56 protein-coding genes, 6 tRNA genes and 1 pseudogene (1 of these 63 only partly in view) are annotated in these 56,283 nt (G+C 53.4%); 49 read left to right on the forward strand and 14 right to left on the reverse strand.

Features of this window, described 5'->3' with window-relative positions; all coding sequences use genetic code 11:
* The first annotated feature begins 118 nt into the window (after nt 1-118).
* Together NBA72_RS21350 and NBA72_RS21355 are read left to right on the forward strand one after the other, a co-directional pair.
* Nucleotides 119-195 (forward strand) — tRNA-Asp (locus NBA72_RS21350).
* Nucleotides 196-203: 8 nt separating this feature from the next.
* Nucleotides 204-279 (forward strand) — tRNA-Trp (locus NBA72_RS21355).
* A 103-nt stretch (nt 280-382) separates the two neighbouring features.
* Here NBA72_RS21355 and hdfR read toward each other — a convergent pair.
* On the reverse strand, nt 383-1,231 hold the full coding sequence (gene hdfR / locus NBA72_RS21360) for an HTH-type transcriptional regulator HdfR (protein WP_001541181.1): 849 nt from the start codon (nt 1,229-1,231) through the stop codon (nt 383-385).
* Between the two features lie 106 nt (nt 1,232-1,337).
* Here hdfR and maoP point away from each other — a divergent pair, with 106 nt between their 5' ends.
* Nucleotides 1,338-1,676, forward strand: coding sequence for a macrodomain Ori organization protein MaoP (gene maoP / locus NBA72_RS21365; RefSeq protein ID WP_000840996.1), 339 nt, complete (start codon nt 1,338-1,340; stop codon nt 1,674-1,676).
* 24 nt (nt 1,677-1,700) lie between these two features.
* Here the strand turns inward: maoP and NBA72_RS21370 are convergent, their stop codons facing one another.
* Nucleotides 1,701-3,221, reverse strand: a complete 1,521-nt coding sequence (locus NBA72_RS21370) for a YifB family Mg chelatase-like AAA ATPase (RefSeq protein ID WP_042949725.1) — start codon at nt 3,219-3,221, stop codon at nt 1,701-1,703.
* 351 nt (nt 3,222-3,572) lie between these two features.
* Here NBA72_RS21370 and ilvL point away from each other — a divergent pair, with 351 nt between their 5' ends.
* The 9 genes from ilvL (at nt 3,573) to NBA72_RS21415 (ending at nt 11,158) form a co-directional block, all read left to right on the forward strand.
* Nucleotides 3,573-3,671 (forward strand): ilv operon leader peptide, encoded by a 99-nt coding sequence (gene ilvL / locus NBA72_RS21375; protein ID WP_001311244.1) that lies wholly within the window; start codon nt 3,573-3,575, stop codon nt 3,669-3,671.
* A gap of 86 nt (nt 3,672-3,757) precedes the next feature.
* Nucleotides 3,758-3,808, forward strand: a complete 51-nt coding sequence (gene ilvX, locus NBA72_RS21380; protein WP_192930503.1) for a peptide IlvX — start codon at nt 3,758-3,760, stop codon at nt 3,806-3,808.
* Between the two features lie 2 nt (nt 3,809-3,810).
* Nucleotides 3,811-5,457 (forward strand): acetolactate synthase 2 catalytic subunit, encoded by a 1,647-nt coding sequence (gene ilvG / locus NBA72_RS21385; protein ID WP_042949726.1) that lies wholly within the window; start codon nt 3,811-3,813, stop codon nt 5,455-5,457.
* On the forward strand, nt 5,454-5,717 hold the full coding sequence (gene ilvM, locus NBA72_RS21390) for an acetolactate synthase 2 small subunit (RefSeq protein WP_000983260.1): 264 nt from the start codon (nt 5,454-5,456) through the stop codon (nt 5,715-5,717). The genes ilvG and ilvM overlap by 4 nt, the downstream gene beginning before the upstream one ends.
* A 17-nt stretch (nt 5,718-5,734) precedes the next feature.
* Nucleotides 5,735-6,664, forward strand: a complete 930-nt coding sequence (gene ilvE / locus NBA72_RS21395) for a branched-chain-amino-acid transaminase (RefSeq protein WP_042949727.1) — start codon at nt 5,735-5,737, stop codon at nt 6,662-6,664.
* A gap of 158 nt (nt 6,665-6,822) precedes the next feature.
* The gene (ilvD, locus tag NBA72_RS21400) at nt 6,823-8,673 is read left to right on the forward strand and encodes a dihydroxy-acid dehydratase (RefSeq protein ID WP_439005027.1); all 1,851 of its coding nucleotides are present in this window, start codon (nt 6,823-6,825) and stop codon (nt 8,671-8,673) included.
* Between the two features lie 2 nt (nt 8,674-8,675).
* Nucleotides 8,676-10,220: a threonine ammonia-lyase, biosynthetic gene (gene ilvA / locus NBA72_RS21405; protein ID WP_001524959.1), complete on the forward strand. Its 1,545-nt coding sequence runs from the start codon at nt 8,676-8,678 to the stop codon at nt 10,218-10,220.
* A 282-nt stretch (nt 10,221-10,502) separates the two neighbouring features.
* Complete coding sequence (locus NBA72_RS21410) at nt 10,503-10,820, forward strand: type II toxin-antitoxin system RelE/ParE family toxin (protein WP_042949728.1); 318 nt, start codon at nt 10,503-10,505, stop codon at nt 10,818-10,820.
* Complete coding sequence (locus tag NBA72_RS21415) at nt 10,817-11,158, forward strand: helix-turn-helix domain-containing protein (protein ID WP_042949729.1); 342 nt, start codon at nt 10,817-10,819, stop codon at nt 11,156-11,158. The genes NBA72_RS21410 and NBA72_RS21415 overlap by 4 nt, the downstream gene beginning before the upstream one ends.
* 2 nt (nt 11,159-11,160) lie before the next feature.
* On the opposite strand, the gene ilvY is transcribed toward NBA72_RS21415, so the two are convergent.
* The gene (gene ilvY, locus NBA72_RS21420) at nt 11,161-12,048 is read right to left on the reverse strand and encodes an HTH-type transcriptional activator IlvY (protein ID WP_001518849.1); all 888 of its coding nucleotides are present in this window, start codon (nt 12,046-12,048) and stop codon (nt 11,161-11,163) included.
* Nucleotides 12,049-12,212: 164 nt separating this feature from the next.
* On the opposite strand from ilvY, the gene ilvC reads away from it, so the two are divergent.
* The gene (gene ilvC / locus NBA72_RS21425) at nt 12,213-13,688 is read left to right on the forward strand and encodes a ketol-acid reductoisomerase (protein ID WP_000024943.1); all 1,476 of its coding nucleotides are present in this window, start codon (nt 12,213-12,215) and stop codon (nt 13,686-13,688) included.
* Between the two features lie 91 nt (nt 13,689-13,779).
* On the opposite strand, the gene ppiC is transcribed toward ilvC, so the two are convergent.
* Entirely contained in the window at nt 13,780-14,061 is a 282-nt protein-coding gene (ppiC, locus tag NBA72_RS21430; protein ID WP_001062243.1) for a peptidylprolyl isomerase PpiC, read from the reverse strand.
* Nucleotides 14,062-14,254: 193 nt separating this feature from the next.
* On the opposite strand from ppiC, the gene NBA72_RS21435 reads away from it, so the two are divergent.
* The 4 genes from NBA72_RS21435 to rep all read left to right on the forward strand — a co-directional run bounded on the left by NBA72_RS21435 (nt 14,255) and on the right by rep (nt 18,580).
* On the forward strand, nt 14,255-14,956 hold the full coding sequence (locus NBA72_RS21435; RefSeq protein WP_001024340.1) for a Crp/Fnr family transcriptional regulator: 702 nt from the start codon (nt 14,255-14,257) through the stop codon (nt 14,954-14,956).
* A gap of 28 nt (nt 14,957-14,984) precedes the next feature.
* Nucleotides 14,985-15,728 (forward strand): nucleoside phosphorylase, encoded by a 744-nt coding sequence (locus tag NBA72_RS21440; protein ID WP_001182428.1) that lies wholly within the window; start codon nt 14,985-14,987, stop codon nt 15,726-15,728.
* Nucleotides 15,728-16,456, forward strand: a complete 729-nt coding sequence (gene pnuC / locus NBA72_RS21445) for a nicotinamide riboside transporter PnuC (protein WP_020838007.1) — start codon at nt 15,728-15,730, stop codon at nt 16,454-16,456. Before NBA72_RS21440 ends, pnuC begins: the two co-directional genes overlap by 1 nt.
* Nucleotides 16,457-16,555: 99 nt before the next feature.
* The gene (gene rep / locus NBA72_RS21450; RefSeq protein WP_001238842.1) at nt 16,556-18,580 is read left to right on the forward strand and encodes a DNA helicase Rep; all 2,025 of its coding nucleotides are present in this window, start codon (nt 16,556-16,558) and stop codon (nt 18,578-18,580) included.
* 39 nt (nt 18,581-18,619) lie between these two features.
* Here rep and gppA read toward each other — a convergent pair whose 3' ends face one another.
* Together gppA and rhlB are read right to left on the reverse strand one after the other, a co-directional pair.
* Nucleotides 18,620-20,101: a guanosine-5'-triphosphate,3'-diphosphate diphosphatase gene (gene gppA / locus NBA72_RS21455; protein WP_042949730.1), complete on the reverse strand. Its 1,482-nt coding sequence runs from the start codon at nt 20,099-20,101 to the stop codon at nt 18,620-18,622.
* Nucleotides 20,102-20,219: 118 nt separating this feature from the next.
* On the reverse strand, nt 20,220-21,485 hold the full coding sequence (rhlB, locus tag NBA72_RS21460) for an ATP-dependent RNA helicase RhlB (RefSeq protein WP_000047524.1): 1,266 nt from the start codon (nt 21,483-21,485) through the stop codon (nt 20,220-20,222).
* Between the two features lie 143 nt (nt 21,486-21,628).
* On the opposite strand from rhlB, the gene trxA reads away from it, so the two are divergent.
* The 20 genes from trxA to NBA72_RS21560 all read left to right on the forward strand — a co-directional run bounded on the left by trxA (nt 21,629) and on the right by NBA72_RS21560 (nt 38,799).
* Nucleotides 21,629-21,958, forward strand: coding sequence for a thioredoxin TrxA (trxA, locus tag NBA72_RS21465; protein WP_001280776.1), 330 nt, complete (start codon nt 21,629-21,631; stop codon nt 21,956-21,958).
* 247 nt (nt 21,959-22,205) lie between these two features.
* Nucleotides 22,206-22,289 (forward strand): rho operon leader peptide, encoded by an 84-nt coding sequence (locus tag NBA72_RS21470; RefSeq protein WP_134820045.1) that lies wholly within the window; start codon nt 22,206-22,208, stop codon nt 22,287-22,289.
* Between the two features lie 87 nt (nt 22,290-22,376).
* The gene (rho, locus tag NBA72_RS21475; protein ID WP_001054532.1) at nt 22,377-23,636 is read left to right on the forward strand and encodes a transcription termination factor Rho; all 1,260 of its coding nucleotides are present in this window, start codon (nt 22,377-22,379) and stop codon (nt 23,634-23,636) included.
* Between the two features lie 239 nt (nt 23,637-23,875).
* A complete protein-coding gene (wecA, locus tag NBA72_RS21480) occupies nt 23,876-24,979 on the forward strand; it encodes a UDP-N-acetylglucosamine--undecaprenyl-phosphate N-acetylglucosaminephosphotransferase (protein WP_001050948.1) in 1,104 nt (367 codons plus the stop codon).
* 11 nt (nt 24,980-24,990) lie between these two features.
* Complete coding sequence (gene wzzE / locus NBA72_RS21485; RefSeq protein ID WP_000193420.1) at nt 24,991-26,037, forward strand: ECA polysaccharide chain length modulation protein; 1,047 nt, start codon at nt 24,991-24,993, stop codon at nt 26,035-26,037.
* Nucleotides 26,038-26,092: 55 nt separating this feature from the next.
* Complete coding sequence (wecB, locus tag NBA72_RS21490; protein WP_024148279.1) at nt 26,093-27,223, forward strand: non-hydrolyzing UDP-N-acetylglucosamine 2-epimerase; 1,131 nt, start codon at nt 26,093-26,095, stop codon at nt 27,221-27,223.
* Nucleotides 27,220-28,482, forward strand: coding sequence for a UDP-N-acetyl-D-mannosamine dehydrogenase (gene wecC / locus NBA72_RS21495; RefSeq protein ID WP_000011238.1), 1,263 nt, complete (start codon nt 27,220-27,222; stop codon nt 28,480-28,482). Before wecB ends, wecC begins: the two co-directional genes overlap by 4 nt.
* Nucleotides 28,482-29,549 carry a dTDP-glucose 4,6-dehydratase gene (gene rffG, locus NBA72_RS21500; protein ID WP_000822143.1) on the forward strand — a complete coding sequence of 356 codons (1,068 nt, stop codon included), beginning with the start codon at nt 28,482-28,484 and terminating at the stop codon, nt 29,547-29,549. Before wecC ends, rffG begins: the two co-directional genes overlap by 1 nt.
* 32 nt (nt 29,550-29,581) lie before the next feature.
* A complete protein-coding gene (gene rfbA / locus NBA72_RS21505) occupies nt 29,582-30,463 on the forward strand; it encodes a glucose-1-phosphate thymidylyltransferase RfbA (RefSeq protein WP_000676077.1) in 882 nt (293 codons plus the stop codon).
* Nucleotides 30,441-31,118, forward strand: coding sequence for a dTDP-4-amino-4,6-dideoxy-D-galactose acyltransferase (gene rffC, locus NBA72_RS21510; protein WP_001145154.1), 678 nt, complete (start codon nt 30,441-30,443; stop codon nt 31,116-31,118). Before rfbA ends, rffC begins: the two co-directional genes overlap by 23 nt.
* A 4-nt stretch (nt 31,119-31,122) precedes the next feature.
* Entirely contained in the window at nt 31,123-32,253 is a 1,131-nt protein-coding gene (rffA, locus tag NBA72_RS21515) for a dTDP-4-amino-4,6-dideoxygalactose transaminase (protein WP_020838090.1), read from the forward strand.
* Between the two features lies 1 nt (nt 32,254).
* A complete protein-coding gene (gene wzxE, locus NBA72_RS21520; protein WP_000050289.1) occupies nt 32,255-33,505 on the forward strand; it encodes a lipid III flippase WzxE in 1,251 nt (416 codons plus the stop codon).
* Nucleotides 33,502-34,581: a TDP-N-acetylfucosamine:lipid II N-acetylfucosaminyltransferase gene (locus tag NBA72_RS21525; RefSeq protein WP_079981089.1), complete on the forward strand. Its 1,080-nt coding sequence runs from the start codon at nt 33,502-33,504 to the stop codon at nt 34,579-34,581. The genes wzxE and NBA72_RS21525 overlap by 4 nt, the downstream gene beginning before the upstream one ends.
* Nucleotides 34,578-35,936: an ECA oligosaccharide polymerase gene (wzyE, locus tag NBA72_RS21530; RefSeq protein ID WP_000055605.1), complete on the forward strand. Its 1,359-nt coding sequence runs from the start codon at nt 34,578-34,580 to the stop codon at nt 35,934-35,936. The genes NBA72_RS21525 and wzyE overlap by 4 nt, the downstream gene beginning before the upstream one ends.
* Complete coding sequence (wecG, locus tag NBA72_RS21535) at nt 35,933-36,673, forward strand: lipopolysaccharide N-acetylmannosaminouronosyltransferase (protein ID WP_001651110.1); 741 nt, start codon at nt 35,933-35,935, stop codon at nt 36,671-36,673. The genes wzyE and wecG overlap by 4 nt, the downstream gene beginning before the upstream one ends.
* Nucleotides 36,674-36,878: 205 nt before the next feature.
* Nucleotides 36,879-38,264, forward strand: a complete 1,386-nt coding sequence (gene thrP, locus NBA72_RS21540) for a bifunctional threonine/serine APC transporter ThrP (RefSeq protein WP_000818378.1) — start codon at nt 36,879-36,881, stop codon at nt 38,262-38,264.
* A 102-nt stretch (nt 38,265-38,366) separates the two neighbouring features.
* A tRNA-Arg gene (locus NBA72_RS21545) sits at nt 38,367-38,443 on the forward strand.
* 54 nt (nt 38,444-38,497) lie between these two features.
* Nucleotides 38,498-38,573, forward strand: a tRNA-His gene (locus NBA72_RS21550).
* A gap of 20 nt (nt 38,574-38,593) precedes the next feature.
* Nucleotides 38,594-38,680 (forward strand) — tRNA-Leu (locus tag NBA72_RS21555).
* 42 nt (nt 38,681-38,722) lie between these two features.
* Nucleotides 38,723-38,799: transfer RNA gene (locus NBA72_RS21560), tRNA-Pro, on the forward strand.
* Between the two features lie 581 nt (nt 38,800-39,380).
* Here the strand turns inward: NBA72_RS21560 and hemY are convergent.
* Genes hemY through hemC form a run of 4 tightly spaced genes read right to left on the reverse strand, consistent with a single transcriptional unit; the run spans nt 39,381 to nt 43,449 of the window.
* Nucleotides 39,381-40,577 (reverse strand): protoheme IX biogenesis protein HemY, encoded by a 1,197-nt coding sequence (gene hemY / locus NBA72_RS21565; protein WP_042949732.1) that lies wholly within the window; start codon nt 40,575-40,577, stop codon nt 39,381-39,383.
* Between the two features lie 2 nt (nt 40,578-40,579).
* On the reverse strand, nt 40,580-41,749 hold the full coding sequence (gene hemX / locus NBA72_RS21570) for a uroporphyrinogen-III C-methyltransferase (RefSeq protein ID WP_000138955.1): 1,170 nt from the start codon (nt 41,747-41,749) through the stop codon (nt 40,580-40,582).
* A gap of 21 nt (nt 41,750-41,770) precedes the next feature.
* Complete coding sequence (gene hemD / locus NBA72_RS21575) at nt 41,771-42,511, reverse strand: uroporphyrinogen-III synthase (RefSeq protein ID WP_000025495.1); 741 nt, start codon at nt 42,509-42,511, stop codon at nt 41,771-41,773.
* The gene (hemC, locus tag NBA72_RS21580; protein ID WP_001521319.1) at nt 42,508-43,449 is read right to left on the reverse strand and encodes a hydroxymethylbilane synthase; all 942 of its coding nucleotides are present in this window, start codon (nt 43,447-43,449) and stop codon (nt 42,508-42,510) included. The genes hemD and hemC overlap by 4 nt, the downstream gene beginning before the upstream one ends.
* A gap of 376 nt (nt 43,450-43,825) precedes the next feature.
* Here hemC and cyaA point away from each other — a divergent pair, with 376 nt between their 5' ends.
* The 4 genes from cyaA to NBA72_RS21600 all read left to right on the forward strand — a co-directional run bounded on the left by cyaA (nt 43,826) and on the right by NBA72_RS21600 (nt 47,934).
* Nucleotides 43,826-46,372, forward strand: a complete 2,547-nt coding sequence (cyaA, locus tag NBA72_RS21585) for a class I adenylate cyclase (RefSeq protein ID WP_000281718.1) — start codon at nt 43,826-43,828, stop codon at nt 46,370-46,372.
* A gap of 107 nt (nt 46,373-46,479) precedes the next feature.
* Entirely contained in the window at nt 46,480-46,833 is a 354-nt protein-coding gene (locus tag NBA72_RS21590; RefSeq protein ID WP_000752579.1) for a membrane protein, read from the forward strand.
* A gap of 184 nt (nt 46,834-47,017) precedes the next feature.
* Nucleotides 47,018-47,560 carry an STM3941 family protein gene (locus NBA72_RS21595; protein WP_001747560.1) on the forward strand — a complete coding sequence of 181 codons (543 nt, stop codon included), beginning with the start codon at nt 47,018-47,020 and terminating at the stop codon, nt 47,558-47,560.
* Between the two features lie 11 nt (nt 47,561-47,571).
* Entirely contained in the window at nt 47,572-47,934 is a 363-nt protein-coding gene (locus tag NBA72_RS21600) for a hypothetical protein (RefSeq protein ID WP_042949733.1), read from the forward strand.
* Nucleotides 47,935-48,004: 70 nt separating this feature from the next.
* Here the strand turns inward: NBA72_RS21600 and cyaY are convergent, their stop codons facing one another.
* The 4 genes and pseudogenes from cyaY to NBA72_RS21620 all read right to left on the reverse strand — a co-directional run bounded on the left by cyaY (nt 48,005) and on the right by NBA72_RS21620 (nt 49,295).
* Nucleotides 48,005-48,325: an iron donor protein CyaY gene (gene cyaY / locus NBA72_RS21605; RefSeq protein WP_000999919.1), complete on the reverse strand. Its 321-nt coding sequence runs from the start codon at nt 48,323-48,325 to the stop codon at nt 48,005-48,007.
* A gap of 69 nt (nt 48,326-48,394) precedes the next feature.
* A complete protein-coding gene (locus tag NBA72_RS21610) occupies nt 48,395-48,784 on the reverse strand; it encodes a DUF3021 family protein (protein ID WP_001125563.1) in 390 nt (129 codons plus the stop codon).
* A pseudogene (locus tag NBA72_RS21615) lies at nt 48,772-49,074 on the reverse strand (hypothetical protein); the annotation flags it as partial. The gene NBA72_RS21610 and the pseudogene NBA72_RS21615, both read right to left, overlap by 13 nt.
* On the reverse strand, nt 49,044-49,295 hold the full coding sequence (locus NBA72_RS21620) for a hypothetical protein (RefSeq protein WP_072035851.1): 252 nt from the start codon (nt 49,293-49,295) through the stop codon (nt 49,044-49,046). The gene NBA72_RS21620 and the pseudogene NBA72_RS21615, both read right to left, overlap by 31 nt.
* A gap of 185 nt (nt 49,296-49,480) precedes the next feature.
* Here NBA72_RS21620 and lptM point away from each other — a divergent pair, with 185 nt between their 5' ends.
* The 8 genes from lptM to corA all read left to right on the forward strand — a co-directional run.
* On the forward strand, nt 49,481-49,684 hold the full coding sequence (gene lptM / locus NBA72_RS21625; protein ID WP_000799903.1) for an LPS translocon maturation chaperone LptM: 204 nt from the start codon (nt 49,481-49,483) through the stop codon (nt 49,682-49,684).
* A 36-nt stretch (nt 49,685-49,720) separates the two neighbouring features.
* Entirely contained in the window at nt 49,721-50,545 is an 825-nt protein-coding gene (gene dapF / locus NBA72_RS21630) for a diaminopimelate epimerase (protein WP_001160671.1), read from the forward strand.
* On the forward strand, nt 50,542-51,249 hold the full coding sequence (locus tag NBA72_RS21635) for a DUF484 domain-containing protein (protein WP_000812763.1): 708 nt from the start codon (nt 50,542-50,544) through the stop codon (nt 51,247-51,249). The genes dapF and NBA72_RS21635 overlap by 4 nt, the downstream gene beginning before the upstream one ends.
* Nucleotides 51,246-52,148 (forward strand): tyrosine recombinase XerC, encoded by a 903-nt coding sequence (gene xerC / locus NBA72_RS21640; RefSeq protein WP_042949735.1) that lies wholly within the window; start codon nt 51,246-51,248, stop codon nt 52,146-52,148. The genes NBA72_RS21635 and xerC overlap by 4 nt, the downstream gene beginning before the upstream one ends.
* A complete protein-coding gene (gene yigB / locus NBA72_RS21645; protein WP_001213560.1) occupies nt 52,148-52,864 on the forward strand; it encodes a 5-amino-6-(5-phospho-D-ribitylamino)uracil phosphatase YigB in 717 nt (238 codons plus the stop codon). Before xerC ends, yigB begins: the two co-directional genes overlap by 1 nt.
* Nucleotides 52,865-52,998: 134 nt before the next feature.
* Nucleotides 52,999-55,161 (forward strand): DNA helicase II, encoded by a 2,163-nt coding sequence (uvrD, locus tag NBA72_RS21650; RefSeq protein ID WP_000383436.1) that lies wholly within the window; start codon nt 52,999-53,001, stop codon nt 55,159-55,161.
* 259 nt (nt 55,162-55,420) lie between these two features.
* Entirely contained in the window at nt 55,421-55,477 is a 57-nt protein-coding gene (gene ysgD / locus NBA72_RS21655; RefSeq protein WP_212723238.1) for a YsgD/CorL family protein, read from the forward strand.
* Nucleotides 55,478-55,632: 155 nt separating this feature from the next.
* Nucleotides 55,633-56,283 carry the 5' portion of a magnesium/cobalt transporter CorA gene (gene corA / locus NBA72_RS21660; RefSeq protein WP_000947139.1) on the forward strand. Its footprint extends 300 nt past the window's final position, so 651 of the gene's 951 nt are visible here — the first part of the coding sequence; the start codon lies at nt 55,633-55,635; the stop codon falls past the right edge of the window.

Here is a 56,283-nt window from a genome sequence, read left to right on the forward strand (position 1 = left end):
TGAAACGCCGTAGCGCCGATGGTAGTGTGGGGTCTCCCCATGCGAGAGTAGGGAACTGCCAGGCATCAAATTAAGCAGTAAACTGATGTAAAAATCAGTGGTTGTAAAAGAATTCGGTGGAGCGGTAGTTCAGTTGGTTAGAATACCTGCCTGTCACGCAGGGGGTCGCGGGTTCGAGTCCCGTCCGTTCCGCCACCCTAATTAGGGGCGTAGTTCAATTGGTAGAGCACCGGTCTCCAAAACCGGGTGTTGGGAGTTCGAGTCTCTCCGCCCCTGCCAGAAATAATCCTTAGCATCTGCTAAGGATTTTTTTTTTTGCCTGAAATTACCTGATTATCTGATCAGGTAATCGTAAGTTCCCTTCTTTTTCTTTTCATCATTTTCATTGTTCATCCAGCACATCCGTTTTTAACAGATCGCAGATCAGCGAGTATTTATCGCTATTTTGCAGCCAAATGGCGTATAGCGGCCGTGAAAGCGTTGCGCTGTCGGCAACGGTATGTAATCCGCCCTTTTCATTTGCCCAGTTTACAGGAAGCCAGCTACAGCCATTTAATGCGCTAAGCTGTTGTCGGGCGAGTTCGGCTGAGCTGGTTGTTAATACCGGCACTTCATCTGCTGCGATCAGCCCGGTTTCATGCTGTTGGAAGTCTGGTCCCCACTCCAGCCGCAGATAATTGAGTTCTGATTTCTTACGGGCAGGGCTGCTGCAATATAACGCCAAAGTGAAGTGCCCTAACAGCTGACTGCTGAACTCATCCATTTTGGGCGCTTCGGTAGTAATGAGGAGATCAAGCTGGCGTTCATGAAGTTGCTTCACAAGCGATTGCCGTTGAGCGATTCTGGCTTCGAACTGCAGGCCGCTTTGCGGCTCCTGTAGTTGGTACAGTCGCCCCAGCCAGGCGTTAAGCATACACTCCCATAAAGACGCGCTGGCGCCGATGGAAAACTCGTTATGGCGTGAGGTATGCGCCACCTCTTTACGTGCCGCCTGCCACGTATTCATCAGCGTTTCCGCATACGGTAAAAGTTTTTCGCCAGCCGTGGTTAAACGGATATTGTTTCTGTGCCGCGTAAAAAGGTTTACGCCCAGTTGATTCTCCAGTTGCCTGATACGAAAGCTCACCGCGGATTGCGTCAGGTAAAGTGCTTCTGCGGCCCGCCCGAAATGGCGTGTCCGGCTAACTTCCAGGAAAGTTTTTAACAATTCCGTATCCACTGTGCTCTCCACAAAATTATTTGTCGTTATGATTTAAATGTTTTGTTTTACACTCTGTCAAGCGTAACTAATACTCCGCGCCATAAATAGCTCAGACAAAGAATTAGGAGCGTGCAGGATGGCGGAAAGCTTTACGACGACTAATCGATATTTTGACAATAAACATTATCCACGTGGATTCTCTCGTCACGGTGATTTCACGATTAAAGAGGCACAACTGCTTGAGCGTCATGGTCATGCCTTTAATGATCTGGATCTTGGCAAGCGTGAGCCTGTGACTGAAGAAGAGAAGCTGTTTGTAGCGGTATGTCGCGGTGAACGCGAGCCGGTAACGGATGCAGAACGCGTCTGGTCCAAGTATATGACGCGTATCAAGCGTCCAAAACGCTTCCACACCTTGTCTGGCGGCAAGCCGCAAGTTGAAGGCGCAGAAGACTACACCGAAGCTGATGATTAATAAAAAGGGCGTAATGCCCTTTTTTTACGCCAACAGCTTTTGCAAATGAATTAACAACCTGTCTATCGCCCGATAGCTTACCGCCTCCAGCAAATGCTGACGCGAGATCTGGTCAGCCAGTTCTATGTCGGCAATGGTTCTGGCCACTTTTAGTAAACGCTGCCAGGCGCGAATGGATAATCCAAGATGCACTAGCGTGTCTTCAAGCCAGCGGGCGTCATCGTGATGCAAAACACAATATTTTTGGATTTCGCGACCCTCCAGACGCGCGTTTAACTTCTTCTGGCGTCGGTACTGCCGTTCATGGGCGGCGATGACCCGCTTTTTTACCGTAGCGCTGCTCTCACCCTTTGAGGCGTGTTGGCTAAGAATCCCGGGCGGTGGAAGCGGTATCTCAAGCGAAAGGTCAAAACGATCAAGAAACGGGCCTGACAACCGATTAAGGTAACGTAGTGTCTGTTCTGGCGTGCAGCGATTATGGTTTCCCTGATAATGTCCGGTCGGGCTGGGATTCATTGCGGCGATTAACTGGAACCTGGCAGGGTACGTTATTTTCGCTCTGGTACGGGATAAATGAATTTGACCGGATTCTATAGGTTCACGTAGCGCATCCAGTGTGCGTCGTTCAAATTCAGGCAATTCATCAAGGAACAAAATTCCGTTGTGCGCCAGCGATATCTCCCCCGGGGCGGGTATTGCGCCGCCGCCGACCATAGCAGTAAGCGAGGCGCTATGATGAGGTGAGCGAAAGGGACGTTGCTGCCATCGTTTTTGTACCGTATCGGCATTAACCAGACTGAGGATCGCGGCGCTTTCCAACGCCTCTTCATTGCTTAATGGTGGAAGAATCCCGCTCAGTCGACTGGCCAGCATGGTTTTACCCGTACCCGGCGGGCCGATCAATAGCAGATTATGTCCCCCTGCCGCTGTAATCTCCAGGCCGCGTTTACCCTGCTCCTGACCGATCACATCGCGCAGATCGGCAGTTGCGGTAGGCGATGCCATATCCTGAGCTAAAGGTCTTTCCAGGGTGTGTTTTCCTTCCAGAAAGGCGCAGACGGTTTGTAGATGATCGGCGATAAAACATCCTTCTTTGCTGATAAGCCCAACCTCCGCCGCGTTCTCTGTTGCGACGATAATATTTCTGCCGGCCCTGATGGCTTCCGTTGCACTTGATATTGCGCCAGGAACGCCGCGTAATGCGCCTGTAAGCGCTAACTCACCCACCAGCTCATATGCCTCAAGATTCGACGCTGTAAGCTGCTCAGACGCGGCCAGAAGCGCAACAGCAATAGGCAGGTCATACCTTCCGCCCTCTTTCGGTAGATCGGCTGGAGCAAGGTTAATGGTTATTTTTTTAGCCGGAAATTCATATCCGCTATTAATAATCGCACTACGTACCCGGTCACGCGCCTCTTTTACCGTGGTTTCCGGTAGGCCAACCATGGTTAATCCCGGTAATCCATTACTGATATGCACCTCTATAGTGATAGGCGGCGCATTGACACCAAGTGCGGCGCGAGTATGAACAATCGCCAGTGACATAATCCCTCCTGTTACGTGGATTATGCGGGATAGAAGAGAAAATCGAATTACTGACTTTTTGTTTTTTAGCGGCTGCTTCCTGAATTTTGGCGTCATTTTCAGGTAAGAAACATCAAACTGGAAGAACGCTCGCAGAAGCGAAAAGAAGGAAAACAGGGTGTAGAGTGCGTCAAATGGGGGAGGAAAACGTGAAAATTTTTCAGTTGCTAATTTTTCTTATAAAAAACAAAGCACTTTTAGGCATTCACCTGCATTATCTGAAACGTGGTTAAAAAAATATCTTGTGCTATTGGCAAAACCTATGGTAACTCTTTAGGTATTCCTTCGAACAAGATGCAAGAATAGACAAAAATGACAGCCCTTCTACGAGTGATTAGCCTGGTCGTGATTAGCGTGGTGGTGATTATTATCCCACCGTGCGGGGCTGCACTTGGACGAGGAAAGGCTTAGAAATCAAGCCTTAACGAACTAAGACCCCCGCACCGAAAGGTCCGGGGGTTTTTTTTGGCCTGAAAAACTTAAGCGAGGAGCAGAACGTGAATAACAGCATAAAATTCTGTTTCTCAAGATTTACGACGGGGATGTAACTATGAACGGGGCACAGTGGGTGGTACATGCTTTGCGAGCGCAGGGGGTGAAAACCGTATTTGGTTATCCTGGCGGAGCAATTATGCCGGTTTACGACGCGTTGTATGACGGTGGTGTGGAGCATTTGTTGTGCCGACACGAACAGGGTGCGGCAATGGCGGCAATCGGTTATGCCCGTTCTACCGGCAAAACCGGTGTTTGTATCGCCACTTCCGGCCCTGGCGCCACTAACCTGATCACTGGCCTGGCGGATGCGTTGTTAGATTCGGTCCCCGTCGTCGCGATCACGGGTCAGGTTTCCGCCCCGTTCATCGGCACTGATGCGTTCCAGGAGGTGGATGTGTTAGGCCTGTCGCTGGCCTGTACCAAACACAGCTTCCTGGTGCAGTCGCTGGCAGAGCTGCCTCGTATCATGGCAGAGGCTTTTGAAGTCGCCAACGCTGGCCGTCCTGGCCCGGTTCTGGTGGATATCCCGAAAGATATCCAGTTGGCCAGCGGTGAGCTGGAACCCTGGTTTACTACCGTTGCTAACGAAGCGACTTTCCCGCAGGCTGATGTTGAACAGGCGCACCAGATGCTGGAACAGGCGAAAAAACCCATGCTGTACGTCGGCGGTGGTGTTGGTATGGCGCAGGCAGTTCCGGCGCTGCGTAAATTTATCGCGGTAACGCAAATGCCAGTTACCTGCACGCTGAAAGGGCTGGGGGCTGTTGAAGCTGATTATCCGTACTATCTGGGCATGCTGGGAATGCACGGTACTAAAGCGGCTAATTTCGCGGTGCAAGAGTGTGATTTACTGATCGCCGTTGGTGCACGTTTTGATGACCGGGTGACCGGTAAGCTGAATACGTTTGCGCCGAACGCCAGCGTAATCCATATGGATATCGACCCGGCGGAAATGAACAAACTGCGTCAGGCACACGTCGCGTTGCAGGGAGATTTAAATTCGCTGTTGCCGGCATTACAGCAACCGCTGAAGATCGACGCATGGCGTCAGTCCTGTGCAGAGCTGCGCGCAGAACACGCCTGGCGATATGACCATCCTGGCGAGACTATCTATGCGCCGTTGTTGTTGAAGCAATTGTCGGAACGCAAACCCGCAGACAGCGTGGTGACGACGGATGTTGGGCAGCATCAGATGTGGTCAGCCCAGCATATGACTTACACCCGCCCGGAGAACTTCATCACTTCCAGCGGTCTGGGGACGATGGGATTCGGCTTACCGGCGGCCGTTGGCGCACAGGTAGCGCGACCGAATGATACCGTTATCTGTATCTCCGGTGACGGCTCCTTCATGATGAATGTTCAGGAGTTGGGCACCGTAAAACGCAAGCAGTTACCGTTGAAGATAGTCTTACTCGACAACCAGCGGTTAGGGATGGTTCGACAATGGCAGCAACTGTTTTTCCAGGAGCGATATAGCGAAACCACCCTGACCGATAACCCCGATTTCCTCATGCTGGCCAGCGCCTTCGGCATTCCAGGCCAGCACATTACTCGTAAAGACCAGGTTGAAGCGGCACTCGACACGATGTTGGCAAGCGAAGGGCCGTACCTGCTTCACGTCTCAATCGACGAACTTGAAAATGTCTGGCCGTTGGTGCCGCCTGGCGCCAGTAACTCTGAAATGCTGGAGAAATTATCATGATGCAACATCAGGTCAATGTATCGGCACGCTTTAATCCAGAAACCTTAGAACGTGTTTTACGCGTGGTGCGCCATCGTGGTTTTCAGGTGTGCTCCATGAATATGGAAGCCGCGACCGATGCGCAGAATATAAATATTGAATTGACCGTTGCCAGTCCCCGGTCGGTCGACTTACTGTTTAGTCAGTTAAGTAAACTGGTAGATGTTGCGCATGTCGCAATCTGCCAGAGCGCTGCCACATCACAACAAATCCGCGCCTGAGCGCAAAAGGAAGAAAAATGACGACGAAAAAAGCTGATTACATTTGGTTCAATGGCGAGATGGTGCGCTGGGAAGACGCGAAGGTTCACGTAATGTCTCACGCGCTGCACTACGGTACGTCGGTATTTGAAGGGATTCGGTGCTACGACTCTCACAAAGGCCCGGTAGTGTTTCGTCATCGTGAACATATGCAGCGCCTGCGCGACTCAGCAAAGATTTATCGTTTTCCGGTTTCCCAGAGTATTGATGAGCTGATGGAAGCCTGCCGCGAAGTGATCCGCAAAAACGACCTGACCAGCGCCTATATCCGTCCGTTGGTATTTGTCGGCGATGTCGGTATGGGCGTTAACCCGCCCCCGGGATACACCACTGACGTCATCATCGCCGCGTTCCCGTGGGGGGCATACCTGGGCGCCGAAGCGCTGGATCAGGGGATCGATGCGATGGTTTCTTCCTGGAATCGCGCTGCGCCGAACACCATTCCAACCGCTGCGAAAGCGGGCGGTAACTATCTTTCCTCACTGCTGGTGGGTAGCGAAGCGCGCCGCCACGGCTATCAGGAAGGCATCGCCCTGGATGTAAACGGCTATATCTCCGAAGGCGCAGGCGAAAACCTGTTTGAGGTAAAAGATGGCGTGCTGTTTACTCCGCCGTTTACCTCTTCCGCGCTGCCAGGCATTACTCGCGACGCGATCATCAAACTGGCGAAAGAACTGGGTATTGAAGTGCGTGAGCAGGTGCTGTCCCGTGAATCGCTGTATCTGGCCGACGAAGTGTTTATGTCCGGAACCGCGGCAGAAATTACTCCGGTACGCAGCGTTGATGGTATCCAGGTAGGCGAAGGCCGCTGCGGTCCTGTCACCAAGCGTATCCAACAAGCCTTCTTTGGTCTCTTCACTGGAGAAACTGAGGATAAATGGGGCTGGTTGGATCCGGTAAATTCATAATAAATAAAGTTAATATTTTCCCAAATAATTTGCGTCACAGGAAGGCGGCAACGCAGCGAATCCCCAGGGCTTACTGTCGTAAGTGACTGGGGTGAGTGAGGCAGCCAACGCACCTGTGGCGTGAAGTATGAAGGGAAAAGATGGGGAGTAAATAAAGCATGCCTAAGTACCGTTCCGCCACCACCACCCATGGTCGTAATATGGCGGGTGCCCGCGCGCTGTGGCGCGCCACCGGAATGACCGACAATGATTTTGGCAAACCGATTATCGCCGTGGTGAACTCATTCACTCAGTTTGTGCCGGGTCACGTTCATCTGCGCGATCTCGGTAAGCTGGTCGCCGAACAGATTGAAGCTTCCGGCGGTGTGGCGAAAGAGTTCAACACTATTGCCGTGGATGACGGGATCGCCATGGGGCACGGGGGTATGCTCTATTCACTGCCGTCGCGCGAGCTGATCGCCGACTCCGTGGAGTACATGGTGAACGCTCACTGCGCTGACGCGATGGTGTGTATCTCCAACTGCGACAAAATCACCCCAGGGATGCTCATGGCCTCGCTGCGCCTGAATATTCCGGTGATCTTTGTCTCCGGCGGACCGATGGAAGCCGGGAAAACCAAGCTTTCAGACAAAATTATCAAGCTGGATCTGGTTGATGCCATGATTCAGGGAGCGGACCCGAAAGTCTCTGACGATCAAAGTAACCAGGTTGAACGCTCCGCCTGTCCAACCTGCGGCTCCTGCTCCGGCATGTTTACCGCTAACTCCATGAACTGCCTGACCGAAGCGCTGGGCCTGTCGCAGCCGGGCAACGGCTCACTGCTGGCAACCCACGCTGACCGGAAGCAGTTGTTCCTCAATGCCGGTAAGCGGATTGTTGAACTGACTAAACGCTATTACGAGCAGGATGACGAAAGTGCACTGCCGCGTAACATCGCCAGCAAAGCCGCGTTTGAAAACGCCATGACGCTAGATATTGCGATGGGCGGTTCGACCAATACCGTTCTGCATCTACTGGCGGCGGCGCAGGAAGCGGAAATCGACTTCACCATGAGTGATATCGACAAGCTGTCCCGCAAGGTGCCGCAGCTGTGTAAAGTGGCGCCAAGTACCCAGAAATACCATATGGAAGACGTTCACCGTGCCGGCGGTGTGCTGGGTATTTTAGGCGAGCTGGATCGCGCCGGGCTGCTGAACCGCAACGTGAAAAACGTATTAGGCCTGACGCTGCCGCAAACGCTGGAACAGTACGACATCACGGTTACGCAGGACGAAGCGGTTAAAAAAATGTTCCGTGCTGGCCCTGCCGGTATCCGTACTACCCAGGCGTTCTCGCAGGATTGTCGCTGGGATTCGCTGGATGACGACCGCGCAGCGGGTTGCATCCGCTCGCTGGAGTATGCCTATAGCAAAGACGGCGGTCTGGCGGTGCTGTATGGCAACTTCGCCGAAAACGGCTGCATTGTGAAAACCGCAGGCGTGGATGACAGCATCCTTAAATTTACCGGCCCGGCTAAAGTGTATGAAAGCCAGGACGACGCGGTAGAGGCGATTCTCGGCGGCAAAGTAGTGGAAGGCGATGTAGTCGTGATCCGCTACGAAGGGCCGAAAGGCGGGCCGGGAATGCAGGAAATGCTCTATCCGACCAGTTTCCTGAAGTCGATGGGGCTGGGCAAAGCCTGCGCGCTCATCACCGATGGGCGTTTCTCCGGCGGTACTTCGGGTCTTTCCATCGGCCACGTCTCGCCGGAAGCGGCCAGCGGCGGCACTATTGCGCTGATTGAAGATGGCGACACCATTGCGATTGATATCCCGAACCGCAGCATTCAGTTGCAGTTGAACGAGGCTGAAATCGCCGCACGCCGCGAGGCGCAGGAGGCTCGTGGCGACAAAGCCTGGACGCCGAAAAATCGTCAGCGTCAGGTTTCGTTTGCCCTGCGTGCCTACGCCAGCCTGGCGACCAGCGCCGATAAAGGCGCGGTGCGCGATAAATCGAAACTGGGAGGTTGATGATGGCGGAATCTCAACCACTGTCAGTCGCGCCGGAAGGGGCGGAGTATCTGCGCGCGGTGCTACGCGCGCCAGTATACGAAGCGGCGCAGGTGACGCCGCTGCAAAAAATGGAAAAGCTCTCGTCACGTCTGGATAACGTTATTCTCGTCAAACGCGAAGACCGGCAGCCGGTACATAGCTTTAAGCTGCGCGGCGCTTACGCGATGATGGCCGGATTGACCGAAGAACAAAAAGCCCACGGCGTGATTACTGCGTCGGCGGGGAACCATGCACAGGGCGTGGCGTTCTCCTCCGCGCGGCTTGGCGTGAAGTCGCTGATCGTCATGCCAAAAGCAACGGCGGATATTAAAGTCGATGCGGTACGCGGTTTTGGCGGCGAAGTGCTGTTGCACGGCGCTAATTTTGATGAAGCGAAAGCGAAAGCTATTGAGCTGGCGCAGCAGCAGGGTTTTACCTGGGTGCCGCCGTTTGATCACCCAATGGTGATCGCCGGGCAGGGCACGCTGGCACTGGAGCTGCTTCAGCAGGATTCGCATCTCGATCGTGTCTTTGTGCCGGTTGGCGGCGGCGGCCTGGCGGCGGGCGTAGCGGTACTGATCAAACAATTGATGCCGCAAATCAAAGTGATTGCCGTCGAAGCGGAGGATTCCGCCTGCCTGAAAGCGGCGTTGGAAGCCGGTCATCCAGTAGATCTCCCGCGCGTTGGGTTATTTGCTGAAGGCGTAGCGGTAAAACGCATCGGCGACGAAACGTTCCGGCTGTGTCAGGAATACCTTGATGATATTGTCACCGTGGATAGCGACGCTATCTGCGCGGCGATGAAAGATCTGTTTGAAGATGTGCGTGCGGTGGCGGAACCGTCCGGCGCGCTGGCGCTGGCGGGGATGAAAAAATATATCGCCCAGCACAATATTCGCGGCGAACGCCTGGCGCACGTCCTTTCCGGCGCCAACGTCAACTTCCACGGCTTGCGCTATGTGTCTGAACGCTGCGAGCTGGGGGAACAGCGCGAAGCGTTACTGGCGGTGACCATTCCGGAAGAAAAGGGGAGCTTCCTCAAATTCTGCCAGTTGCTTGGCGGGCGTATGGTCACCGAATTTAACTACCGTTTTGCCGACGCGAAAAATGCCTGTATTTTTGTCGGCGTACGCGTCAGTCAGGGGCTGGAGGAGCGAAAAGAGATTATCACCCAACTGTGCGACGGCGGTTATAGCGTAGTGGATCTCTCCGACGATGAAATGGCGAAGCTGCATGTGCGCTATATGGTCGGCGGACGCCCCTCCAAGCCATTACAGGAGCGTTTGTATAGTTTCGAATTTCCGGAGTCGCCCGGCGCGTTGCTCAAATTCCTGCATACGCTTGGCACGCACTGGAATATTTCGCTATTCCATTACCGCAGCCACGGTACCGATTATGGCCGCGTGCTGGCGGCGTTCGAGTTAGGCGATCATGAGCCGGATTTCGAAACCCGGCTGCATGAGCTGGGCTATGAATGCCATGATGAGAGCAATAACCCGGCGTTCCGGTTCTTTCTGGCGGGTTAATTCAGCGTTTAGTTTTTCGGGCCCACAAAGTAAAGTGGGCCTGATATCCAGATATGATCTTCCCTCAGTTATTGGGCTTTTCTGCCAGCCAGGAGCATCCACTCATTTAATTTTGCGAGACGTTTTCCAGAAGGCGCCCAATCTGCTTGTGGTGAAACTCGGCTCACCATATCGTTAGCACCGCCATCACTCGCACCTGTTAAAAACAATGTATAAAATTTTATACACAAGGATGTTATGTTACTCACCCTCGCTCTCTCCAATGAAAAAGAAATTCGATGAGTGGGATCTTCTCTGGAGGATCTCCTGGCTTTTCCCATAACGGTATGTAAAGCAGTCGGTTATCAGCTTCATAAAATTCAATATGGAATTGAACCGGATGACTGGAAACCGTTTTCAGAAATTGGGGCTGGGGTAAATGAAATTCGGATTCGTGACAACAATGGTATCTATCGCGTTATGTATGTCGCTAAGTTTGAAGAAGCACTCTACGTTTTGCATAGTTTCCAAAAACAGACGCAACAAACCAGTCAGCACGATAAAAACATCGCCAGAACGCGTTATAACCGGGTGGTGCAACAACGGAGAAACAGCTTGTGATTGACAAAACTGATAGTGATATTCGCCATGTGACGCCATCTGGCGGTAATGTTTTTGCTGATTTGGGGTTTGATAAGCAGGACGCAGAAAAGTTTTACGCTGATTCCCTGAGTGAAATCGAAAACACGTTAGCCATTAAAGAACAGCTCATGGAAGAAATTACCCTCTGGATTACGCGAAACCAAATGAAGCAAGCCGAGGTTGCTACAGTTTTGCATATATCCCGACCGCGCGTTTCGGATGTCGTCAACAAGAAATGCAGCAAATTCACCATTGATGCTCTGGTGAATATGCTTAGCCGTATTGGGAAGCCTGTTCGGGTAATGGTAGGGCCGTAAAACTAATTCGGTAAAATCTTCCAGAACGCATCAATTAGCGGCTCATGCAGCCGCTTTTTTTGCGCGCAGACGCCCAGTTCAAACGGCGTTTTTTCGTCGCTGCGCTCTAAAATCATCACCCGATTGCGCACCGGCTCCGGGCTGTTTTCCAGCACCACTTCCGGCAGCAGCGCCACGCCGCAGCCCAGCGCTACCATCGATACCATTGCTTCATGGCCGCCCACTGTCGCGTAAATTGACGGGTTACTGATTTTGTGGCGACGGAACCACAGCTCAATGCGGCGGCGTACCGGCCCCTGATCGGCCATGATAAACGGCACCGTCGACCAGTCGGGCTTATCGACCGACACCTGATTGCGCACCGGGCAGGGCAGCGCCGGGGCGATCAGCACCACTGCCAGATTCTCCAGCATCGAAAAGGCGACCGCGCCGGGCAGCGTTTCCGGCTTACCGGCAATCGCCAGATCGGCCTCGCCGGTGACCACTTTGTCCATGGCGTCGGCGGCGTCGCCGGTGGTGAGCTTAATTTCCACCGAGGGATGTTCGGCGCGGAAGCGGTCGAGGATCGGCGGCAGGTGACTGTACGCCGCGGTCACTGAACAGAAGATATGGAGTTCGCCGGAAAGGGACGGCCCCTGCTGATCGAGGGTATGGCGCAACTGCTGATATTGCAAAAGCGTCTGTTGGGCAAACACTCGCAGCTCTTCACCCGCTTCGGTCAGCGTGACCGTGCGGTTATCACGTACAAACAGCGGCTGGCCGAGATCTTCTTCCAGCCGCTGAATCTGTCGGGAAAGGGTGGAGGGGCTGACGTGCATCGCCCGCGCGCTGCGGCCAAAGTGGCGGCTTTCCGCCAGATGCAGGAAGGTTTTTAGATCGCGTAAATCCACAGACAGACCTCCGGTTTTTGACGTTGCATAAACCGCAACATAACGTTGTGAATATATCAATTTCCGCAATAAATTTCCTGTTGTAATGTGGGTTCATTCGCACAGATAGCAATCTGTAAACCGAACAATAAGCGCGACAACACAACATCACGGAGTACACCATCATGGCTAACTACTTTAATACACTGAATCTGCGCCAGCAGCTGGCGCAGCTGGGTAAATGTCGCTTTATGGGCCGCGACGAATTCGCCGATGGCGCGAGCTACCTGCAGGGTAAAAAAGTGGTCATCGTCGGCTGTGGCGCTCAGGGGCTGAACCAGGGCCTGAACATGCGTGACTCCGGTCTGGATATTTCCTACGCCCTGCGTAAAGAAGCCATTGCTGAGAAGCGTGCCTCCTGGCGTAAAGCGACCGAAAACGGCTTCAAAGTGGGTACCTACGAAGAGCTGATCCCGCAGGCGGACCTGGTGGTTAACCTGACGCCGGACAAACAGCACTCCGACGTTGTGCGTTCCGTACAGCCGCTGATGAAAGATGGCGCGGCGCTGGGTTACTCCCACGGCTTCAACATCGTGGAAGTGGGCGAGCAGATCCGTAAAGACATCACCGTAGTGATGGTCGCGCCGAAGTGTCCGGGCACCGAAGTGCGCGAAGAGTACAAACGTGGTTTCGGCGTGCCGACGCTGATCGCGGTACACCCGGAAAACGACCCGAAAGGCGAAGGTATGGCGATTGCTAAAGCCTGGGCGGCGGCCACCGGTGGTCACCGTGCGGGCGTACTGGAATCTTCTTTCGTTGCGGAAGTGAAATCTGACCTGATGGGCGAGCAGACTATTCTGTGCGGTATGTTGCAGGCCGGTTCTCTGCTGTGCTTCGACAAGCTGGTGGCAGAAGGCACCGACCCGGCATACGCCGAAAAACTGATTCAGTTCGGCTGGGAAACCATCACCGAAGCGTTGAAGCAGGGCGGCATCACCCTGATGATGGACCGTCTGTCTAACCCGGCGAAACTGCGTGCTTACGCGCTGTCCGAACAGCTGAAAGAGATCATGGCGCCGCTGTTCCAGAAACATATGGATGATATCATCTCCGGCGAATTCTCTTCCGGCATGATGGCTGACTGGGCTAACGACGATAAGAAACTGCTGACCTGGCGTGAAGAGACCGGTAAAACCGCGTTCGAAACCGCGCCGCAGTTTGAAGGTAAAATCGGCGAGCAGGAGTACTTCGATAAAGGCGTGCTGATGATCGCGATGGTGAAAGCGGGCGTTGAGCTGGCGTTCGAAACCATGGTCGATTCCGGCATCATCGAAGAATCCGCTTACTACGAATCACTGCACGAACTGCCGCTGATCGCCAACACCATCGCCCGTAAGCGTCTGTATGAAATGAACGTGGTTATCTCCGATACCGCAGAATACGGTAACTACCTGTTCTCTTACGCTTGCGTACCGCTGCTGAAACCGTTTATGGCGGAATTGCAACCGGGCGATCTGGGTAGTGCTATCCCGGAAGGCGCGGTAGACAACGCACAGCTTCGCGACGTGAACGACGCGATTCGTAGTCATGCGATTGAGCAGGTAGGTAAGAAACTGCGCGGCTATATGACGGATATGAAGCGTATTGCGGTAGCGGGTTGATATACCTTGTCGGGGGGCGCTAGCGCTTACCCGACCTACAAAATCAAGCAGACGATGTAGGCCGGGTAAGGCGTAGCCGCCACCCGGCTTTTTATTTGCGATACAATACTTTAATGATGTGGTAACCGAACTGAGTATGCAGCGGGCCGGTTGGCTCCAGTACCGGGCAGGAAAAGACTACTTTATCGAATGCCGGAACCATCTGGCCCTGACGAAATTCGCCTAAATGACCGCCTTTTTTACCGGATGGGCAGATAGAATGCTTCTTCGCCAGCTTCTCAAAATCGCCGCCGTTTTTAATTTGCTCCAGAAGATCTAAAGCCAGTTTCTCTTCTTTTACAAGAATATGCAGTGCTGCTGCTATTTTTGCCATTATTGTGTTCTCACGTCGCAAAGATTGGCCGTCACTTTATCACTCCTTAGGCCGTCAGACATATACTCTTCGCCATTACAGGACAGATGTCCCGCCTGATTTAATGAACCGGGAGATAAGCGGCATTTTTAGCGGGCGTATTTCGGATGCGCGGGACGACGGTCCTGTCCTTTCTGACAAGGGGCGAGATACCATGAACATAATGAAAAACGCAGAATTTCCAGACGACTGGCTTTTAGGGCTACGCCAGGTCGTACGCGACCCAGTGCTCTATGAATTACTCAAATACTGCCCGTTGGAAATCATGCAGTGCTGGCGATTTGACGACATTTCCCGTGGCGCGCTTATCTGCCGCCAGGGGGAAATATGCCAGCAATTTTCACTCATTGTGGCCGGCGAAGTGGATGTTTTTTACGAAGCTGAAGATGGACGCCGTTACCGGCAGGCGCGTTATGGCAAAGGAGATATGCTGGGCGAGCTAGAGATATTTGAGTCGCGGCATTACATCTGTTCTGTCGTAGCCGTCGGCAATGTACAGCTACTCAGCCTGCCGCAAGCGCATTTTTGCCGCTGGCTGACGCTGGATAACCACTTTAACCAGCGAATGCTGCGGTTTTTCAGCCAACAGTATTACCAGTTGTCGAAAAAGGCCAGTAGCGACAATTTGTACTCGCTGCATCAGCGCGTATGCCAGGCATTATGGCTGCGTTATCAACAATATGAATCAACCACTATTTTGCTTGATAAGCAGAATCTTGGTCAGGAATTTGCGGCGACGACGCGCAGCATCAACCGGATACTGCACGATCTGAAATCGCTGAACATTATTGATACCGACGGTGAGCGGATCATTTTACTGGCTCCTGAAAAACTCAAACAGGAGGCGGAAATCTGAACCTCTCAGAACAATAAGGAGACGGGAGATGCAACCCCATATTCGGCTTAACACAAGCATGACCCGCGCGAAATATGCGCTTTTGCCCGGCGATCCCGGGCGGGTGGATAGAATCGCCCGTTTTCTTGATAAGGCTGAGATTCTGGGGCAAAACCGGGAGTTTCGCGCGGCGCGCGGCTGGTACCAGGGGGTTGAAATAGTCGTGCTTTCCACGGGAATCGGCGGACCGTCAACCGCTATCGCCATTGAGGAGTTACGCCAGGTTGGCGTCAACACGCTAATCCGTATCGGTAGTTGCGGCGCGTTGCAGGACTCGCTGGCGTTGGGCGATGTGATCATCGCCCACGGCGCGGTGGCTGACGACGGTGCCAGCAAAACCTATGCGCCCGCCAGTTATCCGGCCTGTGCGGACCCGTATCTTACCGCCACGCTGATACAGCAGGCGAAACAGATGAACATCTCTGCCGTTTGCGGGCTGGTACGCAGCCATGACAGTTTTTATACCGATCGCGAAGCTGAACTGGATGCCGAATGGTCGGCCAGGGGAGTTCTCGGCGCGGATATGGAAACCGCCGCGCTGATGGTGGTGGGGGCGTTACGTGGGCTGCGTACCGCGTCGTTGCTAAACGTGGTCGTCGCGCATAGTGGCTGTCTGGAGAGCAGCATTAACCATTATGTTCAGCAGGAAACCTTGTGCCAGCAAGGTGAAGAGCGCCAGATTTCTCTGGCGCTTCAGGCCATTTATTTCGATAGTTTGCAAGGAGAGCAATGATGGACTTTTTCAGCATTAACAATGTAATGGTCAACATTCCTCTCGGCGAGGGTGGGTATGCGCTGTCGTGGATTGAGGCTATCGGCACCGTCTTTGGCTTATTGTGCATCTGGTGCGCCAGCCGGGAAAAAATCGTTAATTACCTGTTTGGTTTGATTAACGTCACTCTGTTTGCCGCCATCTTTTTTCAGATTCAACTGTATGCCAGCTTGCTACTTCAGGTGTTTTTCTTTGCGGCGAATATTTACGGCTGGTACGCATGGAGCCGGCAGAATGACGCCCGGGAAGCTGCTCTGAAAGTACGCTGGCTTTCTCGTCAACAAACATGGAGGTTGGGGGGCGTATGTATTATCGCCATTCTGCTGATGACGTGGTTTATCGATCCGGTCTTCGCTATGTTGACCCGCGTTATGCTCGCTCTGCTGCAAACGGTAGGTATGCAGGTGGCGATGCCTGAACTCCAGCCGGATGCGTTCCCGTTCTGGGATTCCACCATGCTGGTGTTGTCGATTGCGGCGATGGTGCTGATGACCCGCAAGTACGTGGAAAACTGGCTGCTGTGGGTGATTATTGATGTAATTAGCGTCGTGATCTATGCAGTACAGGGCGTTTATGCGATGTCGCTTGAGTATGTTCTGCTGACGGCGATCGCGCTAATGGGTTCTTACAGTTGGATCAAGAGCGCACAGCGTAATGGCTATACGCCGCTTGCCGCCAGAGCCTGCTGATTGACCTTTTCCAGGCTGCCTGAAAAAGCAGCCTGGTCTTCTCTGGGCCTCGCTTTCTGCTACAATCCCTCCCCCGTTCGAAGATTGAGCACTATTCCCATGCGTTTAAATCCCGGCCAACAACACGCTGTCGAATTCGTCACCGGACCCTGCCTGGTGCTGGCAGGAGCGGGTTCTGGTAAAACTCGCGTAATTACCAATAAAATCGCCCACCTGATCCGCGGATGCGGCTATCAGGCCCGGCATATTGCGGCGGTGACGTTTACCAACAAGGCAGCGCGTGAGATGAAAGAACGCGTCGGGCAGACGCTCGGCCGTAAGGAAGCGCGCGGTTTGATGATCTCCACCTTTCATACGCTAGGGCTGGATATTATTAAGCGTGAGTACGCTGCGCTGGGGATGAAATCGAACTTTTCATTGTTTGACGATACCGACCAGGTCGCCTTGCTCAAAGAGCTGACCGAAGGCCTGATCGAAGACGACAAGGTTCTGTTGCAACAGCTGATCTCCACGATCTCCAACTGGAAAAACGATCTCAAAACGCCTGCGCAGGCAGCGGCGGGGGCGAAAGGTGAACGCGATCGTATTTTTGCCCACTGCTACGGGCTTTACGACGCCCATATGAAGGCATGTAACGTTCTCGATTTTGATGATTTGATTTTGCTGCCGACGCTGCTGCTGCAACGCAATGACGAGGTGCGCGAGCGCTGGCAGAATAAAATTCGTTATCTGTTGGTGGATGAATATCAGGATACTAACACCAGCCAGTATGAGTTGGTTAAGCTGCTGGTCGGGCAACGCGCGCGCTTTACGGTCGTAGGCGATGACGATCAGTCTATCTACTCCTGGCGCGGGGCGCGTCCGCAAAACCTGGTGTTACTGAGCCAGGATTTTCCGGCGCTGCAGGTGATTAAACTGGAGCAAAACTATCGTTCTTCGGGCCGTATCCTGAAAGCGGCGAATATTCTCATCGCCAACAATCCGCACGTCTTTGAAAAGCGCCTCTTTTCCGAACTCGGTTACGGCGCGGAACTCAAAGTGTTAAGCGCAAACAATGAAGAGCATGAAGCTGAGCGCGTTACCGGCGAACTGATTGCCCATCACTTTGTGAACAAGACCCAGTACAAGGATTACGCCATTCTGTATCGCGGGAATCATCAGTCGCGGGTATTTGAAAAATTCCTCATGCAGAACCGCATTCCGTACAAAATTTCCGGCGGCACCTCATTTTTCTCCCGTCCGGAGATTAAAGACTTGCTGGCCTATCTGCGGGTGTTGACCAACCCGGATGATGACAGCGCTTTCCTGCGCATCGTGAATACGCCAAAACGCGAAATCGGTCCGGCCACTCTGCAAAAGCTGGGTGAATGGGCAATGACGCGTAATAAAAGCCTGTTTACCGCCAGCTTTGATATGGGGCTTAGCCAGAAGCTGACCGGACGTGGTTACGATTCATTGACGCGTTTTACCCACTGGCTGGGGGAAATCCAGCGTCTGGCCGAACGCGAGCCTGTCGCCGCCGTGCGCGATCTCATCCACGGTATTGACTATGAATCCTGGTTGTACGAAACCTCGCCGAGCCCCAAAGCGGCGGAAATGCGTATGAAAAACGTTAACCAGCTCTTTAGCTGGATGACTGAGATGCTGGAAGGCAACGAACTTGATGAGCCGATGACGCTCACCCAGGTGGTTACACGCTTTACGCTGCGCGATATGATGGAGCGCGGCGAGAGCGAAGAAGAGCTGGATCAGGTACAGTTGATGACGCTTCATGCGTCGAAAGGACTGGAATTCCCGTATGTCTATATGGTGGGAATGGAAGAAGGATTTTTGCCGCATCAAAGCAGCATTGACGAAGACAATATTGAGGAAGAGCGTCGGCTGGCCTATGTCGGGATCACTCGTGCGCAGAAAGAGCTCACCTTTACATTATGTAAAGAGCGCCGTCAGTATGGGGAACTGGTGCGCCCGGAACCCAGTCGCTTCCTGTTAGAACTGCCGCAGGATGATTTAATCTGGGAGCAGGAGCGCAAAGTGGTAAGCGCTGAGGAGCGAATGCAAAAAGGGCAAAGTCACCTGGCTAATCTGAAAGCCATGATGGCGGCAAAGCGAGCGAAATCGTAGGCCGGATAAGCGAAGCGTCATCCGGCAATCAGACTACGGTTAGCGAACGTCCAGCGGCCAGTGTACATAGCTTTGCCACTGGCTTTCCTGATCAATCAACTCCTTACCCAGCGGGTGATGTGCCAGCCAGTCGCCAGGCAAGGTTAACGTCAGATTTTCATTTAGCGCCTGTAGCGTAATTTCTGGTACCAGATCGTCACGACGGCGACCGGCAAAAAGAATCGCCAGGCGCAGCAAACGGCATAGCTGTTCCGCAACACGGGGCGGTACCGCGTTTTGCTGATGAAGCGAAGAGAGATCGACCGGATTGCTCTGATTCAGTAAGAGGGTGGCGAGCAACTTTTTCTGCGCGGGCGTATAGCCAGGCAGATCCAAATGGCGTACTAAATAGGCGGCATGATAGGGTGCCTGTTTAAAATCAACGCTCAGACCGATCTCATGCAATTGGCAAGCGCTAAGCAACAGTTCACGACTGATAGGTTCAATATGCCAGGCATTTTCTACCTGTTTGAGGAAGTTATCTGCCAGCTTCGCCACGCGATTTGCCTGCTCGGTATCGACGATAAACCGACGCTGAATGTTCCGCAGCGTGCGGCTGCGGATATCCTGATCTACCGCCAGATGCAACATCCCATACACCAGCCCTTCGCGTAACGCGCCGCCTGCCAGCGTCATGCTCTGGATGTTCAGCTCGGTAAATATCGCGATCAGAATAGCCAGCCCGCTTGGGAAAACCAGCGCGCGCTCCAGCGTCAGGCCCTCGATTTCCAGCTCTTCCAGACGCCCGCACTGTATCGCGCGTTGTTTTAGCTGCTGCAGTTTGGCGAGCGTAATGCGCTCGTCCATCCCCTGCGCCATCATGATTTCCTGCAATGCCTGTACGGTGCCGGAGGCACCCACGCAGACCTTCCAGCCATGAAAACGCAGTTCATCGGCGACCGGACGCAGTACATCGCGCGCGGCTTTCTCCGCATCATCAAAGTTTTCTTGCGCCAGATTACGATCGCTAAAATAGCGTTCAAGCCACGTTACGCAGCCCATCGACAGGCTAAACAGCGACGTGGTTTGCGCGCCAGTGCCGGTAACCAGTTCAGTGCTGGCGCCGCCGATATCCACCACCAGTCGCTGATCTGCGCCGCCGGTGGTATGAGCGACCCCCTGATAAATTAGCCGCGCCTCTTCTTCGCCGCTGATAACCTGCACCGGACAACCAAGGATAGTCTGCGCTTTCGCGATAAATTCACCCGCATTGACGGCGAGACGCAATGTTGCGGTGGCAACCACGCGGATTTGTGGCTGCGGGATATCCTGCAAACGTTCAGCAAACAGACGCAGGCATTGCCAGCCGCGTTCCATCGCTTCGGCTGAAAGGTGGTTGTCGTGGTTCAGACCCGCGGCCAGACGCACCTTGCGTTTTATTCGGGTCAGCGTCTGGATGCTTCCCGCCGCCTCGCGCACGACCAGCATATGAAAACTATTGGAACCGAGATCAATGGCGGCATACAACGAGGTGGAATTCATACACTTCATCCTTCAACCTGTATCCATGTTGGCTGCGTACTCTTCCTAAGCTCATCGGGATTTGTTTTCTTGCCGCCTTGATACAGGCTAAATGATTTTGTGTATGGCATAACTTTTCTTAACCTGAACGACGACGATTACGCGGAGCGCCAGCGCGGCGCGGACCATTGCCAGGACGCGCACGCGTCAGGCGCAACGGCTTGGGCAGATCGTTCATGAGCGCTTCCGGATTGTATTTGCTGACCGGAATCGAGTGGCCGATATAGCTCTCAATGGCGGGCAGATTCAGCGCATACTCTTCGCAAGCCAGGCTGATGGAATGTCCGCTGGCGCCAGCGCGACCGGTACGACCGATACGGTGAACATAGTCTTCACAATCGTCTGGCAGATCGTAGTTAAAGACGTGCGTTACGGCGGGGATATGCAACCCGCGCGCCGCGACATCGGTCGCCACAAGAATATCCAGATCGCCGCGGGTGAACTCATCCAGAATCCGCAGGCGCTTTTTCTGCGCGACGTCGCCGGTCAGCAGACCAACACGATGGCCATCTGCCGCCAGATGTCCCCAGATATCTTCGCAACGATGCTTGGTGTTGGCGAAAATAATGGCGCGATCCGGCCACTCTTCTTCGATCAGCGTTTGCAGTAAACGCATTTTCTCTTCATTAGAGGGGTAGAAAAGCTCTTCTTTAATGCGGTGGCCGGTCTTTTGCTCCGGTTCCACTTCAACATATTCGGCGTTGTTCATCTGTTCAAACGCCAGCTCGCGAACCCGATAAGACAGGGTGGCGGAGAACAACATGTTCAGACGCTGCGCAGCCGGCGGCATACGACGGAACAGCCAGCGGATATCTTTAATAAAGCCCAAATCGTACATGCGATCGGCTTCATCGAGTACGACGACCTGAATGGCGCCGAGGTTAATGTGATTTTGTTTGGCGTAGTCGATCAGTCGGCCCGTCGTACCAATAAGAATATCAACGCCGCTTTCCAGCACTTTAAGCTGCTTGTCGTAACCATCGCCGCCGTAAGCCAGGCCTAATTTTAAGCCTGTCGCTTGCGCCAACGGCTCCGCGTCTGCGTGAATTTGTACGGCTAATTCACGCGTCGGCGCCATGATCAGCGCGCGCGGCTGGTTCACCTTGCGATCGTCGATCGCGGGATGAGAAAGTAAATAATGAAACGTTGACGTCAGAAACGCCATCGTTTTCCCGGTACCGGTTTGCGCCTGCCCTGCAACGTCACGACCCGCCAGCGTTAGCGGAAGGGCCAGTGCCTGAATGGGCGTACAATTATAAAACCCTTTTTTTTCAAGGGCTTCAACCACCTGTGGGTGCAGGGCGAAGTCGGAAAACTTCTGTTCTGTTAAATGTGTTTTGCTCATAGTGTGGTAGAATATCAGCTTACTATTGCTTTACGAAAGCGTATCCGGTGAAATAAAGTCAACCTTTGTTGGCGAAGTTAACATCAGCACCTCGTTGGTTAATGCTACACCAACACGCCAGGCTTATTCCTGTGGAGTTATATATGAGCGATAAAATTATTCACCTGACTGACGACAGTTTTGACACGGATGTACTCAAAGCGGACGGGGCTATCCTCGTTGATTTCTGGGCAGAGTGGTGCGGGCCGTGTAAAATGATCGCTCCGATTCTGGATGAAATCGCTGACGAATATCAGGGCAAATTGACCGTTGCCAAACTGAACATTGACCAGAACCCAGGTACTGCGCCTAAATATGGCATCCGCGGTATTCCGACTCTGCTGCTGTTTAAAAACGGCGAAGTGGCGGCAACCAAAGTAGGCGCACTGTCTAAAGGTCAGTTGAAAGAGTTTCTCGACGCCAATCTGGCGTAATACCTTTTATACGTCGAATGACAAAGGCGCTGTATGGTCAGGCGTCTGTCATTCGACGAATGATTAAGGTATCAGGCAGTTTCGTGGCGTCTGTTGTCCTTACGTTATTCTTAAATTGTCAGGATCTCTGGACGCCCGGTCTGAGTCGTGCTAAGTTAGTATTGACTTCGAATTAAACATACCTTATTAAGTTTGAATCTGGTTTTATCCGTCACTTCCCGTTTTTTCTCGCACGAGAAGTGGAAAGATTCCTGGCTCTTCGCTCATTCCGTCTTGTCGTTTCAGTTCTGCGTACTTTCCTGTGACCAGACAGCGAACAGACATGAGTTGATAGCCGTAAACAGGCATGGATGACCCTGCCATACCATTCACAACATTAAGTTCGAGATTTACCCCAAGTTTAAGAACTCACACCATTATGAATCTTACCGAATTAAAGAATACGCCGGTTTCTGAGCTGATCACTCTCGGCGAAAGTATGGGGCTGGAAAACCTGGCCCGTATGCGCAAGCAGGACATTATTTTTGCCATCCTGAAGCAGCACGCAAAGAGTGGCGAAGATATCTTTGGCGACGGTGTGCTGGAGATATTGCAGGATGGATTTGGTTTCCTCCGTTCTGCAGACAGCTCCTACCTCGCCGGTCCTGATGATATCTACGTTTCCCCCAGCCAAATCCGCCGTTTCAACCTCCGCACTGGTGATACCATTTCTGGTAAGATTCGCCCGCCGAAAGAAGGTGAACGCTATTTTGCGCTGTTGAAAGTTAACGAAGTTAACTACGACAAACCGGAAAACGCCCGTAACAAAATCCTCTTTGAGAACTTAACCCCGCTGCACGCAAACTCTCGTCTGCGTATGGAGCGTGGTAACGGTTCTACCGAAGACTTAACGGCACGCGTTCTGGATCTGGCTTCGCCGATTGGTCGCGGCCAGCGCGGTCTGATTGTCGCGCCGCCGAAGGCGGGTAAAACCATGCTGCTGCAGAACATCGCGCAGAGCATCGCGTATAACCACCCAGACTGCGTGCTGATGGTGCTGCTGATTGACGAACGTCCGGAAGAAGTAACCGAGATGCAGCGTCTGGTGAAAGGCGAAGTGGTTGCTTCTACCTTTGACGAACCGGCATCCCGCCACGTTCAGGTTGCTGAAATGGTTATCGAGAAGGCGAAACGTCTGGTTGAACACAAGAAAGACGTTATCATTCTGCTCGACTCCATCACCCGTCTGGCGCGTGCCTACAACACCGTGGTGCCGGCTTCCGGTAAAGTATTGACCGGTGGTGTGGACGCTAACGCCCTGCATCGTCCGAAGCGTTTCTTCGGCGCGGCGCGTAACGTGGAAGAGGGCGGTAGCCTGACTATCATCGCGACGGCGCTAATCGATACCGGTTCCAAGATGGACGAAGTTATCTACGAAGAGTTTAAAGGCACCGGTAACATGGAGCTGCATCTCTCGCGTAAGATCGCTGAAAAACGTGTCTTCCCGGCTATCGACTACAACCGTTCCGGTACCCGTAAAGAAGAGCTGCTCACCACTCAGGAAGAGCTGCAGAAAATGTGGATCCTGCGTAAAATCATCCATCCGATGGGTGAAATTGACGCGATGGAATTCCTCATTAACAAACTGGCGATGACCAAAACTAATGACGACTTTTTCGAGATGATGAAGCGCTCATAACCTGGTCTTTACCTGAAAACGCCACGTTTTTACGTGGCGTTTTTGTTTTATATCTGTAATCTTAACGACACATTTACAAAATGATGATAAACCGGGTCGGGGCTTCGCCATCCATTCGTTATCGGTATCGTGTGGTTGATATTTAAACAATTCTGCCTGATTCAGAGCAGGGTTTCCCTTCTGAATAAAGGTCTTCATGGTTATACTTCTGGTACTAATTTTATCTGAGAGCACGCATTGTGAATTTACTGACCGTGAGTACTGATCTCATCAGTATTTTTTTATTCACGACACTGTTCCTGTTTTTTGCGCGTAAGGTCGCAAAAAAAATCGGTTTAGTGGATAAACCCAACTTTCGTAAACGCCACCAGGGGCTGATACCGTTGGTTGGAGGGATTTCGGTTTACGCAGGGATTTGCTTCACATTCGGAATTGTTGACCACTATATTCCTCATGCGTCGCTTTATCTTTCTTGTGCGGGCGTACTGGTTCTTATCGGTGCGCTGGACGACCGTTTTGATATCAGCGTAAAGATCCGTGCGACCATACAGGCCGCGATCGGTATCATTATGATGGTATTCGGTAAGCTCTATCTTAGCAGCCTCGGCTATATCTTTGGCTCCTGGGAGATGGTGCTCGGTCCCTTCGGCTATTTCCTTACTCTGTTTGCCGTATGGGCGGCGATCAACGCTTTCAATATGGTGGACGGTATTGACGGCCTGTTGGGCGGGCTATCCAGCGTCTCATTCGCGGCGATGGGGCTGATTTTATGGTTTGACGGTCAAACCAGCCTGGCAATATGGTGCTTCGCCATGATTGCCGCGATTCTGCCTTACATTATGCTTAATCTCGGTATTTTGGGGCGGCGTTATAAAGTCTTTATGGGCGATGCCGGTAGTACTCTGATTGGTTTTACCGTTATCTGGATCTTACTGGAAACGACGCAGGGGAAAACTCACCCTATCAGTCCGGTTACCGCGCTATGGATTATCGCTATCCCGCTGATGGATATGGTGGCGATTATGTATCGCCGTTTGCGTAAAGGGATGAGCCCCTTTTCCCCTGATCGTCAGCACATTCACCATCTTATCATGCGCGCCGGATTTACCTCTCGTCAGGCGTTTGTACTGATTACGCTTGCCGCCGCCATTCTGGCTGGAGTAGGCGTAGCTGCAGAATATTCTCATTTTGTTCCTGAATGGGTTATGTTGGTGCTCTTTTTGCTAGCATTCTTCCTCTATGGCTACTGCATTAAGCGGGCCTGGAAGGTGGCGAGATTTATTAAGCGTGTGAAGCGTCGCTTGCGCAGGCACCGTAAGAACCGGCCAAACTTAACCAAGTAAATGAGGATACGATGACACAACCATTACCGGGGGCACGCGCGGTGAGCGCTGAAAATGAACTGGATATTCGCGGGTTGTTTCGTACTTTATGGGCTGGCAAATACTGGATTATCGGCATTGGCCTGCTATTTGCCCTTATCGCGTTAGCCTATACCTTTTTTGCTCGTCAGGAGTGGAGTGCGACGGCGATCACCGATCGCCCAACCGTAAATATGTTGGGCGGTTATTACTCCCAGCAGCAGTTTCTGCGCAACCTGGATATTAAGACCGATCCCTCTTCTTCCGATAAGCCCTCGGTGATGGATGAAGCGTATAAAGAGTTCATCATGCAACTTGCCTCCTGGGATACGCGTCGCGATTTCTGGTTACAGACGGACTATTACAAGCAGCGAATGGTCGGGAATAGCAAAGCTGATGCGGCGATGCTTGATGAACTGATCAATAACATACAGTTTACGCCCGGCGATTTTACACGCGCCATCAACGACAATGTGAAGCTGATTGCTGAAACTGCGCCGGACGCCAATAATTTGCTGCGTCAGTATGTCGCATTCGCCAGCCAGCGGGCGGCGAGTCATCTGAATGATGAATTAAAAGGTGCCTGGGCTGCGCGTACCGTGCAGATGAAAGCCCAGGTCAAACGGCAGGAAGAGGTTGCGAAAGCGATCTATTCGCGTCGTGTAAACAGTATTGAACAGGCGCTCAAAATTGCGGAACAACATAATATTTCTCGTAGCGCGACGGATGTCCCGGCAGATGAATTACCGGACTCAGAGCTTTTTTTACTCGGTCGCCCTATGTTGCAGGCGCGTCTTGAAAATCTGCAAGCGGTTGGCCCTGCGTTCGATTTGGACTACTTTCAAAATCGGGCAATGTTGAATACGCTTAATGTGGGGCCGACCCTGGACCCTCGTTTTCAGACCTATCGTTATTTGCGTACGCCGGAAGAACCGGTAAAACGTGATAGCCCACGCCGAGCCTTCCTGATGATCATGTGGGGTATCGTTGGGGCGCTAATCGGTGCGGGCGTTGCCTTAACCCGTCGCCGCACGATTTAGCAACACCTCTGCAGTAGGGGGCTGGGCCCCTACTGTCTATTCGAAGAGAATCGATGTGAAAGTACTGACTGTATTTGGTACACGACCGGAGGCCATTAAGATGGCGCCTCTGGTCCATGCGCTGGAAAAAGATCCTCATTTCGAGGCCAAAGTATGCGTTACTGCGCAGCATCGGGAGATGCTTGATCAGGTATTAACTCTTTTTTCTATTGTGCCTGATTTCGATCTCAACATTATGCAGCCGGGACAGGGGTTGACGGAAATTACCTGCCGAATTCTGGAGGGATTAAAGCCGATCCTGGCAGATTTTAAACCTGATGTGGTGCTGGTTCATGGCGATACCACCACTACGATTGCTACCAGCCTGGCGGCTTTTTATCAACGAATTCCGGTAGGGCACGTAGAAGCCGGGTTGCGAACCGGCGATCTCTATTCCCCCTGGCCGGAAGAGGCAAACCGCACGCTGACCGGACATCTGGCGATGTACCACTTTGCGCCGACGGAAAACTCGCGGCAGAATCTGTTGCGGGAGAACATTCCGGATGAGCGCATTTTTGTCACTGGCAATACCGTTATTGACGCGCTGATCTGGGTACGCGATCGCGTTCTGACGAGCGATACATTACAGGCTGAACTGGCCGAGCAGTATCCTTTCCTCAACGCGAATAAGAAGATGATTTTGGTGACCGGTCATCGGCGTGAAAGCTTTGGTCAGGGCTTTGAGCATATCTGCCAGGCGCTGGCGGAAATCGCCGCCGCGAACCAGAATGTGCAAATTGTCTATCCGGTGCATCTCAATCCCAACGTCAGCGAACCTGTCAACCGTATCCTCGGCCATGTTGAAAACGTGGTACTGATTGAGCCGCAGGACTACTTACCTTTTGTCTGGCTGATGAATCACGCCTGGCTCATTCTGACCGATTCCGGCGGTATTCAGGAAGAAGCGCCGTCATTAGGTAAGCCGGTATTGGTCATGCGTGAAACCACAGAGCGTCCGGAAGCCGTTACCGCTGGTACGGTAAGACTGATCGGCACGGACTCCCGGCGCATTGTGGCGGAAGTTATGCGTCTGCTGCACGACGAAAATGAATATCAAACCATGAGCCGCGCCCATAATCCTTATGGTGACGGGCAATCATGCGCGCGCATTTTACAGGCGTTAAAAAGTTATCGGGTATCGTTATGAGTTTTACGACCATTTCTGTTATTGGGCTGGGGTATATCGGATTACCGACTGCGGCCGCTTTTGCTTCCCGCCAGAAGCAGGTTATCGGCGTGGATATCAACCAACATGCGGTAGACACCATAAATCGCGGTGAAATTCACATCGTGGAGCCGGCGTTGGGCAATGTGGTGAAGATGGCGGTGGAAGGCGGCTTTCTGCGTGCGACGACGACACCTGTCGAGGCCGATGCGTACCTGATTGCCGTGCCGACGCCATTCAAAGGCGATCACGACCCTGACATGGCCTATGTGGAAGCCGCGGCGAAATCCATTGCGCCGGTATTAAAAAAAGGGGCACTGGTGATTCTGGAATCAACATCGCCGGTCGGCGCAACGGAGCAAATGGCTGGCTGGCTGGCCGGGATGCGCCCGGATCTGACCTTTCCCCAGCAGGCGGGCGAGCAGGCCGACGTGAATATCGCCTATTGTCCGGAGCGTGTGCTGCCGGGTCAGGTGATGGTGGAACTCATTAAAAATGACCGCGTGATTGGCGGTATGACGCCAGTATGTTCGGCTCGCGCCAGCGCGCTGTACAAAATTTTCCTTGAGGGCGAATGCGTTGTCACCAACTCGCGCACCGCAGAGATGTGCAAGCTGACGGAAAATAGCTTCCGTGATGTGAATATCGCCTTTGCGAATGAATTGTCGCTGATTTGCGCCGAACAGGGGATTAACGTCTGGGAATTGATCCGTCTGGCGAACCGCCATCCGCGCGTCAATATTTTGCAGCCGGGCCCAGGCGTTGGCGGGCACTGCATTGCGGTCGATCCGTGGTTTATTGTGGCGCAAAATCCGCAGCAGGCGAGACTGATTCGCACCGCGCGTGAAGTGAATGACGGCAAACCGCACTGGGTGGTCGATCAGGTAAAAGCCGCGGTCGCAGATTGCCTGGCGGCCACCGATAAACGCGCCAGCGAAGTGAAAATCGCCTGTTTTGGGCTGGCCTTTAAGCCGAATATCGACGATCTGCGCGAAAGCCCGGCGATGGGGATCGCCCAAAGTATCGCCCGCTGGCACAGCGGCGAAACCCTGGTCGTCGAACCCAATATCCGTCAGTTGCCGAAAAAATTGGACGGACTTTGCACGCTGGCGAAACTGGACGCGGCGCTGACCGCCGCCGATGTGCTGGTGATGCTGGTCGATCACGACGAATTTAAAGCGATTCCCGGCGATGCGGTTCATCAACGTTATGTGGTTGATACCAAAGGGGTCTGGCGCTGATGAAACGCATTCTGGTGACCGGCGGCGCAGGCTTTATCGGATCTGCGGTGGTGCGGCATATCATCCATGAAACGGCAGACGCGGTGGTGGTGGTGGATAAACTCACCTATGCGGGCAACCTGATGTCTCTGGCGTCGGTGGCGCAAAGCGACCGTTTCGCCTTTGAGAAGGTGGATATCTGCGATCGGGCATCACTGGAGCGAGTTTTCCAGCAGTATCAGCCCGATAGCGTGATGCACCTGGCGGCGGAAAGCCATGTAGACCGTTCCATCGACGGCCCGGCGGCGTTTATTGAAACGAATATCGTTGGTACTTACACCTTGCTGGAAGCCGCTCGCGCTTACTGGTCCGCGCTTGACGCGGACGCTAAAGCGGCGTTCCGCTTCCACCATATCTCCACCGATGAAGTGTATGGCGATCTGCATACTGCAGACGATTTCTTCACCGAAACCACGCCATATGCGCCAAGCAGCCCTTATTCCGCCTCCAAAGCCAGCAGCGACCATCTGGTACGCGCCTGGTTACGTACCTACGGTCTGCCTACGCTTGTCACCAACTGCTCTAATAACTACGGGCCCTACCATTTCCCGGAAAAACTGATCCCGCTGATGATTCTGAATGCGCTGGCGGGTAAACCATTGCCGGTCTATGGCAACGGTCAGCAAATTCGCGACTGGCTGTATGTAGAGGATCATGCCCGTGCGTTGTATCACGTGGTGACGAACGGTGCGGTGGGCGAAACGTATAATATCGGCGGTCATAACGAACGTAAAAATCTGGATGTGGTCAGGACGATCTGCGCTCTGCTGGAAGAACTGGCCCCGCAAAAACCGCAGGGTGTAGCGAATTATCACGATCTGATTACCTTCGTCGACGATCGACCCGGCCATGACTTACGTTATGCCATCGACGCGTCGAAAATCGCCCGCGAGCTGGGCTGGACGCCGCAGGAAACCTTCGAAAGCGGGATGCGAAAAACCGTTCAGTGGTATCTCGCCAATGAGGCCTGGTGGAAACCCGTGCAGGATGGCAGTTATCAGGGCGAACGCTTAGGACTGAAACGCTAAACGACAGGTTCTTACTCCTGGAGGAGAAACGAATGAAAGGCATCATTCTGGCGGGAGGTTCCGGTACCCGGTTGCATCCCATTACGCGCGGCGTATCAAAACAGCTTCTGCCCGTCTACGACAAACCGATGATTTACTATCCGTTATCGGTGCTAATGCTGGCGGGCATTCGTGAGATCTTGATCATCACCACGCCGGAGGATAAACGCGACTTTCAGCGTTTGTTGGGCGACGGCGCAGCATTCGGTATCGATTTACATTATGCCGAGCAGCCCAGTCCGGACGGGCTGGCGCAGGCCTTTATCATTGGCGAAACGTTCCTCAACGGTGAACCCTCATGCCTGGTATTGGGTGACAATATCTTTTTTGGTCAGGGTTTTAGCCCCAAACTCCGTCAGGTCGCGGCACGTACCGAAGGCGCCACAGTATTTGGCTATCAGGTTATGGACCCGGAACGCTTTGGCGTCGTGGAGTTTGACGATGATTTTCGCGCGCTCTCGCTGGAAGAAAAGCCGAAACAGCCTAAATCTAACTGGGCGGTCACCGGCCTCTATTTCTATGACAGCAAGGTCGTCGAGTATGCGAAGCGCGTGAAACCGTCCGGGCGTGGCGAGCTGGAGATCACTTCTATCAATCAGATGTATCTGGAGGAAGGTAAGCTGACCGTTGAACTGCTGGGCCGCGGCTTCGCCTGGTTGGATACGGGCACCCACGACAGTCTGATTGAGGCGAGCACTTTTGTGCAGACGGTGGAAAAGCGCCAGGGCTTCAAAATTGCCTGTCTGGAGGAGATTGCCTGGCGCAACGGCTGGCTGGATGATGATGGTTTGAAACGCGCCGCCAGTCAGCTTGAAAAAACCGGCTATGGCCAATATTTACTGGAGTTGCTCCGTGCCCGTCCGCGCCAGTATTGAACCGTTACTCTGGGAAAATACGTTCTTTGGCGTGAATAGCGGCATTGTGCGTATCGATGCCTCAGCGCCCGAATTAACGCCAGAAGCGCTGCAGGCGTGGCAACGCGTGCAGGTAAAAGTGCCGGCTGAAAACATCGCCTGGCTGTCGGCGTTGCAATCGCTGGGATTCTCTTTGGTTGAAGGCGAGGTGGATTTTGCGTTGCCGGTAAAAGGGCATCGCGACCAGCATGGCGCGGAAATTGCACATCTTAAAGACATTCCTGCTTTGCGTCAGTTGGCCGGAGAGGCGTTTACGCAGAGTCGTTTTCGCGCGCCGTGGTATGCGCCCGACGCCAGCGCCCGTTTTTACGCCCAGTGGATTGAGAATGCGGTACGCGGCACGTTTGATCACCAATGCCTGGTCCTTCGCACGGAGACAGGCGCTATCCGCGGTTACGTCTCGCTGCGGGAATTGAATGATACCGACGCGCGTATCGGTCTGTTGGCCGGACGCGGCGCGGGAGCGGAACTTATGCAGGCGGCGATCTGTTGGGCGCAGAGTCGCGGCAAAGCAACATTGCGGGTGGCGACCCAATTGGGCAACACCGCCGCGCTTAAACGTTACATACAAAGCGGTGCCAACATCGAAAGCACTGCGTACTGGTTATACAGGTGACAACATGATTCCTTTTAATGCGCCGCCGGTGGTGGGAACCGAACTCGAATACATGCAGTCTGCAATGAGCAGCGGCAAACTGTGCGGCGACGGCGGCTTTACGCGTCGTTGCCAGCAGTGGCTGGAGCAACATTTCGGCAGCGAGAAGGTGTTGCTGACGCCTTCCTGTACCGCGTCGCTGGAGATGGCGGCTCTGTTGTTGGATATTCAGCCCGGCGATGAAGTGATCATGCCGAGCTTTACGTTTGTCTCCACCGCTAACGCTTTTGTCCTGCGCGGCGCGAAAATTGTATTTGTCGATATTCGTCCGGATACGATGAATATTGACGAAACGCTGATTGAGGCGGCGATTACTGATAAAACCCGCGCTATCGTGCCGGTACACTACGCTGGCGTCGCTTGTGAAATGGACGTCATCATGGCGCTGGCGGATAAGTATAATCTGTTCGTTGTCGAGGATGCCGCCCAGGGTGTGATGTCCACGTACAAAGGGCGCGCATTAGGGACGATCGGTCACATCGGCTGTTTTAGCTTCCATGAAACCAAAAATTACACCGCTGGCGGCGAAGGCGGCGCGACGCTGATCAACGATCGTACGCTGATTGAACGCGCGGAGATCATCCGCGAAAAAGGCACCAACCGTAGCCAGTTTTTCCGTGGTCAGGTGGATAAATACACCTGGCGGGATATCGGCTCCAGTTATTTGATGTCCGATCTGCAGGCTGCCTACCTGTGGGCGCAACTGGAGGCCGCCGATCGTATCAATCAACAGCGTCTGTCGCTGTGGCAGACTTACTACGATGCGTTAACGCCGCTGGCGCGCGCCGGGCGTATCGAGCTGCCTTCTATTCCGGAAAACTGCGGGCATAATGCCCACATGTTTTACATCAAACTGCGGGATATCGCCGATCGCAGCGCGCTGATTAATTTCCTGAAAGAGGCGGAAATCATGGCGGTATTCCATTACATTCCGCTGCATGATTGTCCGGCGGGCGATAAATTCGGCGAGTTTATCGGGGACGATGTCTACACCACAAAAGAGAGCGAACGTTTGTTGCGTCTGCCGCTGTTTTATAACCTTGCGCCCGTCGATCAACGAACGGTGATTACTACCTTGCTAAATTATTTCTCCTGATATGTCGCTTGCTAAAGCCTCCCTGTGGACGGCGGTCAGTACGCTGGTAAAAATTGGCGCCGGACTGCTGGTGGTGAAACTACTGGCCGTCTCTTTTGGTCCAGCGGGCGTCGGACAAGCGGGTAACTTCCGCCAGATGATCACCGTGCTGGGCGTATTGGCTGGCGCCGGGATATTTAACGGCGTTACCAAACTCGTCGCACAACATCATGATGACCCGGCGCAGTTACGTACTGTGGTAGGAACCTCCTCCGCGATGGTATTGGGGTTCTCTACGCTGCTGGCGCTGGTCTTCCTGCTGGCGGCGGCGCCGATTAGCCAGGGACTGTTCGGTCATACGGACTATCAAGGGTTGGTGCGTCTGGTTGCGCTGGTACAAATGGGGATCGCCTGGGCGAACCTGCTGCTGGCGCTAATGAAGGGCTTTCGTGACGCGTCGGGTAATGCCTTATCGTTAATTGTCGGCAGCTTTTTGGGTGTCGCCGCCTGGTATCTCTGCTACCGTGTCGGCGGCTATGAAGGCGCTCTGCTTGGCCTGGCGCTGGTGCCGGCGCTGGTGGTAGTGCCAGCCGGTATGATACTGATTAAGCGCGGCACCGTCCCGCTACGCTATCTCAAGCCCTCCTGGGACAATGGTCTGGCAGGGCAGCTCAGTAAATTTACCCTGATGGCGCTGATTACCTCCGTTACGATGCCGGTTGCCTATGTGATGATGCGAAACCAACTGGCCGCGCACTATAGCTGGAGCGATGTCGGGATCTGGCAGGGCGTAAGCAGCATTTCTGACGCCTATCTGCAATTTATCACCGCCTCCTTCAGCGTTTACCTGTTACCCACGCTCTCACGCCTGACGGAAAAACAGGACATTACGCGCGAAGTAGTAAAAGCGCTGAAATTTGTTTTACCGGCGGTTGCGGCGGCGAGTTTTACCGTCTGGCTACTGCGCGATTTTGCTATCTGGCTGCTTTTTTCCGCCAAATTCACCGCGATGCGCGATCTGTTCGCCTGGCAGTTAGTGGGCGACGTGCTGAAAGTCGGCGCCTATGTTTTCGGTTATCTGGTGATTGCCAAAGCGTCGTTGCGATTTTACATTCTGGCCGAAATTAGCCAGTTCATTCTGTTAACGGCGTTCGCTCATTGGCTGATTCCCGCTCACGGCGCGCTGGGTGCGGCACAGGCTTATATGGCCACCTATATTGTCTATTTTTCACTTTGTTGCGGCGTATTTTTACTCTGGCGTAGGCGAGCATGACTGTACTGATTCACGTCCTGGGATCGGATATCCCTCACCATAACCACACCGTGCTGCGGTTTTTCAATGATACGCTGGCCGCCACAAGCGAGCACGCGTGCGAATTTATGGTTGCCGGTGAAGATAACGGCTTCACGGAAAGCTGCCCGGCGCTCTCGCTTCGTTTTTATGGCAGTAAGAAAGCGCTGGCGCAGGCGGTTATCGCCAAAGCGAAAGCAAATCGTCGACAGAGATTCTTCTTTCACGGTCAGTTCAACACCAGCCTGTGGCTGGCGCTGTTAAGCGGCGGTATTAAGCCAGCTCAGTTTTACTGGCATATCTGGGGCGCGGATCTCTACGAAGTGTCCCACGGGCTGAAATTCCGCCTTTTCTACCCGCTTCGTCGTATCGCGCAGGGGCGAGTAGGGTGCGTATTCGCGACGCGCGGCGATCTCAGCTATTTTGCGCGCCAGCATCCGGACGTACGCGGCGAGTTGCTCTATTTCCCGACGCGCATGGATCCTTCCCTGAATGCTATGGCAAAAGAGCGCCAACGTGCGGGAAAATTGACCATTTTAGTAGGGAACTCCGGCGATCGCAGTAACCAACATATTGCGGCGTTACGGGCGGTGTATCAGCAGTTTGGCGACACGGTAAACGTGGTGGTGCCGATGGGCTATCCGGCCAATAACCAGGCCTATATTGATGAGGTTCGTCAGGTCGGTCTGGCGCTGTTTAGCGCCGAAAATCTACAAATTCTTAGCGAAAAAATGGAATTTGATGCCTATCTTGCGCTGTTGCGCCAGTGCGACCTCGGTTATTTTATTTTTGCCCGCCAACAGGGGATCGGGACGTTGTGTCTGCTAATTCAGGCCGATATCCCGTGCGTGTTGAGTCGCGACAATCCTTTCTGGCAGGATATGGCGGAACAGCATCTGCCCGTCCTGTTTACCACGGACGATCTTAATGAGCAGGTCGTGCGCGAGGCGCAGCGTCAGCTCGCATCGGTAGATAAAAGCGGCATCACCTTCTTTAGCCCCAACTACCTGCAACCGTGGCATAATGCGTTGAGAATCGCCGCAGGAGAAGCCGAATGAGTTTAATGCAATTCAGCGGGCTGCTGGTGGTCTGGCTGCTCTCTACGCTGTTTATCGCCACGCTGACCTGGTTTGAATTCCGCCGCGTGCGTTTTAACTTCAACGTTTTCTTTTCGTTGCTGTTTTTGTTGACCTTCTTTTTTGGTTTTCCGCTAACCAGCGTGCTGGTATTTCGTTTCGACGTTGGCGTCGCGCCGCCGGAAATCTTATTGCAGGCTCTATTATCCGCCGCCTGTTTCTACGGCGTGTATTACGTGACCTATAAAACGCGTTTACGCAAACGCGTTGTGGATGTACCACGCAAGCCGCTATTTACCATGAACCGGGTGGAAACCCACCTTACCTGGGTGATCCTGATGGGCATCGCGCTGGTGAGCGTGGCGATTTTCTTTATGCATAACGGCTTTTTGCTGTTCCGGCTGCACTCCTACAGCCAGATCTTTTCCAGCGAAGTCTCCGGCGTGGCGTTAAAACGGTTCTTCTATTTCTTCATTCCGGCGATGCTGGTGGTCTATTTCCTGCGCCAGGACAGCAAAGCGTGGCTGTTTTTTCTGGTGAGCACCGTCGCGTTTGGCCTGTTGACCTACATGATTGTCGGCGGCACGCGCGCCAACATCATTATTGCGTTTGCTATCTTCCTGTTTATCGGCATTATTCGGGGCTGGATCAGCCTGTGGATGCTGGCAGCGGCGGGCGTGCTGGGGATTGTCGGTATGTTCTGGCTGGCGCTCAAACGCTACGGATTAAATGTGAGCGGCGATGAGGCGTTCTATACGTTTCTTTATCTGACGCGCGATACCTTTTCGCCGTGGGAGAATCTGGCGCTGCTGTTGCAAAATTACCACAATATCGATTTTCAGGGGCTGGCCCCTATCGTGCGTGATTTCTACGTCTTTATTCCCACCTGGTTATGGCCGGGGCGACCCAGCATCGTGCTGAATTCTGCGAATTACTTCACCTGGGAAGTCCTGAACAACCATTCTGGCCTGGCGATATCGCCAACGCTTATCGGATCGCTGGTGGTCATGGGCGGGGCGCTGTTTATTCCGCTCGGCGCGATCGTCGTCGGGCTGATTATCAAATGGTTCGACTGGCTGTATGAGCTGGGTAACCGGGAGCCCAATCGCTATAAGGCGGCGATTCTGCACAGTTTCTGCTTTGGCGCCATCTTTAATATGATTGTGCTGGCGCGAGAAGGGCTGGATTCGTTTGTTTCGCGCGTGGTTTTCTTCCTGGTGGTTTTTGGCGCCAGTCTGCTGGTCGCTAAGCTTCTGTTCTGGTTATTTGATAGCGCCGGACTGATTCATAAACGTACAACTTCGCTCCCTCAGGCACAGGTGGAAGGAAAACTATGACCAATAATGCCGCTGCGCCCCTTTACTCGCTGCGCGGGTTACCTCTGATTGGCTGGCGCGACATGTCACATGCGCTGAATTATCTGTTTGCCGATGGACAACTGAAGCAAGGCACGTTGGTGGCGATCAACGCCGAAAAGCTGCTGACGGCGGAAGATAATCCGGAAGTACGCGCGTTGATAGCGGCGGCGGAATTTAAATATGCCGATGGCATCAGCGTGGTGCGTTCAATACGTAAAAAATTTCCGCAGGCGCAGGTTTCTCGTGTGGCTGGCGCCGACCTTTGGGAAGCGTTAATGGCGCGCGCGGGGAAAGAAGGCACACCGGTATTTCTTGTCGGCGGCAAGCCTGAGGTGCTGGCGCAGACGGAAGCAAAACTGCGGACGCAGTGGAACGTCAATATTGTGGGTAGCCAGGACGGTTACTTTACGCCGGAGCAGCGTCAGGCGCTATTTGCGCGTATCCATGCCAGCGGCGCGAAAATTGTCACCGTCGCGATGGGATCGCCAAAACAGGAATTGCTAATGCGCGATTGTCGGGAAGTGCATCCCCATGCGCTATATATGGGGGTGGGCGGTACCTATGATGTGTTTACTGGTCACGTCAAACGCGCTCCAAAAATATGGCAGAACCTGGGGCTGGAGTGGTTGTATCGTCTGCTTTCTCAACCGAAGCGTATTACCCGCCAGATACGTCTGCTGCGCTACCTTCGCTGGCACTATACTGGCGATCTCTAATTCTCCCTTCTGATACTTGAGCAGCGGATTGTGCTTATGGCGCTGCTCATTTACAACATAATCGATGATTTATTACACAATAAATGCATTTTTTTAATGCTCCATTTGCCATTTGTCCAAATTTAAGAAAATATTCGCAACAATCGATGTACCCATAACAATAACCGGTACTACCGGAACCGTTGCAAACACGACATGAGGATTTATGGCAGAGAAAAAACCGGAGCTACAGCGTGGGCTGGAAGCTCGTCATATTGAATTGATTGCCCTCGGGGGCACCATCGGCGTCGGACTCTTTATGGGCGCCGCCAGTACGCTGAAATGGGCGGGCCCGTCAGTGCTGCTGGCGTATATCATCGCCGGATTGTTCGTCTTTTTCATTATGCGTTCGATGGGGGAGATGCTCTTTCTGGAACCTGTTACCGGCTCCTTTGCCGTGTACGCCCACCGGTATATGAGTCCTTTTTTTGGCTATCTTACCGCCTGGTCATACTGGTTTATGTGGATGGCGGTCGGGATCTCGGAAATTACCGCCATTGGGGTCTACGTCCAGTTCTGGTTTCCGGAGATGGCGCAGTGGATACCGGCGCTGATTGCCGTCGGACTGGTTGCGTTGGCGAATTTGGCTGCGGTGCGCCTGTATGGTGAAATCGAGTTCTGGTTTGCGATGATCAAAGTCACCACGATTATTGTGATGATCATCATCGGTCTGGGGGTGATTTTCTTCGGCTTTGGTAACGGCGGCCAGGCGATTGGCTTTGGTAATCTGACCGAGCATGGCGGCTTTTTTGCCGGCGGCTGGAAAGGCTTTCTGACCGCATTATGTATCGTGGTGGCCTCTTATCAGGGGGTTGAGTTGATCGGTATTACCGCCGGTGAAGCGAAGAATCCGCAGGTGACGTTGCGTAGCGCGGTGGGTAAAGTGCTGTGGCGTATCCTGATTTTTTATGTTGGCGCGATTTTCGTGATCGTCACCATTTTCCCGTGGAATGAGATTGGCAGCAACGGCAGCCCCTTTGTACTCACCTTCGCGAAAATCGGCATCACCGCCGCGGCGGGCATTATCAACTTTGTCGTGCTGACGGCGGCGCTCTCCGGCTGTAACAGCGGAATGTATAGCTGTGGGCGTATGCTTTACGCGCTGGCGAAAAACCGTCAACTGCCGGCGGCAGTCGCGAAAGTCTCTCGCCACGGCGTGCCGGTCGCGGGCGTGGCGCTCTCTATTTTGATTTTGCTGGTAGGTTCTTGCCTGAACTACATCATCCCCAATCCGCAGCGCGTCTTTGTTTACGTTTATAGCGCCAGCGTACTGCCGGGGATGGTGCCGTGGTTTGTCATTCTGATTAGCCAACTGCGCTTTCGTCGGGCGCATAAAGAAGCGATTGCGGATCATCCTTTTCGTTCCATTATGTTCCCGTGGGCGAACTATTTGACGATGGCGTTTCTGGTTTGCGTTTTAATCGGCATGTACTTTAATGAAGATACGCGCATGTCGCTGTTTGTCGGCGTCATCTTCCTGCTGGCCGTCACGCTGGTCTACAAAGTTTTCGGCCTGAATCGTCACGGAACCGCCCACAAGGTGGGGGAATAAGCGCCAAAATGCGCAAAGCATAACCAAACGCGCATTTTATTTAAAAAGGCACTGGACAGCGGGGTGTGAAGTCCGTATTATCCACCCCCGCAACGGCGCTAAGCGCCCGTAGCTCAGCTGGATAGAGCGCTGCCCTCCGGAGGCAGAGGTCTCAGGTTCGAATCCTGTCGGGCGTACCATTTATTTAGGTGCTTGAGCTGCGGTGGTTTAATACCGCGTAAAAAGTTTCAGTGGTGGCTATAGCTCAGTTGGTAGAGCCCTGGATTGTGATTCCAGTTGTCGTGGGTTCGAATCCCATTAGCCACCCCATTAATATAGAGTTGTGAAACGCGAAGGTGGCGGAATTGGTAGACGCGCTAGCTTCAGGTGTTAGTGTCCTTACGGACGTGGGGGTTCAAGTCCCCCCCCTCGCACCACGACTCAATGAATTGAACTAAAAATTCAAAAAAGCAGTATATCGGCGAGTAGCGCAGCTTGGTAGCGCAACTGGTTTGGGACCAGTGGGTCGGAGGTTCGAATCCTCTCTCGCCGACCAATTTTGAACCCCGCTTCGGCGGGGTTTTTTGTTTTCTGTTCATTTTCAACTACTTATCCCGCACGTGTTGCCATTATGGTTTATTGGCGATATCCCAGACTTTATTTGTCGCTATTCGGTGACGAATAATCTATTGATTTATAATCACTTTATAAAAAGCATCCTGTTCTGTCTCCGCCGGGCGACACGCTAAAACCTCGCCAGCGGCGGGGGGATGTCAATCGCGTGAATTCTCTACGTTTTTTTAATGCCTGCGCCTGTTTTTTAGCGGTGCAAAGATGGCACGTTATGTGCAATAATGTACGGGTAGATGCTCATTCCATCTCTTATGTTCGCCTTCTGGCCTCATAAACTCAGGAATGATGCAGAGCCGTTTACGGTGCTTATCGTCCACTGACAGATGTCGCTTACGCCTCATCAAACACCCTGGACACAACGTTGAGTGAAGCACCCCTTTATGTTGTCATACAGACCTGTTTTGACGCCTGCCCCTTAACCGGGCAGGCGTTTTTTTATGCATCCCGAATGATTTTGTGTAGGTGGTAGGCCCGGTAAGCGAAGCGCCACCGGGCAAGAGGGAATTACTGCGGGGGATTGTTCTGTAATGTCAGCATCAGGCCGTCGCGCCGCATGGCGGCGGCCTCTTCCGGTTGATGCAGTCGATCAAGCGCATCGGCAAGCCAGGCATAATCATACGCGTCCGGGCGTTGTTTCAGCGCGGCGCGGAAAGCCAGGGTCGCCTCCTGCCATTCACCGTGTTTCATTAGCGACTGGCCGAGTGTGCTCCATAACAGCGGGCGATCGCCTATCGTCTTAAGTTGCTGGCGCAGCACTTTCTCCAGTTGTTCCGGATTATTGGTTCTGAGGCGAGGAATGGGCAGCACCAGCCGATCGTCATACTGGCGTTTCAGACCATCGATGATAATCTGCTGCGCCATATCATGATCGTCACATTCGATCAGATGCTCGGCCATCGCGACCTGCAGCGCCACCTGATGGCGGGTTTTACGGCTTTGGTTTTTCCACCAGGTGCGTAATCCTTCGCTGCCCTGCTCGGCGCGCGCCTGATCCATGAGTCCTATCCACGCCTGTTGTTCGAGCATGGCGCGATGCGCTTCATCGCCGACGTGTGCTTTCGCCATGGATGGGATGATATCCAGTAAAGAACTCCATGCGCTGGTGCGAATATAGGCCTGTTCCGCCAGACGCAGAACTTCCGGGTGACGCGGCGTGACCTCCAGCAGTTTGTCCACGCCGTGACGCGCCGCGTGATTTTCATTGCGCGCCAGCTGTAAGCGCACGCGTGTGATCTCGACCGGGATGGTGTCGTTCCCCGCCAACTCTGCCGCACGTTCAAGGTGCTGATTAGCGCGCGCTTCATCGCCGCGCTGCTGCGCCGCTTCTGCCGCCAGCAGATAATTTACCACCGGTTGTTCAGCATGGTCGGCATTTTTTGACATCAGCTTTTCAACCTGCTGATAATCGCCCTCCGCCAGCTTCAGCAGCGCCTGTTCGGTCTGCTTGCGGGCGCGACGGCGTTTACGGCCGGCAAACCAACCGCGGGTGTGCGCGCCGGTACGAAACAGACGGCGTAGTAACCACTCAATGGCGAATAGCACCACCATAGCGACGATGAGAATGATCGCCAGGCCGGTGACGCTGGTTTCAATGTTGTAGTTATCGGTCTGGATTAACACATAGCCCTGGTGACCGGCTATCATCGGGCCGACCACGATACCCGCGAGCAACAACACAAAGAGCAATAATACTTTTAGCATCATTATTCTCCTTGCGGCGCGGCTGCCGGAGCGTCTGTCTGGGTGGCAGGCGCTGCCGTAGAGACTGTCGGTTGCGCCAGCAGATTACGCACGCGGGTTTGCATCAGTTTTTCAAGAATCGCCTGGCTTCCCAGGGTTTCTGGCAGATCCATCGTAATATTTTGCTGGCTTAATTTATCGACCTCCTCCAGGAAGGCTTTTGTCGCGGCGTCGTCAGTATCGTAATAAGCGCGAACCCAGGTCGAAACGTTATCCAGCGCCTGACGGTATGTTTCTTCCTGATGGCGTGGCACGGCCTGCGCGGCGACTAACAGGCGGGAGCGAATATTTTCGCGTAAATAGACGTCCTGGTTGGGCGCCAACAGCGGTACGGCGGTATCATCGCGGCGACGAATGGTAATAAAGCTGTCCATAAAGTTCTGCCAGCTTTTTTGCAGGTTAACGCGCCATTCGCTTAGCGAGCTGGACAGCTCGCTGCTGTCTGAATCCATCGGCGAACCATCGGTATCGTTATCCGCCAGACGCAGGTTATCGATTTGGTTAGAGAGCTGATTGAGCTTGAGAATAATGCCGTCGTAGTCGATCTGCGCAACGGATGACAGGCTGGCGATATCGTCAGTAATCGCGCGTCGTGCGGTAATCAGGCTGGGGTCGTTCATGTCCGCCAGACTGGCGTCAGCGCTTTTGAGCAGCGCAGCGGCGGTAGTGACGTCCTGATCGCTCCACAGCTTACGTCCGGCGAGTTTCACCAGGAAATCAGCCTGCGCCAGCAGCCAGGTTTTAGCATCGCTGCCGGAAATAGTGGCGACTTTTTGTTGTACTTCATCAAGCTGTTTCGCCAGCGCCGCCTGTTGGCGATTCGCGTCTTCTAACTGCGCCGCTTGTTTTTTGATAATCTCTTCCAGCTCCGCTTTTTGGCTCTCCTGCGCCTTTTGCAAGGCGGTCAGTTGCGTCGCCAGCGCATCGCTGGTTTCCGTTTGCGCGGTTGCCTGCTGTTTTCCCCAGCCATAAAGCCCAATACCTGCCGCCAGGGCAATCGCGATCGCCACCGCGCTTAATACCAGCGCGGCGCCGTTCTTACTTTTTTTCTCGGTATTAACTGGCTGTGGCGTGGTTTCCACGCTCTCCCTGGTCTCATCAACCACGGCGGAGGATTTTTCTTGTTCCGTCATTATGGCATCCCATTATGAGAGTTATTGTAATGCGCGCAACAGCGCATCGTTGTCGGCGTTATCAGCGACCTTAATATCTTGCCAGCCCAGCTCCCGGGCGAGGTGCGCCAGACGTTCACTGACGACCAATAGCCGACAGCGTAGTAACCAGTGCTCACGATACCACTGGGGAGTCAGCGACCAGAGCCGTTGCAACATCTCGCCGCTGGTAACAACAAGCGTTGTTACGCCGCGAGTATGCCAGCGCATCGCTTCTTCCGCGCCATCGTAATGTTTCGCACATCGTTGATAACATTCACAAAAACTGACTTCGGCTCCGCGAGCTGTCAGGGTTTCGCCCAGCAGTTCGCGGCCGCCATTGCCACGCAAAATCAGCGCGCGTTTGCCCGCAATATTTTGTAATTCAGGTAATTGTAGCAAGGCTTCGCTGATTTCCCGATCCAATGGATAACGAATATCGAACCCGCTAACGGTATGAAGGGCGAGCGCCGTGGTGCGGCCAATCGCGAAATAGCGCGGCGACGCAGGCCAGTTTCGACCATCCCGCTGGAGCTGGGCGTGAGCAAAGGCGACGGCGTGCTGTGAAAGGGCAAAAACCAGATCGTTTTCCGTCAGCGTCGCCAGGCGGTCGGCCAGGGTGGGTAGCTCCCGACCGGCGACAAATTCAATCAGTGGAAAACTCCAGGCCACCTGCCCCAGTGCGCGCAGACGGCTCACTAACGCTTCCCCTGCGGGAGAGGGGCGGGTGATCAGAATACTCATGCGGGCGTCTCGCCGTTATAAACTTCCGTCAGAATCGCGCGCGCGCCGTTTTCCAGCAGTTCCTCTGCAAGCGAGATGCCCATTTGCTCCGCCTGCTCGGGAGAACCACGACGTTCGCCGCGCACCATCACCGAACCGTCCGGCGCGCCAACCAGCGCGCGTAGCCAAATTTCACCGTTGATGATTTCTGCATAGCTGCCAATCGGCACCTGACATCCGCCTTCCAGGCGGGTGTTCATAGCGCGTTCCGCCGTTACGCGTAGCGCGGTTTGCGAGTGATTCAACGGTGCGAGCAGCGCCTGTGTTCGCGCGTCGTCAAGACGACACTCAATCCCGACGGCGCCCTGGCCTACGGCAGGAAGTGAAACGTCGGGCGGCAAGGCTGTGCGAATGCGCGACTCCAGACCTAAGCGTTTCAGACCGGCCACGGCCAGGATAATGGCGTCATAGTCGCCGTTGTCCAGCTTGCCGAGACGTGTGCCAACGTTGCCACGCAACGAACGGATAATGAGGTCCGGACGGCGTTCCGCCAGTTGACACTGACGACGCAAACTGGACGTCCCGACGATACTACCCGCGGGCAGATCGTCCAGACTGTGATATTTATTCGAGACAAACGCGTCGCGCGGATCTTCGCGCTCGCAAATGGTCACCAGACCGAGACCGTCCGGGAAGGCCACCGGAACGTCTTTCATAGAGTGCACGGCGATATCAGCGCGTTTTTCCAGCAGCGCGATTTCAAGCTCTTTAACAAACAGTCCCTTACCGCCCACTTTCGCCAGGGGAGTATCGAGAATCACGTCGCCGCGTGTGACCATCGGCACCAGTTCTACCGTCAGTCCCGGATGGGTTGCCATCAATGCGTCTTTGACATAATGTGCCTGCCAAAGCGCAAGGGGACTTTGGCGTGTGGCAATTCTTAAAACATTGTCTAACATGCTTGTTACCGTCATTATCAATCATTGACCATCCTAACATCCTTATAGAGAGTATGTTAGTTTTCCGGTCACCGTGAGTGAGAGGATAAGGCGCAGTGTCGTCAATGACAGTGAATAATGACGAGAAACCGCCAGCCCGTATTTAAGAATTTACACGCAGCGAACGGTGCTACACTTGTATGTAGCGCATCTTTCTTTACGGTCAATGAGCAAGGTGTTAAATTGATCACGTTTTAGACCATTTTTTCGTCGGTATTAGATAAAAATATGCAGGCGAGAAAGGGTAACGGTTATTTTTGACATACGGTTTATCCCGAATGGCGACGGTCAAGTACTGACCTGCACCATGACGGGTAGCAACATCAGGCGATACGTCTTGTACCTCTATATTGAGACTCTGAAACAGAGACTGGATGCCATAAATCAACTGCGTGTGGATCGCGCGCTTGCTGCCATGGGACCCGCTTTTCAGCAGGTTTACAGTCTTCTGCCGACATTATTGCACTATCACCATCCACTGATGCCGGGTTACCTTGATGGTAACGTTCCCAGCGGTATTTGCTTCTACACGCCTGATGAAACCCAACGCCACTATCTGAACGAACTTGAGCTGTACCGCGGTATGACGCCGCAGGACCCGCCGAAGGGCGAGCTGCCGATTACCGGCGTTTACACCATGGGCAGCACCTCCTCGGTCGGGCAGAGCTGCTCGTCCGACCTAGATATCTGGGTGTGCCATCAGTCCTGGCTCGACGGCGAAGAGCGTCAGTTGCTGCAACGTAAGTGTAGCCTGCTGGAAAGCTGGGCCGCCTCGCTTGGCGTTGAGGTGAGCTTCTTCCTGATCGACGAGAACCGTTTCCGCCATAACGAAAGCGGCAGTCTGGGCGGGGAAGACTGTGGTTCTACGCAGCATATCCTGTTGCTTGATGAGTTTTATCGTACCGCTGTGCGCCTGGCCGGGAAGCGTATCCTGTGGAGTATGGTGCCGTGCGACGAAGAAGAGCATTACGACGACTATGTCATGACGCTCTACGCGCAGGGCGTATTAACGCCAAACGAATGGCTGGATCTGGGGGGCTTAAGCTCGCTCTCCGCCGAAGAGTACTTTGGCGCCAGCCTGTGGCAGCTATACAAGAGCATTGACTCGCCGTACAAAGCGGTGCTGAAAACGCTGCTGCTGGAAGCCTACTCATGGGAATATCCCAACCCACGTCTGCTGGCGAAAGATATTAAACAACGTCTGCATGATGGTGAAATCGTATCGTTTGGACTCGATCCCTACTGCATGATGCTGGAACGGGTCACTGAATACCTGACGGCGATTGAAGATCCGACGCGGCTGGATTTAGTCCGCCGCTGCTTTTACCTGAAAGTGTGCGAGAAATTAAGTCGCGAGCGTGCCTGCGTAGGCTGGCGTCGGGAAGTATTAAGCCAGTTAGTCAGCGAGTGGGGATGGGACGACGCGCGTCTGACCATGCTCGATAATCGCGCAAACTGGAAAATCGATCAGGTGCGCGAAGCTCACAACGAATTGCTCGACGCCATGATGCAAAGCTATCGTAATCTGATTCGCTTTGCGCGGCGCAACAACCTCAGCGTGAGTGCCAGCCCGCAGGATATCGGCGTACTGACGCGTAAGCTGTACGCGGCGTTTGAAGCGTTGCCGGGTAAAGTCACGCTGGTGAACCCGCAGATATCGCCGGATCTGTCCGAGCCGAATTTAACCTTTATCCATGTGCCGCCGGGACGCGCCAACCGTTCAGGCTGGTATCTCTACAACCGTGCGCCGAACATGGATTCCATCATCAGTCATCAGCCGCTGGAATATAACCGTTATCTTAATAAGCTGGTCGCGTGGGCGTGGTTCAACGGCCTGCTGACGTCGCGAACGCATCTGTTTATTAAGGGCAACGGTATTGTCGACCTGCCTAAGTTACAGGAGATGGTCGCCGATGTTTCGCACCATTTCCCGCTGCGCTTGCCTGCTCCGACGCCGAAAGCGCTCTACAGCCCCTGTGAAATTCGCCATCTGGCGATTATCGTTAACCTCGAATATGACCCGACGGCGGCGTTTCGCAATAAGGTGGTTCATTTTGACTTCCGTAAGCTGGACGTTTTCAGCTTTGGCGAAGAGCAAAACTGTCTGATAGGCAGTATCGACTTGTTATATCGCAACTCGTGGAACGAAGTGCGTACTCTGCACTTTAACGGCGAGCAGGCGATGATCGAAGCGCTGAAAACGATTCTGGGGAAAATGCACCAGGATGCCGCGCCGCCGGATAGCGTCGAAGTGTTCTGCTACAGTCAGCATCTTCGCGGTCTGATTCGCACCCGCGTGCAGCAACTGGTCTCCGAATGTATCGAGCTACGTCTTTCCAGCACCCGTCAGGAGACCGGTCGCTTCAAGGCGCTGCGGGTTTCCGGGCAGACGTGGGGACTATTCTTCGAACGCTTGAATGTCTCGGTGCAGAAGCTGGAGAACGCTATCGAATTCTACGGCGCGATTTCGCATAACAAGCTGCACGGGCTGTCGGTACAGGTGGAAACCAACCAGGTGAAATTGCCGTCAGTGGTGGATGGCTTCGCCAGCGAAGGGATCATCCAGTTCTTCTTTGAAGAAACGGGCGATGAGAAAGGCTTTAATATTTATATTCTGGATGAAAGTAACCGGGCGGAAGTGTATCACCACTGCGAAGGTAGCAAGGAAGAACTGGTGCGCGACGTCAGTCGCTTCTATTCGTCATCGCACGATCGCTTCACGTATGGCTCCAGTTTTATCAACTTTAACCTGCCGCAGTTCTACCAGATAGTGAAAACCGATGGCCGCGCGCAGGTGATCCCATTCCGTACGCAGCCTATCAACACCGTGCCGCCAGCAAACCAGGATCATGACGCGCCGCTATTGCAGCAGTATTTTTCGTAAGTGCTGCGCCGGGCAAAGCTGCCCGGCCGGCGTTCACCGCTTCACATTAACTTCACCCAACTTCGTTACCGTGACCTCCGCATTTGGTTTACAGGAGGAGGTTTGAGGTGGCAGATGCGTTCATTTTGTTAGGGATAGTCATGGCGATGGTCAGCCTCGGCTTCATTCTTATAAATAAGTTATTCTGTTTTATATCTGCTGGGTGCCTGCTCTCGCTATGCGCCAGCATGGCCAGTTTTCAACTCTGGGATGCGTCTTACTGGGGGCGATGGGGAAAAGTATGTCCCGGTCTGGATGTGATCATCTCCTGCGACAATTACCATTTTCTCTATGATCTGGGATGGGAATTGTACGGTATCGCCTTTTTGTTCTTTACCGCGTTAATGCTCACATGTGCGGCCATTATTCTTATCAATATGATTATGGCTTTAGAGCGATACTGTGCCGGATGGCGGCGCTAACACGCCTTATCCAGCCTACATTCGAAGAATGCTCATTGAGCGGAACAAGGTTTAGACAATATTTTTTCTTATACAATTTATGTAGTAATATCCAGACCGTTCAAAACGCTATCGCGTCTTTCATTGTTTTCGTAAATATGTTTTGAAAAACCATATTAGAAACAAAAGTCTTTAATGGTTTCTTATGGATGTTTTTATAAAAGGATACTATATGTCAATAAACAACCCTATTCTTATTTACGTGAATAAGAAACGACAAATAAAATTAGCTCTGTTTTATTCAGTGGTAGCTATAGCTCTTATGATGAGCCTCTTTCTAAATTATAGTATTATGCTAAAGATGGTGTGTGTTTTTTTAATACTCCTCATGATAGCAGGCGCAAGTGCTTACTGGTACTCCGCCTTTTCAGGAAAGCCACAGCTAACGTTGAACCAGGAGGGAGTAACATTACACACAACCAGGCTACCAATAGTTTACTGGCATGAAATCGACTATGTTGGTGAGCGTGTTAGCGATAATACGCCTGTGCTGGCCGTTTTTGTCAAAGATGTTGAGCTTTATTGTCAGCGAATTACTAATGAGAAAATGCGTAATAATTTTCTGTCATTATTAAATAAGCATGGAAGTAATCGCGTGATGAATATCTCTCTAAACGATCTCGATTATGATTCAGATGAGTTACAGGATATTTTTAAAATGGCTGTTGCCAGAAACCTGGAACAATAGGGTAGAGATATATGTTTTTTGTTATTACTCACCATATTGATGTGCTGCCTCTGGCAACCCTACCCACACATGAAACATGCCCTTATTGTAATAATCAGGATGTATGGTTGATTATTCGCCAAAAAAGGACCCGTACATGTGGTCTGTCTCAAGCGAGAAAAAGAGATAAGCTTGGTTTAGCGATATGCAATCATTGCAGCAATGAAATCAAGGAAAAACGTTGGTCACCAGCGTTACGTCAACTTTTTACCGAGCAGAAGCCACTATTTAACCTAACCTTTTGGCAACGCTACGGTTTTTGGGTTGGTTGGTTGAGTGTATGGCCCGCGCTGTTTCTGGCAACCTGGCTGTATTTCACATTTCGGGGTTGGTAATACGACCGCATATCTCGTTAAATATACGCAGGAAAGCGCTATTCTTCTGGCTCTCCTGCGGAATTAAAACTTAGCGAAAACTCACCTTTTCACCCGCCTGCTGCGTTGCCGCCTGCTCCAGCAGATCCCAGAAGGTTTCGCCGCTGCGATCGCAAATCCACTCGTCGCCTTTCAGATCGAAATGATAGCCGCCCTGTTTGGTCGCCAGCCACACCTGGTGCAACGGCTCCTGACGGTTAATAATGATCTTACTGCCGTTTTCAAAGCTGATGGTCAACACGCCGCCGTTGATTTCACAGTCGATATCGCTGTCGCCGTCCCAGTTATCGAGGCGTTCTTCAATGGTGAGCCACAGGGCGTCAGCCAGGCGATGAAATTCACTGTCGTTCATTGTTTTATCCCGCTATTGAGTGATATCGCCAGTATAAGGGGAAGCGTCAGCTTCTGGAACTGATACGAATTACCGTTGTGAGCGGTAAAGGATAAAACCCAGCGGTAGATAAATGACGATAAATAGCGCACTGGTGATAAGTATGACGGACGCGTTAACCGGGAAATGGTTTAGAGCCGACAGCATTGCCACCATCAGCGCGACGCAGCCGCCGCAGAGGAGAAAATGCAACAGGATTAAGGGGGCGCGCGGCTTTGCTTTGATATCCAAAAGAGCGCTAAGCAGACCGAGTACCGCGCTTATCGTCAGAACCCCGGCAGCTTCAACACCGTTTATCGTGCCGTGCATAACGCTTTCAATAATGACGTAAATGCATGAACCGATCCCCACGCCCCGAAGGGCGTTTTTCAAATGTTTATTCAAGCGCGCAAAACGGTTTAGCGGCGTCATTTTTGGCATTCCTGCGCCTGCGTTATGATGATGATATCTTTATTGTTGGTGTACATGACGTTCCTATTCAGAGTATGCGTCTTATCCGGGCAGGGGGATGCTGTTCGGTAAAGCTGGCTGCCAATCCACGTATAAACATAGCGGTTGTCATACGCAAAACGCTCGGTGACTTTTAGCTGCCCATTGATGCTAAAGACCTGAATACCCTGACCTTGCTGGCTATCACGCATAAAATAGCCGTGCTCTTTTCCGGCGTTAATTTCCCGGTTCAGGAAGGGGGCTGGGCTATCCAGTTCCAGCCCTGAGTTGCCGGGTTAATCAATGAATTGGGTAACCGACGCAGGCGTTTGAAATTCACCTCCGGCAACAAAAGATTGTTCTCCTCTTCTGGCTGGAGATAAACCACGCCGCTGCCTTGCCGTTGATAAACATTGTGCGGAGGTTCACTCAGCCGGTATCCCCAGGCGGGAGGTAGCAGAAGTGAAAGCGAGAAAAGGCAAAACAAATTACGATATTGCATAAGGTCATCCGGGCGTGGTACGTAAACCTGAAGTGATTAGCAAAGCATGTTTCCTGATGTAAATGCGCAATAATCATGGCAACGCGCCGCTTTTCAGATTTTATAAAGAGCCCCTAAACGCTTGCTTTTACGCCTTCTCCTGCGATGATAGAAAATAGAAAGCATGAACTTACAGGCAATCCATAATGAAAAACGTGTTTAAGACACTCGCTGTACTTCTGACTCTGTTCAGCCTGACGGGCTGCGGTTTGAAAGGGCCGCTTTATTTCCCGCCAGCCGATAAAAATGCGCCGCCGCCGACGAAAAAAGTCGATTCGCAAACGCAGTCCACGATGCCCGATAAGAACGATCGCGCAACGGGAGATGGCCCGTCCCAGGTCAATTACTGAGGATAGTTTTCTGTCCCCGCGTGAACGGAGTGAATGATGCAATTCTCTAAAATGCATGGCCTTGGCAACGATTTTATGGTCGTCGACGCGGTAACGCAGAATGTCTTTTTTTCGCCGGAACTGATTCGTCGGCTATCCGACAGACACCTGGGCGTAGGGTTCGATCAGCTGCTGGTGGTTGAGCCGCCCTATGATCCTGAGTTGGACTTTCATTACCGCATCTTCAACGCCGACGGCAGTGAAGTCTCGCAGTGCGGCAATGGCGCGCGCTGTTTCGCGCGATTTGTTCGCCTGAAAGGGCTAACCAATAAACGCGACATTCGGGTCAGTACCGCGAATGGCCGGATGGTACTGAGCGTCACGGAAGATGAACTGGTGCGGGTGAATATGGGGGAGCCAAACTTTGAACCCGCGCAGGTGCCTTTTCGCGCCAACAAAGCGGAAAAGACGTATATTATGCGAGCGGCGGAACAGACCATACTGTGCGGCGTGGTTTCAATGGGCAATCCGCACTGTGTCATTCAGGTTGATAACGTCGACACGGCGGCCGTTGAAACACTGGGGCCGGTTCTGGAAAGCCATGAGCGTTTTCCGGAACGCGCCAACATTGGTTTTATGCAGGTTGTAAGACGTGAGCATATCCGGCTGCGAGTCTATGAACGCGGCGCAGGGGAGACCCGCGCGTGCGGCAGCGGCGCGTGCGCTGCCGTTGCCGTGGGGATTCAGCAGGGACTGCTGGCTGAAGAGGTACGCGTGGAATTACCGGGCGGTCGGCTGGATATCGCCTGGAAAGGTCCGGGTCATCCGTTATACATGACTGGTCCGGCGGCACATATCTACGACGGATTTATCCATTTATGAAGCAACCAGAGGAAGAACTACAGGAAACGCTCACGGAACTGGACGATCGAGCGGTCGTCGATTACCTGCGCCACCACCCTGAGTTTTTTATCCGTAACGCCCATGCCGTGGAAGCGATGCGTGTTCCACATCCCGTGCGGGGAACGGTTTCGCTCGTTGAGTGGCATATGGCCCGCGCGCGTAATCACATCAATGTGCTTGAAGAAAATATGACGCTGCTGATGGAACAGGCTCATGCCAATGAAAGCCTGTTTTATCGCTTGCTGCATCTGCAAAGCCGTCTGGTCGCCGCGGATAGTCTGGATGAGATGCTGGTGCGGTTTCACCGCTGGGCGCGCGATTTGGGGCTTGCCGGCGCGACGCTGCGTTTGTTCCCGGATCGGTGGCGTCTTGGCGCGCCATCGCGCTATACGCATCTGGCTTTAAACCGTCAGGCCTTCGAGCCGCTGCGTATTCAACGACTGGGACAGTCGCAGCATTATCTTGGCCCGCTAAACGGCCCGGAACTGCTGGTGGTCTTGCCGGAGGCGAAGGCTGTAGGCTCGGTAGCCATGTCGATGATGGGCAGCGATGGCGACCTCGGGGTGATTCTCTTCAGCAGCCGTGACCCGCACCACTATCAGCCGGGGCAGGGGACGCAGCTTTTACAGGAGATCGCGCTGATGCTGCCGGAACTGCTGGAACGCTGGATTAAACGCGTATGACGGATGTCGCGCTTTCTCAGGACGTCTCGCGGTTCCTGCGCTATTTAGGCGTGGAGCGCCAGCTTAGCCCTATTACCCTGCTGAACTACCAGCGTCAGCTTGATGCCATTATCGCTTTAGCCGGAGAAACCGGGCTGAAAAGCTGGCAACAATGTGACGCTGCGATTGTGCGCAGTTTTGCGGTGCGCAGTCGGCGCAAAGGGCTTGGCCCTGCCAGTCTGGCGCTACGTCTCTCGGCATTGCGAAGCTTTTTTGACTGGTTAGTCAGTCAGGGCGAATTGAAAGCTAACCCGGCGAAGGGCGTCTCCGCACCGAAAGCGCCGCGTCATCTGCCGAAAAATATTGATGTCGACGACGTTAACCGCCTGCTGGACATCGATCTTAACGATCCGCTCACCGTACGTGACCGGGCGATGCTGGAGGTCATGTACGGCGCGGGACTGCGTTTATCCGAACTGGTTGGCCTGGATATAAAGCACCTCGATCTTGATACCGGCGAAGTGTGGGTAATGGGTAAAGGCAGCAAAGAGCGACGCCTGCCGATTGGCCGTAACGCGGTGACGTGGATTGAGCACTGGCTGGATCTGCGCGGCCTGTTCGCTAGCGATGAAGAGGCGTTATTTCTGTCGAAGCTCGGCAAGCGTATCTCCGCGCGCAATGTCCAAAAACGGTTCGCCGAATGGGGCATAAAGCAGGGGCTAAACAGCCACGTGCATCCACATAAGCTGCGCCATTCGTTCGCGACCCATATGCTGGAATCGAGCGGCGATCTGCGCGGCGTGCAAGAGCTGCTGGGTCATGCCAACCTTTCCACCACCCAAATTTATACTCATCTTGATTTTCAACACCTTGCTTCAGTGTACGACGCGGCGCATCCGCGCGCTAAACGGGGGAAATAATGCGTTTTTACCGGCCTTTGGGGCGTATTGCCGCGCTCACCTTTGACCTGGATGATACCCTTTATGATAACCGTCCGGTGATTTTGCGTACTGAGCAGGAAGCGCTCGCTTTTATGCAAAATTATCACCCGTCGCTACGTTCGTTTCAAAACGTCGATTTACAGCGGATACGGCAGGCGGTGCGTGAAGCGGAGCCGGAAATCTATCATGACGTTACCCGCTGGCGCCATCGTGCGATAGAGCAGGCCATGCGGGATGCGGGATTATCGGCGCAGGAGGCCATTGCCGGCGCGAATGCGGCGATGATGCATTTTGCCAAATGGCGCAGCCAGATTGAGGTTCCGCAGGCTACCCATGAGACGTTACAGCAGCTTGCGAAAAAATGGCCGCTGGTGGCGATCACTAACGGCAATGCCCAGCCGGAACTGTTTGGCCTCGGCGATTACTTTAAGTTTGTACTGCGCGCCGGCCCGGATGGACGTTCCAAGCCGTTTAGCGACATGTATTTCCTGGCGGCGGAAAAACTGCATGTGCCGATCGGCGAGATCCTGCATGTCGGCGACGATCTGACTACCGATGTGGCTGGCGCTATTCGCTGTGGGATGCAGGCCTGCTGGATTAAACCTGAAAATGCCGACCTGATGCGAACGCAGGACAGCCGTTTACTGCCGCATATCGAAATTTCGCGGTTGGCATCTCTCACCTCGCTGATATAATCACCAGTAGTTCTGTATAAATTCCCAGTTATTCTGGCGGATGGCGCTATGCTTATCCGCCCTACGATAAGTAGCCCCGGTAAGCGAAGCGCCCCGGGCGTTTTTAGTTTTCATGTTTTTACGCGGCGGTGCCAATGGACGTTTCTTACCTGCTCGACAGCCTTAATGATAAACAGCGCGAAGCGGTGGCCGCGCCACGTAGCAACATGCTGGTGTTGGCGGGCGCGGGAAGCGGGAAAACCCGCGTGCTGGTGCACCGTATCGCCTGGTTACTGAGCGTAGAAAACAACTCGCCATACTCCATCATGGCGGTGACCTTTACCAACAAAGCGGCGGCGGAAATGCGCCATCGTATTGGCCAGTTGATGGGGACCAGCCAGGGCGGAATGTGGGTAGGGACGTTCCACGGTCTGGCGCACCGCCTGCTGCGCGCGCATCATATGGACGCTAATTTGCCGCAGGATTTCCAGATTCTCGACAGCGAAGATCAGATGCGTTTGCTTAAACGCCTGATTAAGGCGATGAATCTTGATGAGAAGCAGTGGCCGCCGCGTCAGGCGATGTGGTACATCAATAGCCAGAAAGACGAAGGGCTACGCCCGCACCATATCCAAAGCTATGGCAACCCGGTGGAGCAGACCTGGCAGAAGGTGTATCAGGCCTATCAGGAAGCGTGCGATCGCGCTGGTCTGGTGGATTTTGCCGAGCTACTGCTGCGCGCTCATGAACTATGGCTGAACAAGCCGCACATCCTGCAACACTATCGCGAGCGGTTTACTAACATCCTGGTGGACGAATTCCAGGATACCAACAACATTCAGTACGCCTGGGTTCGTCTGCTGGCGGGCGACACTGGTAAGGTAATGATCGTTGGCGACGATGACCAGTCGATCTACGGCTGGCGCGGGGCCCAGGTAGAGAACATCCAGCGCTTCCTCAATGATTTCCCCGGCGCGCAGACCATTCGTCTGGAGCAGAATTACCGCTCGACCAGCAACATCCTTAGCGCGGCGAACGCTCTGATTGAAAACAACAACGGGCGTTTGGGTAAAAAGCTGTGGACTGACGGCGTTGATGGCGAACCGATATCGCTGTACTGCGCTTTCAACGAACTGGATGAAGCGCGCTTTGTGGTTAACCGTATAAAAACCTGGCAGGACAACGGCGGCGCGCTTGCGCAATGCGCCATCCTTTATCGCAGCAACGCCCAGTCGCGCGTGCTGGAAGAAGCGTTATTACAGGCCAGTATGCCGTACCGCATTTACGGCGGGATGCGCTTCTTCGAACGCCAGGAGATCAAAGATGCGCTCTCTTATCTGCGTTTGATTGCCAATCGCAACGATGATGCCGCCTTTGAACGCGTGGTGAATACCCCAACGCGCGGCATCGGCGACCGCACGCTGGACGTGGTGCGCCAGACCTCGCGCGATCGCCAGCTAACATTGTGGCAGGCGTGCCGTGAATTGTTACAGGAAAAAGCCCTGGCCGGGCGTGCGGCCAGCGCGCTACAACGCTTTATGGAACTGATTGACGCTCTGGCGCAGGAAACTGCCGACATGCCGCTGCATGTGCAGACTGACCGGGTGATCAAAGATTCCGGCCTGCGCACCATGTATGAGCAAGAAAAAGGCGAGAAAGGCCAGACGCGCATCGAAAACTTAGAGGAACTGGTGACGGCGACGCGGCAGTTCAGCTACAACGACGAAGATGAAGATTTGATGCCGTTGCAGGCCTTCCTCTCTCACGCGGCGCTGGAAGCGGGCGAGGGGCAGGCGGATACCTGGCAGGATGCGGTACAGCTGATGACGCTGCACTCGGCCAAAGGGCTGGAGTTTCCGCAGGTGTTTATCGTCGGCATGGAAGAGGGCATGTTCCCCAGCCAGATGTCGCTGGATGAGGGCGGGCGTTTGGAAGAGGAGCGTCGTCTGGCCTACGTCGGCGTTACCCGTGCCATGCAGAAACTGACGCTAACCTATGCCGAAACTCGCCGTCTGTACGGTAAAGAGGTCTACCATCGCCCGTCGCGTTTTATCGGCGAACTGCCGGAGGAGTGCGTGGAAGAGGTCCGTCTGCGCGCCACCGTCAGTCGTCCGGTGAGCCATCAACGAATGGGAACGCCGCTGGCGGAAAACGACACAGGCTACAAACTCGGCCAACGCGTGCGCCATGCGAAGTTCGGCGAGGGAACTATTGTCAACCTGGAGGGCAGCGGCGAACATAGCCGGTTGCAGGTGGCTTTTCAGGGGCAAGGGATCAAATGGCTGGTTGCCGCATATGCGAAGCTGGAAACGGTTTGACCGACTCTCATATTGCCGGATGACGCCTCTTATCCGGCCTACGCGCTGGCTAACATTTTGATTTGTAGGCCGGATAAGGCGAAGCCGCCATCCGGCGATATATTGATGTTAATATTCTGAAATCATAGATAAATACTCTCACTCTGCTAACCTTTCTGCATAAGGGGAAATTATTGCTTTTTCGCGTTTCGTTGCGTGTTGACGGCAAATTTTTGCTGGCGTAACATGCGCCCACGATTACGCTAAGAGGACATTCGCCTTGGACACACCCAGTAGATACTGGCTCATTATCCTGTCATCCAGGATCAACTCCTAAGGCTATCCCTTTTTGCTGATAGCCTTAGCGGTTGTCAGCGACCTTTCATTTTTTCCCGTCGCGTTGAGTCAGGCTGTTTAATGGTCTGAAACCCAATTTGTTTCTGTGTGCCCATCTGAACTGTCCGATATTTTTACGCATTGGGAGTCCCGGTCATGCTGAGCGCATTTCAACTGGAAAAAAACCGACTGACCCGGCTGGAAGTCGAGGAGTCACAAAGCCTGATTGATGCCGTATGGGTCGATTTGGTCGAACCGGACGACGACGAGCGATTGCGCGTACAATCTGAGCTGGGCCAGAGTCTGGCGACGCGTCCTGAACTGGAAGATATCGAAGCATCCGCGCGCTTCTTTGAAGACGAAGACGGACTGCATATCCACTCCTTCTTCTTCTTCGAAGATGCGGAAGATCATGCCGGTAACTCTACGGTGGCATTCACTATTCGCGATGGCCGTCTGTTTACGCTGCGTGAACGCGAACTGCCCGCCTTCCGTTTGTATCGTATGCGCGCCCGCAGCCAGGCGATGGTCGACGGTAATGCTTATGAATTACTGCTCGATCTGTTCGAAACCAAAATTGAACAGTTAGCGGATGAGATCGAAAACATCTACAGCGATCTGGAAAAACTGAGCCGCGTCATTATGGAAGGGCATCAGGGCGATGAATACGACGAAGCGCTCTCCACGCTGGCGGAACTGGAAGATATCGGCTGGAAGGTACGCCTGTGTCTGATGGATACCCAACGCGCGCTGAACTTCCTAGTGCGCAAGGCGCGCTTACCGGGCGGACAGCTGGAGCAGGCGCGT

It is taken from the genome of Salmonella sp. NW1250 (assembly GCF_051812965.1).
In the GTDB taxonomy this organism is placed as follows: Bacteria; Pseudomonadota; Gammaproteobacteria; order Enterobacterales; family Enterobacteriaceae; genus Salmonella; species Salmonella enterica.

What these genes read in the sequence shown, in the direction of transcription:
- maoP (WP_000840996.1), top strand. Translation starts at nt 1,338, where the DNA reads ATGGCGGAAAGCTTTACGACGACTAATCGATATTTTGACAATAAACAT.
- NBA72_RS21370 (WP_042949725.1), bottom strand. Translation starts at nt 3,221, where the DNA reads ATGTCACTGGCGATTGTTCATACTCGCGCCGCACTTGGTGTCAATGCG.
- ilvL (WP_001311244.1), top strand. Translation starts at nt 3,573, where the DNA reads ATGACAGCCCTTCTACGAGTGATTAGCCTGGTCGTGATTAGCGTGGTG.
- ilvG (WP_042949726.1), top strand. Translation starts at nt 3,811, where the DNA reads ATGAACGGGGCACAGTGGGTGGTACATGCTTTGCGAGCGCAGGGGGTG.
- ilvM (WP_000983260.1), top strand. Translation starts at nt 5,454, where the DNA reads ATGATGCAACATCAGGTCAATGTATCGGCACGCTTTAATCCAGAAACC.
- ilvE (WP_042949727.1), top strand. Translation starts at nt 5,735, where the DNA reads ATGACGACGAAAAAAGCTGATTACATTTGGTTCAATGGCGAGATGGTG.
- ilvD (WP_439005027.1), top strand. Translation starts at nt 6,823, where the DNA reads ATGCCTAAGTACCGTTCCGCCACCACCACCCATGGTCGTAATATGGCG.
- ilvA (WP_001524959.1), top strand. Translation starts at nt 8,676, where the DNA reads ATGGCGGAATCTCAACCACTGTCAGTCGCGCCGGAAGGGGCGGAGTAT.
- ilvC (WP_000024943.1), top strand. Translation starts at nt 12,213, where the DNA reads ATGGCTAACTACTTTAATACACTGAATCTGCGCCAGCAGCTGGCGCAG.
- ppiC (WP_001062243.1), bottom strand. Translation starts at nt 14,061, where the DNA reads ATGGCAAAAATAGCAGCAGCACTGCATATTCTTGTAAAAGAAGAGAAA.
- NBA72_RS21435 (WP_001024340.1), top strand. Translation starts at nt 14,255, where the DNA reads ATGAACATAATGAAAAACGCAGAATTTCCAGACGACTGGCTTTTAGGG.
- NBA72_RS21440 (WP_001182428.1), top strand. Translation starts at nt 14,985, where the DNA reads ATGCAACCCCATATTCGGCTTAACACAAGCATGACCCGCGCGAAATAT.
- pnuC (WP_020838007.1), top strand. Translation starts at nt 15,728, where the DNA reads ATGGACTTTTTCAGCATTAACAATGTAATGGTCAACATTCCTCTCGGC.
- rep (WP_001238842.1), top strand. Translation starts at nt 16,556, where the DNA reads ATGCGTTTAAATCCCGGCCAACAACACGCTGTCGAATTCGTCACCGGA.
- gppA (WP_042949730.1), bottom strand. Translation starts at nt 20,101, where the DNA reads ATGAATTCCACCTCGTTGTATGCCGCCATTGATCTCGGTTCCAATAGT.
- rhlB (WP_000047524.1), bottom strand. Translation starts at nt 21,485, where the DNA reads ATGAGCAAAACACATTTAACAGAACAGAAGTTTTCCGACTTCGCCCTG.
- trxA (WP_001280776.1), top strand. Translation starts at nt 21,629, where the DNA reads ATGAGCGATAAAATTATTCACCTGACTGACGACAGTTTTGACACGGAT.
- rho (WP_001054532.1), top strand. Translation starts at nt 22,377, where the DNA reads ATGAATCTTACCGAATTAAAGAATACGCCGGTTTCTGAGCTGATCACT.
- wzzE (WP_000193420.1), top strand. Translation starts at nt 24,991, where the DNA reads ATGACACAACCATTACCGGGGGCACGCGCGGTGAGCGCTGAAAATGAA.
- wecC (WP_000011238.1), top strand. Translation starts at nt 27,220, where the DNA reads ATGAGTTTTACGACCATTTCTGTTATTGGGCTGGGGTATATCGGATTA.
- rffG (WP_000822143.1), top strand. Translation starts at nt 28,482, where the DNA reads ATGAAACGCATTCTGGTGACCGGCGGCGCAGGCTTTATCGGATCTGCG.
- rfbA (WP_000676077.1), top strand. Translation starts at nt 29,582, where the DNA reads ATGAAAGGCATCATTCTGGCGGGAGGTTCCGGTACCCGGTTGCATCCC.
- rffA (WP_020838090.1), top strand. Translation starts at nt 31,123, where the DNA reads ATGATTCCTTTTAATGCGCCGCCGGTGGTGGGAACCGAACTCGAATAC.
- wzxE (WP_000050289.1), top strand. Translation starts at nt 32,255, where the DNA reads ATGTCGCTTGCTAAAGCCTCCCTGTGGACGGCGGTCAGTACGCTGGTA.
- NBA72_RS21525 (WP_079981089.1), top strand. Translation starts at nt 33,502, where the DNA reads ATGACTGTACTGATTCACGTCCTGGGATCGGATATCCCTCACCATAAC.
- wzyE (WP_000055605.1), top strand. Translation starts at nt 34,578, where the DNA reads ATGAGTTTAATGCAATTCAGCGGGCTGCTGGTGGTCTGGCTGCTCTCT.
- wecG (WP_001651110.1), top strand. Translation starts at nt 35,933, where the DNA reads ATGACCAATAATGCCGCTGCGCCCCTTTACTCGCTGCGCGGGTTACCT.
- thrP (WP_000818378.1), top strand. Translation starts at nt 36,879, where the DNA reads ATGGCAGAGAAAAAACCGGAGCTACAGCGTGGGCTGGAAGCTCGTCAT.
- hemY (WP_042949732.1), bottom strand. Translation starts at nt 40,577, where the DNA reads ATGCTAAAAGTATTATTGCTCTTTGTGTTGTTGCTCGCGGGTATCGTG.
- hemX (WP_000138955.1), bottom strand. Translation starts at nt 41,749, where the DNA reads ATGACGGAACAAGAAAAATCCTCCGCCGTGGTTGATGAGACCAGGGAG.
- hemD (WP_000025495.1), bottom strand. Translation starts at nt 42,511, where the DNA reads ATGAGTATTCTGATCACCCGCCCCTCTCCCGCAGGGGAAGCGTTAGTG.
- hemC (WP_001521319.1), bottom strand. Translation starts at nt 43,449, where the DNA reads ATGTTAGACAATGTTTTAAGAATTGCCACACGCCAAAGTCCCCTTGCG.
- NBA72_RS21595 (WP_001747560.1), top strand. Translation starts at nt 47,018, where the DNA reads ATGGATGTTTTTATAAAAGGATACTATATGTCAATAAACAACCCTATT.
- NBA72_RS21600 (WP_042949733.1), top strand. Translation starts at nt 47,572, where the DNA reads ATGTTTTTTGTTATTACTCACCATATTGATGTGCTGCCTCTGGCAACC.
- cyaY (WP_000999919.1), bottom strand. Translation starts at nt 48,325, where the DNA reads ATGAACGACAGTGAATTTCATCGCCTGGCTGACGCCCTGTGGCTCACC.
- NBA72_RS21610 (WP_001125563.1), bottom strand. Translation starts at nt 48,784, where the DNA reads ATGCCAAAAATGACGCCGCTAAACCGTTTTGCGCGCTTGAATAAACAT.
- NBA72_RS21620 (WP_072035851.1), bottom strand. Translation starts at nt 49,295, where the DNA reads ATGCAATATCGTAATTTGTTTTGCCTTTTCTCGCTTTCACTTCTGCTA.
- lptM (WP_000799903.1), top strand. Translation starts at nt 49,481, where the DNA reads ATGAAAAACGTGTTTAAGACACTCGCTGTACTTCTGACTCTGTTCAGC.
- dapF (WP_001160671.1), top strand. Translation starts at nt 49,721, where the DNA reads ATGCAATTCTCTAAAATGCATGGCCTTGGCAACGATTTTATGGTCGTC.
- NBA72_RS21635 (WP_000812763.1), top strand. Translation starts at nt 50,542, where the DNA reads ATGAAGCAACCAGAGGAAGAACTACAGGAAACGCTCACGGAACTGGAC.
- xerC (WP_042949735.1), top strand. Translation starts at nt 51,246, where the DNA reads ATGACGGATGTCGCGCTTTCTCAGGACGTCTCGCGGTTCCTGCGCTAT.
- yigB (WP_001213560.1), top strand. Translation starts at nt 52,148, where the DNA reads ATGCGTTTTTACCGGCCTTTGGGGCGTATTGCCGCGCTCACCTTTGAC.
- uvrD (WP_000383436.1), top strand. Translation starts at nt 52,999, where the DNA reads ATGGACGTTTCTTACCTGCTCGACAGCCTTAATGATAAACAGCGCGAA.